The sequence below is a fragment of the Bacillus sp. FMQ74 genome (assembly GCF_001875785.1).
GTDB lineage: Bacteria > Bacillota > Bacilli > Bacillales > Bacillaceae > Bacillus > Bacillus stercoris.
In genome coordinates this window covers 1-57,671 of the sequence record NZ_MOEO01000001.1, presented here as the reverse complement: position 1 = coordinate 57,671, position 57,671 = coordinate 1, and the positions used below count along the sequence as shown (strand labels likewise).

Below are 57,671 nucleotides of genomic sequence, written 5' to 3'. Positions count from 1 at the left end.
AACAATCCGAATCTCCTGTCCCCGTCTTCTAAAGGCACAGTTGCATGATGCGTAATCCCTTCTGTATCAAAACAATGCAGTTCTTCGGCTGATTCGATGCGTTTGCAGTTCATGATATTAGCAGCCCTTCTAAGCCCCCCGTTATTGAATTTTGTCAGGCAGTAACACTCCCCTTCGCACATCAGCACTTTTTCCTTGCGGCTTAAAGCGGGAGGCAGAAAAGCGTCGGCCGCTAACGTATAGGATCCATCTTCTTCGATCAGAAAAATCCATCCGGATTGAAGATTTGTCAGACTCAGCAATTCTTTTAAAACCTCATCCAGTGTTGCATTGATATCGTGCCCTTGATTTAAGGTTTCCGCAATGGTTTTCAGCGTTTTTAATTTTTCCATCCTCGTTTTGCTCACGTTTCTCACTCCGCATTGATCTTGTATTAAAGATTATACCAGTTTTTTGTATTTCAGTACTTCGTATGTGGAATGATTTTCTTTCAGACTTTTGGATGAGAAAAAGAAAAACCGGATCATTTACAATGATCCGGCTGATAGTAGAATTATTTTTTCGTTGACTCAACAATTTCATCTACCGTCTTCATTACATCTTCAGAAAGGGCGGCAAGACGCTTTTCACTGTCTTCCAAAGATGCCCCTTTTACGGCGAAATAAAATTTCACCTTCGGCTCAGTTCCAGAAGGACGAAGACAGAACCAAGACCCGTCTTCCAGGAAGTATTTCAGTACATTTGATTTTGGCAAGTCGATGGCTTCTTCTTTGTTTTCAGTCAGAAGCGTCCGTTTGCTTACAGCGTAATCTTCTGCTGTAACAACCTGTTTGCCGGCCATTTTCTGCGGCGGATTTTTTCTGAAGGAAGCAAGTATCGCTTCAATTTGCTCTGCTCCTTGTTTTCCTTTCAGTGTCAGAGATTTCAGCCCTTCACGATAAAAACCATACTCGTTAAAGAGATTGATAAGGGCTTCATATAATGACATTCCCTGCTTTTTATAAAACGCGCAAACTTCAACTGCCAAAAGCGCGGCCTGAATGGCGTCCTTATCGCGGGCAAAATCCCCGATTAAATAACCGTAGCTCTCTTCATAACCGAATTGGAAGGTATACTGGCCTGATGCCTCGTATTCCTTGATCTTTTCACCGATAAACTTGAAGCCTGTCAGCGTATCAATCGTATCAAGGCCGAATGATGAAGCTACGGCACGGCCGATTTCGCTTGTAACGATCGTTTTGAGAACAACACCGTTATTTGGCAGGATGCCTTGTTTTTTCTTTTCAGAAAGCAGGTAATGAAGCAGCAGCGCTCCGGTTTGGTTTCCTGTCAGCACTGTATATTTGCCTTGATCGTTTTTCACCGCGATGCCTAGGCGGTCAGCATCAGGGTCTGTCGCGATGAGAATATCTGCATGCTGCTCCTCCCCAAGCTTAATGGCATATTCGAATGCCGCATGCTCTTCCGGGTTTGGCGATGTAACAGTGGAAAAATTTGAATCCGGCAGTTCCTGTTCTTTGACAACCGTTACATTTTTGTAGCCGAGCGCTTCAAGGCCGCGTCTGACCGGTTTATTCGCAGTTCCATGCAACGGTGTGAAAACAACCTTTACATCCACTTCTTTCGATAATTCAGGATGTACAGAAATGGACGTCAGTTTTTCTGTATAGACTTTATCAATGTCTTCACCGATGATCTTGATTAAGCCTTTTTCTTTTAACGCATTTTCTTCGTCCACTGTGATTGTCAGCTCATTTTCAATCGCGTTTACCTGCTCAATGACGATGTCCGCTTCCTTCGGAGGCAGCTGGCCGCCATCATCACCGTATACTTTGTAGCCGTTATATTCAGGCGGGTTATGGCTTGCTGTTACCACAATCCCTCCATAAGCGTTTAGCTGTCTGACAGCGAATGACAGCTCTGGCGTCGGGCGAAGCTCATCAAACACGTATGTTTGGATGCCTTGTGTCGCAAGTGTTTTTGCCGCTTCCATCGCAAATTCCGGCGATTTATGGCGAGAATCATAAGCAATGACAACGCCCCGTTTTTTTGCTTCCTCACCCTGCTTCGAAATGTATGCCGCAAACCCGGCTGATGCTTTGCGCACAGTGTAAATATTCATCCGATTCGTCCCAGCGCCGATTTCTCCGCGCATTCCGCCGGTACCGAATTCAAGGTCTTTATAGAAACAGTCCTCAAGAGCCTGTTCATCCCCCTCTAATTCAGTGAGGCGCTCTTTTAATTCCGGATCTAAATGTTCTGTTTGTTTCCAGCGTTCATAGCTCTTTCTCCAAGTCATGTTCGTCCTCCTATGTATCAGCTTATAGCCATTATTTTATATGAAGCGAGTGTCTCTGTCACTTGATAACCTGAGATCTGGCACTTTCGGCACGTAAAAAGAAATAACGGGCTGCAGACAGCCCGTTATGATTTATTGTTCAAGCGGTACAACCGCATCGTGTAAAAGCATGTTGAGGTTTTCTGTATGTTTGTTTTTCGTCTGCTCATCCCATTGGAATCGCTCGCTCATAAAATCAATAACGGCATCTTTATATGTTCTTACCCAATTGATATCAAAGAATAAACGTCCCGTTCTGCGGACAAAGAAGTCTGCAGGGGTTGCAGTCATCTCTTCTTCTATACTGTATTCTGCCTCAGCAAGAATATGAACCGGAATGTTGCGTTTCGCGGCCTCATCTTTCAGCGCTTCTATCCGGTCAAAGACGCGATCTACGTTAGAGCCGTATCTGATCGCCAGCTGTTTTGCGTCTTTTTCTGATAAACCCGCTGCAATTCCTTCTTTTGTTTTCGCGGTCACGAAGGACATGAGATTTTTCGAACCGCCGACGTGCCCGCCTGAGATTGGCATGTTTTTCGTTTTACATGGGCCAAAATCCTTTGCGCCTTCTTCTTTTAAGCGGTCACGCACAAGATCAACGATGTGCTCCGCCATTTTTCTGTATCCAGTCAGTTTTCCGCCGGCAATGGTGATCAAGCCTGAGTCAGATGTCCAAATCTCGTCTTTCCGTGAAATTTCAGAAGGATCTTTGCCTTCTTCATGAATCAGCGGACGCAGCCCCGCCCAGCTGGATTCGATGTCATTCGCAGTGATATTCAGTTCTGGGAACATATAATTAATTGAATTGATGACATAATCACGATCCTCTGTTGTCATCCGCGGATGCTCCAGCGCCTCTTTGTAAACAGTGTCTGTTGTTCCCACATATGTTTTGCCTTCACGAGGAATCGCAAATACCATCCGGCCATCAGGTGTATCAAAATATACAGCCTGTTTCAGCGGAAAGACAGACTGGTCAAATACAAGGTGAATGCCCTTTGTATGCTGCAAATGCTTTCCGTTTTTCGAATGGTCTTTTTCTCTGAGCTGATCGACCCAAGGACCTGTCGCATTGACAATTTTTTTCGCATACACTTTATATTCTTTCTTTGTCAGCACATCTTCAATTAATACGCCGACAGCTTTGCCTTTTTCGTAAAGAAGCTCCTTCACTTTGGAGTAATTCACAGGCTCTGCCCCGAATTTCACCGCTTCCTTCATGACTTCGATTGTCAATCTCGCGTCGTCAGTGCGGTATTCCACATAGTACCCGCCGCCCTTTAAGCCGTCTTTTTTCACCAATGGCTCTTTTTGCAGCGTTTCTTTTGCTGAAAGCATGCTTCTTCGTTCTGACTTTTTCACACCTGCAAGGAGGTCATACACTCGTAACCCGATAGATGTTGTAAATGAACCGAATGTGCCGCCTTTATGAAACGGAAGCAGCATCCATTCCGGTGTAGTAACATGCGGACCGTTTTCATATACAATCGCCCGCTCTTTCCCTACCTCAGCGACCATTTTCACTTCAAATTGTTTTAAATAGCGCAAGCCGCCATGTACCAGCTTCGTTGATCGGCTTGATGTCCCTGCCGCAAAGTCCTGCATTTCGCTTAGTGCGACCTTCATTCCCCTTGATGCCGCGTCAAGAGCTGTTCCCGCTCCTGTAATTCCTCCTCCGATAATAAATAGGTCATATGTTTTTTTCGTCATGTCTGTCAGCATGCGATCTCTTTCAAGACTTGAAAATTGATGTTTCATCATTACGTTTCCTCCTTGTTGTCACGGTAAATAGAAAAAGAGACCACAACAGCCAAAGTGCATGCTTACACTTTGGTGCTGTGGTCTCTCCTCGTCTCAGGACCGTTCTTATTAACTTGTAGCCATTATACCATAGTATTGCATTATTTAAAAGCCATAGCTGCTTTCACGGCTTTTTGCCAGCCTTTATACAGCTCATTTCGTTTTTCTTCTTCTAATTTAGGTTCAAACCGTTTATCCAGATTCCACTGGTTCGCGATTTCAGAACGGTCCTTCCAGAATCCCACAGCGATACCCGCCAAATAAGCAGCGCCAAGTGCAGTCGTTTCATTAATTTCCGGGCGCTCCACAGGAACATTCAACAGATCTCCTTGGAACTGCATCAGGAAATTGTTTTTCACAGCTCCTCCGTCTACACGAAGCGTCTTTAATGAAATGTTTGAATCTGCTTCCATTGCGTCAAGCACATCTTTTGTCTGATAAGCCAATGACTCCAGTGTCGCACGGATAAAGTGCTCTTTTGTTGTCCCTCTTGTAAGGCCGAAAACCGAACCGCGCACATCGCTGTCCCAGTAAGGCGTGCCCAGTCCGACAAATGCCGGAACAACATACACGCCGTCAGTTGAATCCACTTTTTCTGCATAAGATTCGCTAAGCGATGAATCCTGGAACATTCTTAATCCGTCTCTAAGCCACTGGATGGCAGAGCCTGCGACAAAAATGCTTCCTTCTAACGCATAGTTAACTTTTCCGTCAATGCCCCAAGCGATTGTCGTCAAAAGCCCGTGTTCGGACTTAATTGCTTTTTCCCCGGTATTCATCAGCATGAAACATCCAGTGCCGTATGTGTTTTTTCCCATGCCTTCTTCAAAGCACGCTTGGCCGAACAATGCGGACTGCTGGTCGCCTGCCGCTCCCGCAATCGGGATATTTTTTCCGAAGAAATGATAATCAACAGTCTCCGCATACACATGGGAAGACGGCTTCACTTCAGGGAGCATGGATTTCGGTATGCCTAAAATGTCGAGCAGTTCATCGTCCCATTTTAAATCGTAAATATTAAACATCAGCGTTCTGGAAGCATTGGAGTAATCGGTCACATGCGCTTTTCCGCCTGACATTTTCCAAATGAGCCATGTATCAATCGTTCCGAACAGCAGCTCGCCTTTTTCCGCTTTTTCTCTTGCGCCTTCCACATTATCTAAAATCCACTTCACCTTCGTGCCGGAGAAGTATGGATCGATCAAAAGCCCGGTTTTTTCTCTGAATTTATCATTATATCCTTTTTCACGAAGTTCCTCACAAATGCCGGACGTCTGTCTTGACTGCCAAACAATTGCATTATAGACAGGACTTCCTGTATCTTTATCCCACACAACCGTCGTCTCGCGCTGGTTCGTGATGCCGATGCCGGCAATTTGAGAAGCGCTGATTCCTGATTCAGAGATGACTGACGCGATAACCGCGAGGACAGAGCCCCAAATTTCATTGGCATTATGCTCAACCCAGCCAGGATTCGGGAAGTATTGTGTAAATTCCTTTTGAGCGGAGTGAACGATTTTGCCTTCTTTATTAAACAGAATCGCTCTTGAACTTGTTGTCCCCTGATCTAAGGATAAAATGTACGTTTCCATAAGATGTCTCCCCTTTGATTAAATATATTTTGAATTTGATAATGTTTTAGCAGAATGTGATTTCGTATAGACATAGAGTCCTAACAATACCACAACCAATATAACGCTTACAATCCAGAAGCTGCTTGTGATGTGCCCCTTAAATGCAGCGTTGTAAAATACGCCTCCGAACGATCCGCCTAAAATCGGGCCGACTACCGGAACCCATGCGTATTTCCAGTTTGATGAGCCCTTTCCCGGAATCGGAAGAAAAGCGTGGGCGATCCGCGGACCTAAGTCACGCGCAGGATTAATGGCATAGCCGGTGGTGCCCCCTAGAGAAATACCGATCGCTACAATGAGGAAACCGACGATTAAAGGATTAAGTCCTTCTGTAAATTGATTTGCCCCAATGGCCAAGATTCCAAGCACAAGGACAAATGTCCCAATCACTTCGCTTAAAACGTTTGCAAATGTATGCGGAATGCTTGGTCCTGTTGAGAAAACACCCAGCTTGGCAGCGGGATCATCCGTTGACTTCCAATGCGGCAGGTAATGCAGATAAATAATTACCGCTCCGATGATCGCTCCGATCATTTGCGCCGCAATATAAACCGGAACCTCTTTCCATGGAAAATCTCCAACAAATGCAAGCGCTATCGTTAGCGCCGGATTCAAATGGGCGCCGCTGATACCGCCAACCGCGTAAGCTGCCATGGCAACACCCAATCCCCATCCAAATACAACAACAATCCAGCCAGACTGGAATGAAAGCGATTTCTTTAAATTGACACCTGCACAAACACCTGCACCAAAAATGATAAGCAGCATCGTACCGATGACTTCTCCCCAAAATGCTGTCATAGCACATTCCTCCTAAAGTCACGATTAAAAAGTATGATAGAGAAGAAGAGAATAAAAAAACCACAACAAACCGCTTTACGGGTGCATAAACATTTGCCGTAAAGAGCTGCTGTGGTCTCCGAGTTCTCCATCACAATGTATTAACCTAGTGCAATTGTATCAGTGTATGAAAGCGGTGTCAATCACTTTCCGTCAAAAAGTTTTCATATTTCTTCCACAATTTGGTATTTGATGTTGTGACAGCTACAGCCCCCGCTTTCAATGCCTGTTCTACATCCTCTTCCGTACGGATGAAACCGCCGGCAAAGATGGGAATTCCCGTTTTCTCCTTTATTTCCTGAATGAGTGACGGAACGATGCCGGGAAGCACTTCGATGAAGTCAGGCTTATGCTTGCCGATAAACTCCATGCTTTTCTCCATCGCGCTTGTATCAAGCAAAAACAGGCGCTGAATGGCATAAATTTTCTTCTGCTTCGCTTTGGCAATCACGTTCGATCTTGTGGAAATAATCCCAGCGGGCTTGATATCCTGACATATAAATTCCGCACCGTATTCGTCATGCTTAATCCCTTGAATGAGATCGACGTGCACCATCATGTTCTTTCCATGCTTTTGCGCTTCTCTGATCACGCCCTTCAGCTGGCCGAGATGAATATCAAGAATAACACCGTAAGAGAATGAACTGTTCAAAAACTCATCAAATTGCTTCATATTGCGAATAGCCGGTAAAATCGGCTGATTGTGAAAACTCATCGTGTGCTCCTTTAATCAATCACTTTTATATTATATCGTTTGAAAGCTTTCTTTCACCGTTTTCACGATAAAGGAAAGGTCCTCTTCTGTCAGGCAAAATGGAGGCGCAAGCTGGATGACGTTGTTGTAGCCGGCAACTGTATCTCCGTTTTTGCCGATAATCAGCCCTTTTTCTTTGCATGCCGCAACCACTTGGTTTACTTTGTCAGCATCAGCCGGCTCTTTGGTTAATTTATCTTTGACGAGTTCGATTCCGATCAGCAGCCCTTTTCCTCTGACGTCTCCGACTTCCGGGTGTTCTCTCAGAGCTTGAAGCTCACTTAAAAGCTTTGCTCCAAAATCACGTGAGCGCTGAATCAGCTGTTCGTCCTCCATAATTTGCAGGTTTTTCAATGCCAAGGCACAGGCAGCCGGGCTTCCGCCGAACGTGTTCACGTGGCGGAAACGGTCATAAGGAGCTTCTCCCTGATACGCTTCGAAAATATCCCGTTTCACAGCAGTCGCTGACAATGGCAGGTATGCGCTTGTGATGCCCTTCGCCATCGTAATGATATCAGGCTTCACGCCGTAGTGCATAAACCCGAACGGCTCGCCTGTCCGTCCAAACCCGCAGATCACTTCATCACAAATCAAAAGGGCTCCGTGGCGCCGGCAAATGTCCTCCACCTTCTTCATATATCCGTCCGGCGGCATGAGGATGCCTCCGCCTGTAATAATGGGCTCCATAATGACCCCGGCAATCGTTTCGCTTAATTCCCATGTCATGATGCGGTCGATTTCATTTGCGCTCTCAAGCGTATCAGCATCATCAGGATTCCGGTATAGATCTGGCGGAGCTGCATGCAGGAACCCTTGGCTTAAAGGCTCGTATTTATATTTCCGCTGCGCCTGTCCGGTCGCTGAGAGCGCTCCCAATGTATTGCCGTGGTATGCCCGATATCTTGAGATGAATTTATAACGGCTGTGGTCGCCGTTTTGCAGATGGTACTGGCGGGCAATTTTAAAAGCAGTTTCGTTAGCTTCCGATCCGCTGTTGGAAAAAAAGATAACATAATCGCCGCCAAGCCATTCATTCAGCTTTTCCGCCAGTTGAATAGCGGGTGCATGACTTTGCGTTAACGGGTAATAAGGCAGCTCCTTTAATTGCTCATAGGCAGCCTCCGCAAGCTCCTTTCTGCCGTAACCAATATTGACGCACCACAAACCGGACATCGCATCCAAATAGCGTCGTCCGTCTATGTCGGTCACCCAGGCCCCTTCGGCCTTCTGGGCAATCAGGCTGTCCGCTTGATGCGCTCCCTTCATGGCATGCCACACAAATTGCTCATCTTTTTGCTTTAATCCCTGATTTTGCTGAATGTTTTCCATCCCCATCATCTCCATTTCATTAGCGTACCCTAAAATGCCAATTCATTGAAACAGACCTTCTCTTTATGTGATGTCTTGGTGATGATTTCCCTGCCTTCAATATAAAGCCAGACGGGGCCAGAGTCAATAAACCGTGTAAATAATAAAACGTCCTCTTTCCTCAAGAAGAAAGAAGATGCAGCATCGTACTGATAAAGGTCGCACACGAAACGACTTGGACAGCCATTGCAATAGCAATGTGAAACATATCTATTTTCTGTATGATATAGAAAATTATGGAAATACAGAAACTTCATAAGGCACCTTCCAATATACAATTTACTTTAAAGAAAACGTATCAATTCCGCTTTTGCTTTAAAAAAACCCGCCAATTCAGGCGGGTTTCCGGATTATTTCTTATAGTGAATATGATAAATATCACGCCGCCTGTCTTTTAGCTGGCGCACTGTGCCGTTTTGGCGCTGTCTTCTGAGAATTTCCAGGTCAACATCGCCGATGACGACCATTTCAATATTCGGGTTTGTTTCGCCGACAATACCGTCTCGGGCGAATTCAAAATCAGACGGGGCAAAGATGCCTGACTGGGCGTATTGGATATCCATGTTTTCCGTTTGCGGCAGGTTTCCAACCGTTCCCGAGATAACGGTATAAATTTGATTTTCAACCGCTCTAGCCTGCGAACAGTATCTGACACGCAAATAGCCTTGACGGTCTTCTGTACAAAATGGCGTAAAGATGATTTTTGCGCCTTTATCAGCTGCAATCCGGGCAAGCTCAGGAAATTCAATGTCATAACAGATCTGGATCGCAATTTTTCCGCAGTCTGTATCAAACACACGAACCTGGTCTCCTGCGCTGATTCCCCACCATTTGCGTTCATTCGGCGTAATATGGAGTTTATATTGCTTCTCGATCGTTCCGTCCCGTCTGAACAGGTAAGCGATATTATAAATTTTGCCTTCCTCTTCGACGAAATGAGACCCGCCGATAATGTTGACGTTATACTTCACAGCCAAATCAGTAAAAAGGCTGATGTAATCTTCTGTATACTCGGTAATTCTCTGTACCGCCAAGCTCGGTGACCGTTCCTCAAGGAAGGACATCAGCTGGGTTGTGAAAATTTCCGGGAACACCGCAAAATCAGATCGCGCGTCAGAAGCAACATCGACATAGTATTCTACTTGATTCGCAAATTCCTCAAAGGAGTAAATTTTCTTCATTTCATATTGGATCACACAAATTCTCACAGGGAACGCTGACTTATAATAGCGCTTTGTCTGTTGCGGTAGATAATCGACATTATTCCATTCCATCAGCGTCGCATACTTGATCGAAGCTGTATCATCCGGGAGATAATTCGGGTTAATTCGCATAAGGGTAAAGCCGTTCATCAGCTGAAAAGAAAGAACCGGATCGTAAATTTGGTGGCGTGTCACCTGTTCAACATACTCTCTCGCTGTCATTTCCTCTGCATACTTGTGATAGTTTGGAATCCGTCCGCCTATGATGATGCTTTTTAGGTTTAAGCGTCTCGCTAAATCCTTTCTCGCCTCGTACAAACGATGGCCGATCTTCATCCGTCTGTATTTCGGATGCACCATGACCTCAATTCCATACATATTCAAGCCGTCAGGATTATGGTTGGTGATATAACCGTCATCTGTAATGTCCTGCCACGTGTGGCGGTCATCATATTCATCAAAGTTAATCAGGAGACTTGAGCACGAACCGATAATTTCACCTTCGAATTCTGCACAAAACTGCCCGTCTGGAAAATGCTCCAAATGGCTGATTAAATGCTCTCGCTTCCAAGGCTCCATCCCCGGAAAGCAGTCCTTTTGAAGATCGATAATCTTATCGATGTCTTTCTCTTCGATATTGCGGATAACCATTTTCTTTTCAAACCGGGTCAAATCTAATTTCTCAGACAACCTGCTCGCTCCTTTCTAGTTTTGTGAGTTCAGATGATCAAGCAATAGGGCGAGTTCCATTTCCGCCATTGATTCAAGCCTGTGATCATAGTCTTCAAACATCAAGGTGCCCGTTACTTTATTCGGGACAATGACACACTTCATTCCTGCGCGTTTCGCAGCAATCGAACCATTGACAGAATCCTCAAACGCGAGACATTCCGCTGGCGATACCCCGAGGTTCTTTGCCGCCAATAAATAGAGCTCAGGATTCGGCTTCACCTCTTCCACATCATCCGCCGTTTGAATAACCTCAAAATCATCAAACAGGCCGATTTGCTTCAAATGGCCCGACACCCATTTATAATCAGAGCTGGAGGCCAGGCCTACTTTTAAGCCTAAATCCTTTGCCGCATTCAAATACGCTTCGACACCAGGTCTCGCTTTTTCTGTTTCCATGCGTTTGGCGAACCGCTCTCTTCTCAATTTTGTGAGCTCTTCATGGTTCAGCTTTTTCCCAATCTGCTCTTCTAAATATTCAAAAGGCCGGAATCCCGCTGCAGTTCCGATGACCTTTCCCCAGACAGATAGCGGCAGCACTGAGCCGTGCTCTTCAAATATTTCCTGAAGGACCTCATATTCGTGTGTTTCTGTATCTAGAATAAGTCCGTCAAAATCAAAAATTAACGCTTTAATCACTCGGTACAACTCCTTTAGTCCGAATTGAGACATATGTATACACTCACTATACCCCGAAACAAGTCTGCTTTCAAAAAGTAAGGTTTATGTGAAGAAAGAGCCTGCACACTGCAAGCTCTTTCTATTTAATGAATGTTTTGGTGAGAAATGTTTGTCAGCGCTGCTCCCGCAGACTCGTTCGACATCTGATTGACTGCCAGGTCTCCAAGCGCAACGATCCCGACTAGATTGTTTTGATCTACAATAGGAAGGCGGCGGATTTGGTGCTGGGCCATCAGCTGCGACGCGTCTTCCAGACTCATATTAGGGTTTCCTGATACGAGTTCTGTTGACATCACTTCTGAAACGGGTGTCTGGCCATCACGGCCCTGAGCTGTAGTTCTTAATGCAATGTCACGGTCAGTCAGCATTCCTTTTAAAACACCTTGCTCTACAACGGGAATCGCCCCGACGTTATGCTGTTTCATTAGAGAAGCCGCTTCCTGAATCGTTTGATTCGGAGAAACGGTTGCCACCTGCGTTGTCATTGTATCTTTAACTGAACTCATTGTCAGCACCCCTTTCAATCATTAGTATGTTCAGACACGAGCCGTTTAAAAAGGGAGTTAGAGGAAAGGTTTTATGATATGATTTCTCTGATACAAAAAAGAGCTTTTCTGAAAATAGAAAAGCTCTTACCGCCTAATTATATCAGCCTTCTTTGACCGAAAAAGGCTTTGTTTGCCTTCTTTTGAAAGTCAGAAAAAGCAAACGGAAAATAAATCCCAAAATCATTCAGCATCTTGCTGTTTTTTTCAAAAATCGCCTGATCACTCACATCAGAGTGCGGCGAAGGCTTGGTCAGGATAATATGTATCATTTGCAGACAAGCCATAATTTGAAATGCTTCTTTTAATGTTCCTTGGTAATAATGGTTATTTAAAGACAGAACGCCTTTCTTTTTAAAGCGCTGAATGTCCAGCTCGGAGAAATAAAGAGGAAAGACATCATGGATCAGCTCCATAGACAGCTCCTTGATAAAGCTCTCCTGTTCTGCAGTTGCTGCGTTCACAATTCTCACGTCAATCACCTTTCTTGCCATCGAATATCCTAAGTCTTAATCAAGAATAGCACAGAAAAAAACGCGAAAGCTAAGGTAAGTGTTTCCTATGAGAAACAGCAGCCTTCCGCTTCGAAAAGGAGCCATTTGACATGAAACAAAAAGGCAGAGGGCTTGAGATCCTCATCAATGAAAAACAGGACGGCCAATGGCTGTTTTCAATACTCAAAACAGCGCTCAAAGCTTCTAAACCCGTGATACAAGACTGGATGACCCATCATCAGATACAGGTCAATCACGAATCCGTCTTAAACAATATGATTGTAAAAAAGGGAGACCGCGTGTTCATTGATCTTCAGGAAAGTGAAGATTCGTCCGTCATTCCGGAGTATGGAGAGCTTGATATTTTATTTGAGGACAATCACATGCTCATCGTCAATAAACCCGCTGGCATAGCGACGCACCCGAATGAGGATGGGCAAACAGGCACATTGGCTAATTTGATCGCGTATCATTATCAGATAAATGGCGAAACATGTAAGGTGCGCCACGTCCACCGTCTGGATCAGGATACATCTGGCGCTATCGTTTTTGCCAAGCATCGTTTGGCACACGCCATCTTAGACCAGCAGTTAGAGAAGAAAACGCTGAAGCGCACATATACCGCCATCGCTGAAGGAAAGCTACGGACGAAAAAAGGGACAATTGATTCGCCGATCGGCAGAGACCGATCACACCCGACAAGACGCCGGATTTCACCAGGCGGGCAAACAGCCATCACTCATTTCAAGGTAATGGCCAGCAATGCGAAAGAACGGCTGTCGCTCGTTGAATTAGAGTTAGAAACAGGAAGAACACACCAAATTCGTGTTCATATGGCGAGCATCGGCCATCCATTGGTAGGAGACTCGCTTTACGGAGGCGGGAACAAGCTGTTAAACAGACAGGCGCTGCATGCCAAAAAGGTACAGGCCGTTCACCCGATAACCGGCGAGCTGATTGTTGCCGAAGCGCCTTTCCCGGCTGATATAGAAATCCTATGTTCTACATATTTTTCATGAAGAAAAGCCGCAGGCATTTCCTGCGGCTTTTTAAATGACTCGCTTTCCATATATAATATAGCGCTTCGGGGCATTTCCGATGTATGAAAACGGATAGCAAGTCGTCAGAATCAGCTCTTCCTTTTCATGCTGGAGCGTGATAATAGATGTGTCATCCTTATCAACAATTTTTGTTTTTACAATTTCATATGTGAATTCTCCATAAGACAGGAGAATGCGGAGCCGATCCCCCTTTTCCAGCTCTCCCGTCCGGCGAAACACGGTATCTCGATGCCCTGACAGCACAATTTGTCCGTTTTCATCAGGATAATAACTATCCTTGTAATGCCCGACACCTTTTTCTAAATCATCAGCATCAGTGCCCTCCACAATCGGAAGCTCTGCATTGATTTTCGGTATTTCCAAAATGCCGCTCGCTTGGCCGGTTTCAGGCTTAAATGATGCTTTGTTCTTTGCCTGATCTGCGCTATTTTTCGTCCCCGAAGCTTCCTGCGGCTTTTCAGCCGCAAGTTTTGCTTCTTTTAATGTCTGTTCCGTTTTCATATTCGTATCGATCAATTTAAAGCCTCCATAGCCTGCGATCACTAGGCCGGCTGCAATGATAAATAGTGGAATAACCTTTTTCACGTTCTGGAGGCGCTCCTTTTTCTTCTGACATATAGATAAGTTCCGGACAATGTCATCGCCGCACCGATTGCCATAAAGTTATAGTAGCCTGCTGATGTATCTGGAAGCGAATGCTCAGACCCGCTTTCCCCGCCCTCGTTTCGTAAAGGCAATGTGCTGATGCTATTAGCAGCGTTTTTTTCGTTGTTGATAGGTATTTCATTGAATCTCGAAATGGCTGAAGGCGGCAGCTGATGAACCGGTGCTGTATCCGGAGTCTCTTTTATATCAGGCAAATCCACATCAGGCTCTGGGACCTCTTTCATTGGATGCTCCGTCCCCGGGTCATCTCCAGGCTCTTCCGCAACCGGGTCTTCTGTAACAGGATCTTCAATATCACTGGCTGCAGCGAGCTTAATCCTTCCCTCTTTTGTATACGCAATTGGCTCATCAAAACTCTTCACGTACTCAACTGTCGCTTCCAAATCCTCTGGCCCTGTCACCGGATTTTTCCCGAGCAATCCGATTGGCTGATATTTGGTGCCTGTTGCCGTCGCCATAAAGTTGTTGACGGTTAATGTATATGTGGCATCAGGCTGGATCTCTGTGCCATCTGCCATTTTCATATCGACTGCTTTTCCAGTTTCTCTATCCCACGTATACGTAAACCCGCTGATACTGTAGTCAGGCCCAAAAACCGGCGAGATTTGCGCATTGATAATCTCTCTTAAATCTTTTCCTTTAATCTCAAGCTTCGTTAACACATTTCCAAACGGCTGAATATTGTAAAGATCTCCCCACGTAATAGGGCCCTTCTTCAGTGTTTCACGTATGCCGCCGCCATTCATAAGGGCAAAATCCGTTTTCATGGCAGCTCTCATTCCATCCGCAATCAGGTTTCCAAGAGGTGTATCGCCGTCATTTGAATACCCCCCTTCCATATCAACAGCAGCTTCGCCGACAACCTCGCTGATAATCGGTTCAGCAATGTTTTCGTATTTCTTTAAAATGGCTGACGCGCTGACATCCGGTTCGATTTTACTTTGATCCACATATACGATTTCCGCGGACTTTTTGACAATGTCTTTTGTCGTTTTATCGATCTCTACATCAACGACACCTATCGCTTTTCCATATTCAAATGCTTGAACAATCAGTTTTCCATTCACTTCACCGTTAACAATCTTATGATTATGCGCGGCAAAAATCACGTCAATTTCAGAATCTGTTTTGTTTGCAAGATCAGCAGACTCACCGGTAATGGCGTTGCCGTTTTGTTCAGCTGACATATGTGCGAGAACCGCGATGGCCTTCACGCCTTTTTTCTTCAGCTCTTTGGCCGCCTTATTCACCGCTGTTGCTTCATCTGTAAACTCTATATTTTTTATTCCTTCAGGCATAACCATGCCAGCTGCCGACTGTGTGACAACTCCGATAAATGCAACGGGTACGCCCTCCACATTTATGATGTCGTAAGCCGGCAAAAAGGGCTCTCCAGTTGATTTCACTTTACAATTGGCACATACAAGGGGAAAGTTCTGTCCATCATATCCGCTTGTGCCTTTCGGATGATCACCGCCATTTAAAATTCTCAGCAGTTCATCCGTGCCTTCATCGAATTCGTGGTTTCCCACGGTTCCGACATCAAATCCGATGTCCTCCATCAATTCTACAGTGGGTTCATCCTGAAGAAGAGATGAAACTGGAGAGCTGCCTCCGATCATATCTCCCGCATGCACAATTAACGTGTTTTTCTTTTCAGCCTTTTTTTCTTTTAAATATGCGGCGGCATAGTCCATGCGTCCAAATGTGCCGTCTGCAGTTCCGTTCCCATCGAGATCAAGCTCATATTGCTGATCGATCTTGCCATGCAAATCATTCATGCTGAGAATTCTAAGCGGCACATTTTTTCCAGGTGCCGTTTGCCTCATTTTATATCCTGCGTTCTCCGCTTCATTTGCTGATGCGAAGAAAATTCTGTTTTCCACCGCTATCCTCTTCCAGTCAGCCGGCTGCACATATGTTTGATTCGACGAATCCCCTACATATCTTGTCAAGCCTTTCCCTTGCTCTCTGGCTCTGAATTCAAACGGCATTTCAATGAGCGGATCGTTTTTATTCCAAATTCCTTTTTGTTCTTTTTTCGCAGCGGCTACTGCGGACTGAAACTGCTGATAATCCTCTTCATTGTCAACCGGCCAAATAAAATACGTCGGAGCATAGCCATTTTTCACAAGATCTAAGTTCACGTTTGAACCTGATTCAGTTATGACTTGTCCGAGCAGTCTGCCATAGCTGTCCTTGGCTTCACTCCCGACCTTAACAGTGATTTTATCACCTGGGGTCAGTACCGTTTTTAGATAGTCAGATGCTTTTTTGCCAAATCTTAATTGATTTTCATCTGCGTCATTTTTTGGTGTGTGATATGTTTCAGGTGTATCTACATTTACAAACCGGATTTTTGTTGTTCCAAGAACCGGAGATTTGAGATGAATGGTATCGCCGTCAACAACCCGGTCAACAATCCCTTTATATTCTCCCTCCGCAGACGGAGGTGCGGGCTGCTCTTCAAGCAGCTTCATGTCAGACGATTTTCGCGGAAGCAGCTGAAAGGTTTGGTATCTGCTTAACACACCAGTAAAGTCATACCATTTGCCCTCATCAAGCTCGTCTATCACCCCTGTTTCATTCATAACCCGGAGCGTCATTTCATGATGGTCGTTATCAATCATTGTTACATTGTAACCGCCGCCGGCAGGAGAACTTGGAATTGAGGAAACAAATGCAGTTAGTGTCACAAGGCGTCCTTCATACTGATCACCCAGGCTGCCGTTAATAAGTTCATTGATTGTTAAATGTTTGGGGGCGGGGAGGGATTGGTTTGACTGGTTGATTTTGATGCCTGATGAGCTTGGAACGATTTCTTTCAGCCCCTGGTAAGACGTGATTTTCCCTGTCACCGTGACATCCATACCCTCTTTTAATTCGGGAAATTGTTCAGGGGATGGCGAATAAATGTTAATGCCTCCGGTTTCATCTTGCAAAAAGGTCGACAGCTTCCCGCCTCCTATTGCGTTTTGATCAGCTGTGACGATCCCTTTTATCGTTACTTCTTCATTCAGCCTTCCCCGCGCTTCATTTATGGTCATTGGGTGTTCAGCCGGCGGAGTTTTCGTGTCATCGGTCAAGTTCATCGATTGAACGTTTTTAAGTCCCGTCGTGTTAAAGTAATTTTCAAGCTTGCCTTGAACCATTATCTTTTTTCCAAGAAGAAGCGGATTGGTTTGCAGCCCAAATTGGTTTCTAAAAGCTGAAGGGATTTGCACAGGAAGGATATGATCGGACGATATCTCATTTTTACGGTCTGCCAGCGCGACATTATAATCATTTGAAAATGGGCTTGTCAGCTTGTAATGCTGCGGGGAAACAGCATGGCCGACTGCATATCCTTCGACAAGCGCCTGTCCGTCTTTTTGCTGTTTTGCCTTCTCAACTGATATAGCCTGCTGCGGTTCTGCTGCGGTTACAGCTTCGCACGTGTACATGACATTTAAGAATATCAATGCCATGATTAATACCATACGCATCATTCGCCTCATCATATTTCCTCCCTTAATATACACATAATGACAATGACTTTGTCTGCTTATCATTTCGACAGACAACATATAATTCCTTTCAGGCTTCTGCATAATACGCGGCGGACTGACACAAAATACAGCTGATCTGAAAAAAAAGGAGGAATTCGGTTTGGATCAGTTAAATCAGCAGCAGCAATCCCAAATGAACAAAGGTATTCCTGGAAAACCGCATAAAAACCACGGCGGACATGAAATGTTTGATATGCACGAGGTGCTGTCCGGAACACTTACTGTGCTTGATCAGTTTATGATGCTGAGACAATTCTGTAAGGATCAAGAATTATTAAACATCATTGATCGTCAATATCAATTCATTTCTTCTCAATACAATATAACTGCAGAATGTTTCAAAACAGGAAGCGAACCTTCACAAAAAACAGCAACTTATATGATGAAGGAAGACAACCAGACTGTTTATGGCATGCAGCCGTCACAGCCTAAAAAACCTGTTCAATCCATGAATGATATTGATGACAGCATCATCAGCCGACAAATGCTTTGCGCGGTTAAAGCACAAGCTTCTATGCTGACGATGGCTTCTCTGGAAATGACAAATCCGGCCGTAAGACGCGTACTGTCTGCGCAAATTCAGGAGTATGTTGAAATGGCATTTGAAATTTTTCTATATCAAAACAAACACGGCTATTACCAAGTTCCTCAGCTTGATGCCCAGGATATGGAGCAGCTGAGAAATTCATTCGCCCCTGCACAAGGACAAATGCCTCCGACACAAGGCGGTATGGGCCAGCAAGGGCTTCATTAATACAAAGGCATTGGATAGATACTATCCAATGCCGCACTTTTTTCAAATTTTTTCTTAAAGTTTTTTTCAAATTGATCAAGACTTTCCTTTGTTGCTGATTTAAACCCTTTTTTAAAGTCCCCTTTTTTTGCCGTTTCCTTTATCAGTTCTGATATAATGTCTTTCCCGTATTTACCCGTCAGCTCATCGATCATATAAAAGCTTTGCAAATAGACATCAGTGTCATATTCGGCTCTGGCTTCCTGCCAGTCTCGGTCTGACTGCAAACGGTCAAAGGGGACAACAGAAAACGTGATCGGATCGATAAGCAATTCATAGTTCGCAATCCACTCGCTTAACCCTTCATGAAACCATAACGGAAACTCATCAGGGTCCGCCTCAAGCTCCTTCAGTTTCTGGTGAAACGCATGGTGTGTGTATTCATGAATCAACAATCTCTGGTACAAATAAACCGCAACCTCGTCCCCTTCTAAAAGTTTCTTTTTCTCTTCAGGCAACAATCCGATCAGCTGCTCCCGCTCAGAATAAAAACCAACGACATCCAATAAACCAGAGTAATCCTCCATCTGTTTTTCATTAGAAAAAAAAATAATATCAATAGGCTTTTGTTTCGAATATCCAATCATAAATTGATTAATACTGACCGCATATTCAAGCGTTTCTTTCGTCAATGGCAGTAAGGACTTTTCCTTAGAAGTGTAATAAATATCGGCCTGTTTAAATGACTCTTTCTTCATGTGCTTCGTCACTTGTTCTTTTGTGATTCCAGATGCCTGCCCTGGCAAAGACAGGATATACATCGTGCTTGATACGATGGCTGAGCTTACAGCCAGCATCACAAGGACTCCGCACAGGAATAGAGCGGATGCCGCACGCTTTCCTATGCCATCCCGCAAACGTCTCCCTCCCTGAGCCGGTCCGTCTTGTACCTTTTATTTTTACTCTATGCAGCCTGAGTTCACAGTGTGTCATCAACGCATAGAAAAAGCCGCACAAATTGTGCGGCTTTTTTCATTATTCAGCGTTAGGGAATACGCGCTGTACAGTTTGTGTAAATTCATCAAATAACCCGGCGATTGGATCACCATTTTGAATACGCTTTCCATATCCTTGCATGCGCTCTACAAAATCAGGGTTAGCTGAAACGTAAACATTATCAATGTTTTTGTCAGTAGATCTTACTTTTTTGGCTATTTTTTTCTTCAGATTGTTTTCTACTGCACCTTTATTTCCATTGGTTAAAACGACTGCAACGTAAGCTTGATTTCCAGCAACAATGATATCGGCATGCTTTACTTCTTTTAGGTCTGTTACTTTATCAGCTGCTTCATCAGCAACCTCGAGTTTCCGGTCGTTGTTATTATCGTCATTTACACGATTGTTATTGTTATTGACATTATCAGTAACATTGTTGTCAACGTTATCCCGGTTGTTCACATTACGCATATCGTCATTGGCTGGATTTCGATAATTTACATTTCTTACATCATTATTGTCACGTCTGCCCTCACCTTGGTCGGCCATACCGCAGCCAGTCATAAGCAAAGGGATAAGAAGCACAGACGCAAGGACTTGTTTTTTTCCAAGCATGTGAATTCCTCCTTTATCACTTTACTTATAGGTTTTTCTAACTGGCTTTAATTATGCATGCAAATCTGAAGGAAATGCTTTCCCGGGAAATATAACGGTTAATTTGTCTAATGTGGGGGAAAATATGAGTACATTGCAAAGGAGGGATCATGTTGTTCAACCAGCGAAGAGGAATCAGCCCCGCAGCATTGATCATCGGATCAACTATGCTTATTGCTGCATTATCACCTCAGATCCGCCAAAGAATCAGCGGGTTTATCACAGGACAAATGAACAGAGGACATTCAGAAAATAACACATTTGACGCTTCTAATGTAGGAAACATAGTCAAACAAGCATTTGGCGGCGGTAGCGGTGATAATCAGGACCGTTCACAACATCAAAGCCAGCGGCAGAACGGCCGTCAGCACCAGAATGCCGGACAACAGCAAACACAGCATCAGCATACACAAACACAATCGAGGCAAACTGAAACAGCCCCGAAAAAAAGACAGCCTCATTATGCTGAACCCATTCATTTTGAGCAAAGCGCAATGAATGTCATGGACGACAACACGATGATGGAAATGCTGGAGGACTTAGAACCTGGCCGTTAAAAAAACGTGTAATCCTGTCAGGATTGCATAAAGGCTTATATAGTTAATTATATTGGCTTTTAAGGTGGTTTCTTCTTTTAAACTTCTTGTTTTCTATATTTTTTCGCTATTTTGGAGTACAATTGGTGAGCTAAAAAATCCTTCTTTCGTTCAATGAGAACGTTTGAAGGATTTTTTTGTTTATGCTGCCACTCTATCCAAAGCAATCTTTATTGATTCGTTAATAGCTCCCTCATCAAAAGCTGAAAAAGACAGAACACTATTCATTTTGTTTCTTGCTTCAACACTCAACATTTTTAGAATTTACTCGAGCGTTGGAAAATGCTGTTGACTATTCAGTTGAACTGCATTACATTATTATTAAGTTGAACTATATAGTCAAACTGAATAGAGGGTGCGGATATGAAACACAAATTATTACCGTTGTCTGAAACCATGCATTATATTTTATTAGCTTTGCGTGAGCCGCTCCATGGCTATGCCGTAATGCAGAAGATAGAAAAGATAAGTAACGGTACTGTTATTTTAGCAGCGGGTACATTATACGGTGCGATTGAAAACTTGAATAAGCATGGTTGGATTGAACCTGTTGGGGAGTCAGGCCGGAGAAAAGTTTACATGATAACTGAAGAAGGAAGCGCCATTTTGAAAATGGAACAAAACAGGTTATTGCATATTTTATCCTTGTACGAAGGAAGTGAATCGAATGAAGAAATTTAAGATGTTTTTTGATATTGAAAAAGAAGAACAATGGCTGAACGAGCAATTACAAAAAGGCTATCGTTGTACAAATATTAGTGGATTAGGAATATACACTTTCGAAAAAACCGACAAGAAATATGTGATCCGACTGGATTACCAAGATATTTTACCAAAGAAAAAGTTCAAAGATTACAAAGGGATATATGAAGACTTCGGTTGGATTTATATAAATGGCCCCTGGCTTAGCGGAATTCGATATTGGCAAAAAGAAGATGACGGTCAAAATGAAATCTTCTCGGATCGCCAATCAAAGAGTAATTATTATAAAAGATTGATGAATTATTCTTCTGGTTTAGGTTTCATGTGTTTGTTTTTTTCTTATATGATCTATAAGGATTCAGGTTTATATTTAACTGAAGGTCTTTGGAGTATGAAAGGTGAATGGTTTTGGAAAGCATTTTTATTTGAAACTCCATTTGCTCTTTTGAGGTCGCTTCCCGCCCTTATGGTTGTTTTCTTTGCCGCCAGTTTCTTAAAAGTGTATCGAAAGTATTCAATGTTAATAGAAAAATAATGCGAAGAGGTTCATTATGAACTTTTTTAATTAATGAAGGAATTGAGGGGAATGCATCTACCACAGGCGGGCGCTTTTCTTTTATTCGTTTCCAAAATTTAGACATCACAACATATCGGGGTATATACTTGCGTTGCTATACATGTATTTCGATTATTGACAGATGTAAAATGATATTCAAAAATCACTTTACATCTATAACTTGTTATCCAACGTTCCCTCATTATTATAACAGCAGAATAACTCATCTATAAAATCTTCTATTGAAAAAACATCTAGGGGAAGGATGTCTTTAATCGCCTTTTTATGTTCAGGCACGATTGAATTAGATTATTCGCCAACTCATCTTCTATGTGTGCCTCAGATAAGTTAGCGTCTTCCAAGATACCATGAATACTCGTTAAGAAAGCAATTTTCATTTCAATTAGATCAATCCATTGATCAGCAATGCCGGCTTAATCTTCCCAAAAATGAGAAAAAGAAACCCATGAAACCTTTATATTACAAGGTTCATGGGTCTTATTAACGTGTAATCACTGACGGATTACACGTTTTCATATGTTACGCTTCTTCAGCTTCAATCACTCTGGATTGATCATTAAATGCCCCTCGATCAATTTCCTTCGTGACCTTACTTGTAATAAGGCCGGATGTCATGCTTCCGCTGACATTCAAAGCAGTACGCCCCATATCAATTAACGGTTCAATTGAGATTAATAAACCGGCGAGCGCTACAGGCATGTTTAATGATGATAATACAAGAAGCGCCGCGAATGTCGCTCCGCCGCCGACTCCGGCAACACCGAAGGAGCTGATGGCAACGACTGCGATAACGGTGATAATAAACACCGGGTCGAATGGATTTTGGCCAACAGTCGGGGCAATCATCATCGCCAGCATCGCAGGATAAATGCCCGCACATCCATTTTGGCCGATCGAAAGGCCGAACGAGCCGGCAAAGTTTGCGATCCCCTCAGGCACACCCATGCTTCTCTGTGTTTTAATATTCAGCGGCAAAGCACCTGCGCTTGACCTTGACGTAAATGCAAATACAAGTACAGGCAGCGCTTTTTTCAAATAAATCACCGGATTCAAGCCGCTGAACGTCAGCAGCAGCAAATGAATGATAAACATAGTGATTAACGCTGCATATGAAGCAATCACGAACATGCCCAGTTTTAGAATGCTGTCAAGATCACTCGTTGCAATGGTTTTTGTCATGATAGCCAGCACCCCATATGGCGTCAGTCTCAAAATGAGTGTGACAACACGCATGACAATGGCATAAACGGCATCAACCAGTTTTTTAAATGTTTCTGCCTGTTCCGGCTGTTTGTTTTTTACGCCGAGGAATGCCACTCCAAGGAAAGCGGCAAAAATAACGACAGCGATCGTTGAAGTCGGTCTAGCTCCCGTGAAATCTAAAAACGGGTTTCCAGGCAGCAGTTCAACAATCTGCTGCGGCAGCGTTTTCGCTGTCATATCCTCTGATTTCTGCTGAAGCTCCTGCCCCCGTGAAAGCTCTGTACTTCCTTGGTCAACCTGAATCGCCTGCAGATCAAATGAAAGTGCGGACGCGATACCGACAGCTGCAGCAACAGCTGTTGTTGCTACTAAAATCCCGATAATCAAACCGCTGATTTTCCCGAGATTTTTTGTCAGTTTTAGTTTTGTAAATGCACCGAGAATCGAAATAAAGACAAGAGGCATAACAACCATTTGAAGCAATTTGACATATCCGCCCCCGGCAATATTAAACCAGTCGGCTGTTTGAATGACTATATTTGAAGTCGGGCCGTAAATCAGCTGAAGCGCAAATCCGAATACAATCCCCAGTCCCAGCGCAGTAAAGACACGTTTAGAGAAGGAAACATGTTTTTTCTGCATAACAAAGAGCCCTAAAATAAGTAAAAATAAAATAAATACATGTAGTACAACTAGTAAAGTCTCCAAAGCAGGTAAACTCTCCCTTCAAATTTTCTCATTTACTATATTACACTAATTCCGATGGGTCAAGTGCGAATTATTTTAACTTATCAATTCAAGCAAAAAAACCTTATATAATGCCTTTTTTTGCTTTTCTTTCCCTTCCATCTTTAGTACCTTATATAAGGGTGATAATATTTGCTGAAAGAACTGTTTGTAAACTTGACCATTTTAATCACATTTAATTATCTCTTCACCCACCTGTTTAAAGAAAGGTTAGTACATAAAAAAGACAGCATATCCTTTCAAGCTGTTAAAGGACTTGCCTGCGGTTTGCTCGGGGTTATTCTGATGGTTTTTGGATTTACCTATCAGCATTCAATTATTGATCTTCGAAATATCCCTATTATGATTGCCGCTCTTTATGGAGGCTGGGTTTCAACGGCAACGGCCCTGGCTATGATCGCTGCTGGCCGCATGCTGATTACAATGAACACATCTGCACTATACTCGGTTATTATCATTTGTATTGCTGCCATCCCGTCACTCATTGTTTCTAGAAGAAAAAAAGTTCAACTAAAACATGCTTTCTATCTTTTAATAATCACAAATAGCTTGATCTCCTTTTCCTTTTATTTTCTTATAGATTTACATTCATATGAACTTCATTTATATTTTTGGATCATCTCAATAGCGGGCGGCATGCTCAGTTTATATATTATTGATCATGAAACAAATGCACATCTTCTTTTTAAACAATATAAGTTTCAAGCGCACTTTGACTTTTTAACAGGCGTGTACAACCGAAGAAAGTTTGAAGAAATCACAAAAGCTCTGTATCGCCAGGCGGCCGATACCCCGCATTTTCAATTTGCACTGATTTATATGGATATCGATCATTTTAAAACCATCAATGACCAATATGGCCATCATGAAGGAGATCAGGTGCTCAAAGAGCTGGGCTTACGTCTGAAGCAGAGCATCCGAAATACTGATCCAGCCGCTCGGATCGGTGGTGAAGAATTTGCCGTGCTTCTGCCGAACTGTTCTCTTGAGAAAGCAGCCCAAATCGCAGAACGGATCAGGAGCGCTGTCAGTCATGAACCGATTATATTAAAAAACGGCGAAAAGCTTTCAGTTACGATATCACTGGGGGCCGCTCATTACCCCAATAATACGGAACAGCCAAGATCCTTGCCCATTCTTGCCGATCAAATGCTTTACAAAGCGAAAGAGACGGGACGGAACAAAGTGTGTTTTTCAGAAAAAAAAGAATGAATTCAATGTTCGAATTCATTCTTCCAATCTGAAAGACGTTTCAAAGGCAGAAAAGCCGGGACAAGATCTCCCTGATATTCTTTTTCTATAAATGCCGCTGTATCATCAGCTTGATAAAGCTCAAGAATGGTTTGCAGCGCTTCCCGATCTTGATCCTCCGCTCTGACAACAATCAAATTCATCTCTTCCCCAGACATGAGACCGCCGCTCTTTATGGTATGCTTTTTCGGGTTCAGGCCCGCTTTTTTTGCTTCAGATGGTTTCATGACAAACACGTCCCCACCGCTCACTGCATCCTGTTGCCGGACAGCTTTCAATTTCAGGTGTCTCGGATTATCTTTAATCATATCAACTGAACCTGTTCCGTTAAATCCGTTTTTCAACGTTAGCAATCCCGCCTCCTGAAGCACAGTAAGCGCCCTGCCAAAATCGAACGCTTTATCCGGAACAGAAACGACAGCTCCCCGCGGTATATCTTGGATTCGGTCATATTGTTTTGAATAAATGACCATAGGCGTTATGTATGTGGTACCGAGCGGTGCAAGCTTAAGTTTGTGTTTTTGAGTGAACGACTGAAAATATGAAATGGTTTGAAAGGCGTTGGCATCAATTTCTTTGTTAGCAAGTGCGATATCAGACTCCGCATAATCAGAAAAAGGGATCAGCTGAATATCCAGCCCTGCCTCTTCAGCCTTTTGGGCAATATAGTTCCATATTGCCCCGTCAGACTCAGCAATCCCGATTTTTATCGATTCATGTTCTGCAGACGGTGAGCATGCAGTAAATGAAACGAAAAGGACAAGGACGAAACTGCATATAAGCCACTTTTTCATTGTGACCATACTCCTATCTATGTATTAGAGCATGCAAGCAATATCAGACAAAAAAATCATACGCTCTCTTAGTTGATAAACGTTGTCATTTGTAATATTGATTAACTTTTACCTTACTCATATCCAATCAGGTTGTCAATTCCTTTGACATTATCTTCCCAAAATGAGGGCCTACGAAGGCAAACGTATGATCACATATCGAGAAAGCAGATGAATTTCCGTAAATAAATATCAAATTGAAAAATAAATATGGTATTTTCCGAAAAAAGTTTCAATAAGCAGTTGTTTTTTCCGAAGATTACTGGTAGAGTAAAGGTAATTATTTTTGTTCGAACTATCTTTAAGAAGAAAGTTTTGTAAGAGTTTTCGTCTTGAAAGTTTGTTAAGAGCAAGAATAGTGAATTTAAGCGTTATGATCGCTTTAGGAGGAAATTTCATGTTAGAAGGTAAAGTAAAATGGTTCAACTCTGAAAAAGGTTTCGGATTCATCGAAGTAGAAGGTCAAGACGATGTATTCGTTCATTTCTCTGCTATTCAAGGCGAAGGCTTCAAAACTTTAGAAGAAGGCCAAGCTGTTTCTTTTGAAATCGTTGAAGGAAACCGCGGACCACAAGCTGCTAACGTTACTAAAGAAGCGTAAGCATAAATTGATATGAAAAACTGCAGGTGCGAACCTGCAGTTTTTATTTTGACAAAAAAGCTGTTTTGCATAAGCAAAACAGCTTTTTCATTAGTTTGCAATATCCCGTTTCATGAAGATTCCGAAAGCAAGCAGCAGGAAGATGATAAAGTAGATCGCCAGCATAACGATAGAAAACGTCATAGTCATCCCTTTTATTAACGGAGTGCCCTCCACATACTGATTTAAATCGACATTAGCAAACAATATATACTTTGCCCAGTCAAATTTCGCTGCAATAAAGGCAGTGACTGTCGTACCGGCAACCAACAAAAAGATGGAAAACCCTACTGCAAGAGAGCTGTTTCTGAATACTGCAGACAGCATAAACGCCATCGTCGCCACCATTAAGGCCGAGACGGATTCAGAAAGATACGTTGTGGCCAAATGACTCATCATGTTTTGCTCAATGACATGGCCATCCTTATAGATTAAATGAATATTTGCGGCGGTTTCACCACCCGTCCCGAAGAAAATCACCCCTAATAAAGTAGAACCGATAAATAAAATCAACAGCAATAGGAACCCAAATAGGAGTACTGTAATATATTTGGACATCAAAATTTGAAAACGGCTGAGCGGCCGAATCATTAATAGCTTAATCGTTCCCCAATTAAATTCGTTAGCGACAATTCCGGCTGCGATGATAATAGTAAACAGACCTGTAAGGATGGTAAAGTTTGCTGAATCCGTTACATAAGACCATACCGTATAGCCCGTGTCACTAGGGATATTATGCTCGATGCGATAGTCGTTGAGTGTGATTGTTTCTTTATATCCATCTTTGAGTGAAGGGTCTTCTTTGATTTCTTTCTTTAATTCGGCGTTTTCTGCTTGAAGTTCTTGTTTCCAATGGGAATTTGCTTCACCAGCAGAAAAATGATTCGCCAAAAATGCAAATCCAACCATTGTTAGCCCAAGAATTCCGATCATCACCCATGTTCCGGCACGGCTGAAAATTTTGATCCACTCATTATAAATCAAATTAAGCATGCTGAACCTCCTCTTTTGTTTCACCTGTCATTTCTAAGAAACGGTCCTCTAATGATTTTGTTATAATCTTGACCTCGTAAATGCGGATTTGCTGCATCACCAGCAATTCAATAACCGCAGGGACTTCGTCTTTAGCCAGTTTGACTTCTACACCATTTGTCTTACTCACTAAATCGTACTGTTTTAGCACGGAAGCTGCTTCATTCGGATGCTCAACCTGGAAGAAATATGTATCGTTCTCATCAATGCTTTCATCTTTTACATTTTGAATATCGATCAGCTTTCCTTTTTGCAGAATCGCAATGCGATCACACATCAGTTCCATCTCTGACAGCAGGTGGCTTGAAACGATGACAGCCATTCCTCTTTCTCGGGTCAGCTTCTTTAAATGATCTCTGATTTCCCTGATTCCCGCCGGATCAAGGCCATTTGTCGGTTCATCCAAGATCAGCACTTTCGGATCATGCAGAAGGCATTGTGCCAAGCCAAGACGCTGTCTCATTCCTAGAGAATATGTTTTCACCTTGTCGTGGATTCTGTCTGTTAAACCAACCAGCTCAACAACTTCATCAATTTTTTCCTTCGTGACACCCTTGACCATCCTTGCGTATTGCTGGAGATTTTTATATCCGCTCAAAAATTTATACAGCTCTGGATTCTCTACGATCGCTCCAATATGCTTAATCGCCTTGGCATATTCTTTCGTAATGGATTGACCGCAAATGAGGACATCACCTTTCGACAGCTTCATTAAGCCTACCATCATCCGGATGGTTGTCGTTTTCCCAGCTCCATTTGGTCCCAAAAAACCGAATACTTCACCTTCACGAATCGTAAAACTGAGATCATCAATGATCGTTCGGCCTCTGATGTTTTTTGTCACATTTCTCAATTCCAACACTGTTTTCATCATATTCCTCCTCTTTCTAGCAAACTTCCATTTTGGATTTAAACCACTGCAAAACAGACATGCCTTCCTGTTCACGAATATCTTCTACTTCACGCTGCGCCACTTTTTCTCCATTTGCGAGTATGATGACTTCGTCTAACAACGTCTCAATTTCATCAATTTCATGCGTCGCGATCACGACAATCTGCTGCTCAAAATCAATGTACGACACAAGGCTGTTTACGATGGAATCCCTGACCATCGGATCAAGCCCGGAAAAAGGTTCATCAAGCAAAATGACGTCTGCCCGTCTCGCTAAAGCAAGAACAATTTTCAGCCTGCCCCGATTTCCTTTTGATAGCTTTTTGATCTTTTTTTCCGGATCCAGCTGCATTTCATTCAATAGCCTATAAGCCTGTACTGTTTGAAAATCAGGAAATTGCGACTGATAAAAATTCACCATATCTTTTACAGTGAAATCCGGATAAAACATATCAAGCTCAGTAAGATAAGCCGTTTGACGCACCATATCTCTCGCAGCCTGTTTTCCATCTACTTTCACAAAGCCTGAAGTCGGAAACAAAAGGCCAGCCATCATTTTCAGGGTCGTTGACTTGCCGCTGCCGTTCGGTCCGATCAGACCATAAATCCGTCCGGATGATAGGGTAAATGACACATCATTGACGGCCGTATGGCGGCCGTATTTTTTTGATACGTTTTCTAGCTTGATTTCCATTTTAGCCTCCCTCTGTGAATGTTTTAATCCCTTCTAACATTTCCTCTTTCGTGAGCCCCAGCTCTTTCATTTGCTTGACAAAGCCTTCCAGGACTTCTCGTGTCAGCCTTTCTTTCAACTCGTCTACGATTTCAGCTTTTTCCGCAATAAACGTCCCTTGACCTCTTCTTGTCTCCACAATACCCAGCCTTTCCATTTCACTGTAAGTTCTTTGAATTGTATTGGGATTTACTTTAGTTTGAATCGCCATTTCTCTTACTGAAGGAAGCTTGTCTCCTGGGAGCAGCTCCTTCCTGACCAGCCTATAAAAGATCTGATCAGCAATCTGCAGATAAATCGGTTTCGAGGATTGGAATTGATTATCCATATTTACACCTCTACTTTACGATCAAGCAGTTTTGAAGCCATGATGAGCAGCAAGAACGTGATGACTAAGGTAATAGGAAGCCCTAGCACAGACAGATGGATAGGTTTTAATTCCAATTTCCAAACGTTATGGAAGTGGAAATCAAAATTGCAATAGACTGTTGCCGGCCAGAAATGCTTTTGAGATTCAACCAAGGGGCTTATGATGTATTCATCGAAGAAGAACCACACTGCAACCAACAGAACCATCGCAGCCCACCGCATTCCGCGCCAATTCCTGAGAGAGCGAAAAACAGTCCAAAACACGATGACTGTTACTGACATATCTAACGAAGAAATAAGCCCATACAAATTCAGCAAAGCAGCTGTACTCGTTATATCAACTTGATGCTCTAGCAGATTTTTTACAGAGAGCATATGATACATCCAAATCCCATAGGCTGTTAATGCCAATTGAATCACGAATTGATAGAGCAAAGATACTGCCAATTTAGAAGAAAACAGCCAGAAGCCGCCATTTGGATTGTACAGCCAAAGCTGTGATTTCCCTTCCCTTCGAAGATGATAAAACACAAAAACAGGAGATAAGAAAAGCAGAAAAAAAGCCACTGCAGCAAAAAACCCAAAAACAACTAGAGGTTCTTTCGTGCGAGAAGCTATAATATGGCCTGTTCCCAATAAAAAAGTGATTCCGCATATCCATACTAGCAGCCACATTCTTGAAAGCTTGATATCTTTCTTTAATAAACCTAAAAAAGAATCCATGTCTTTACCTCCCGGAAGAATCCTCGGTGTATGAGTAACATAGTACACTAGATCAAAATGAAATACAACATATTCCATGGATTTATTTGATAAAAAACATAATTGATGTAAACAGCAAAAAAGGCAAACCCGCCATGAGTAAACGGATTTGCCTTTTTCATTATTTTTTCTTGTTTTTCATAGAGAGCAGCGCATCACGATAGCTGCGGTCCTGCATTTTGTCACTTTCCTCAGTGACCTCTTCTTCTGCCTGAACTTCATCAGAATGCTTAAACTTTTGCAGCGCCTGCCTGTAAATATCATCACCCATTGTGTTACGTTTCTCTTTTGGAGAATCATTTTTGACAACGGATGGCGTATGCTCGGCAGCCCTTGCTTCAGCAGGGTATTGCGCTTCGTTTTTTTCCTCTTCTGGAGGTGCGATTCTATCGGTTGCTTCTTGCTTCTCAGGTCCAGGTGAGGCGCTGCGGACATTAAATGTAATAAGGGCCGCAATGACAATGACAGCAGCAATAATTGCTATAATAATGGCCATTTCAACCTCTCCTTACTGTCCTGCTGTTAGGTTTCCTGTGACTTGGCTGACACGTCTTCCCAACGCGCGTCCAAGCTGAATACCTTCCTCAGACATTAACTCATCACTGTCTACCGGACAAGTGACACCTGCTCCGTAATAAGAGCCATAAAGTGCGTTTTCAGGCACGTTGCCAGGCAGTCCGACAACGATCATGCCTTGGTGGAACATCGGCGTGATTAAATTGTGCATTGTCATTTCCAAGCCGCCGTGTGTTGTTGCCGTTGTGCAGAAAACAGCACCGACTTTGTTGATCAGCTCGCCTTCAGCCCACAAGTAGCCAAGTCTGTCGATCCAAGCTTTTAGACCAGAGCTGATTGTTCCGAAATGCCCTGGGCATCCCCAAATAATCGCATCCATATCTTTAAGCTTGCGGATATCCGCCTGATCTACATGGTCGATGAACACTTCAGCCGCGTCGTTTTCTCTCGCGCCTTCAGCAATTGCTTCTGCAAGCACTTTAGTATGTTCGCCTTCACTATCATACACTACATAAATTTTCATTCAGGAAACCTCCCTGTACAGATTAAGATTCCTTAGCTTCTTTTGGAGCAGGAAGTAATGAAAGCTCCTCTTTTTTCTTCTTACGCAATTTATCTTTTCTAACGTCACGCAGGAAGATACTTAAAATCAAACCTGCTACACAGAATAAGGTTGCCCACATAAAGGCATCATTTATCCCCATGACATTGGAATCGAGTGACGCGTGTTTATAAATATGTGAGTACACATACGTTTTCGCTGTATCATAAGACACATTCATATTCACCATTAAATTGGAAACTGCATTTTGGAACGCATGGAGGAAGTTCGGGTCCGCCGTGCTCGTTTTATCTGCAATTTGCGAATAATGGAATGTCGTCCGGTTTGTATAAATCGTCGTAATTAAACTTGTACCGATTGATCCGCTGATTTGGCGAAGCGTGTTGCTCATCGCCGTTCCGTGGCTGTTCAGTCGGGCAGGAAGCTGGTTCATCCCAGCTGTCATGACTGGCATCATTAAGAGAGACATACCAAATGCGCGAATTGAATAGATCAGCATGATGTGCGTATATGGTGTATCAATTGTCAATTGCGTGTATTGATAAGTTGTTACCACTGTCACGAGAAGCCCGATAATCGCAAGCGGTCTCGGTCCGAATTTATCGAACAAAATACCTGAGATCGGTGACATAATCAGCATGACGATCGCACCCGGAAGCAGAAGCAGACCGGATTGAAGTGCCGTAAAGCCGACCAGGTTTTGCAGATAGATCGGTAAAAGAAACATACCAGTGTAAAGTGCCACTGTAATAATGATATTAATGACACTTGAGAGTGAGAAAATGTCATATTTAAACACTCTGAAATCAAGCATCGGATCATCATGGCGCAATTGCTGAACAACAAAAGCAACAATTGCAATGGCTCCGATAATAACTGTAGACAATACAATCGGGTCGGTCCAGCCGTCAGATCCGGCTTCACTGACTCCGTATAATAAGGAGGCGAATCCGACAATCGAGAGGATTGCGCCAAGAGTATCGAGTTTGATTTTTTGCGGCTCCACCATATTTTTAAAGATGAAGAAAGCCACAATGATAACAATTGCTCCGATCGGCACAAGTCCGTAAAACATAATGCGCCATGTATAATGCTCAATAATCCACCCGGAAAGAGTCGGGCCGACCGCTGGAGCAAACATCATCGCTAGCCCGAAAATCCCCATTCCTTTCCCCCTGCTTTCAGGCGGGAAAATTAACAGAATGGTTGTCATAACGAGCGGCTGCAAGATACCTCCGCCCACGGCCTGAATCAAACGGCCGATCAGCATTGTAGAGAAGTTAGGTGCGATACCGCAGACTAACGTACCGAGCGTAAAACAAAACATCGCGACGAGAAAGAGACTCCGTTGGCCAAACCGTGTAATCAGGAAGGCAGATAACGGAATCAATACACCGTTAACAAGCATGTAACCTGTTGTCAGCCACTGAATCGTCGTTGCACTTACGCCAAATTCAGTCATTAAGTGCGGCATTGCAACATTAAGCAGTGTTTGGTTTAGGATTGCCAAAAATAAACCCGCCATTAGCACAATCAGCAATGACATAGGGTTTTTTGCATTTTTTTCTTTGCCTGTAGCCATCTAAGACAACCTCCTTTCATGGTTTGATGACTGATCTGTTTTACTCAGAAATTTTAACAGATGCATTCATTCCAGGAAGCACCTTATCAGATGGGTTTTTGATTGAAATTTTCACAGGAATTTTTTGTGTTACTTTTGTGTAGTTTCCGCTTGAATTTGTAGAAGGAAGCATATCAAAAGTTGAGTTAGTCGCATAGCCAATTTCTTCTACAGTACCGTCAAATGTTGTATCAGGGTCTCCATCAACTACTACGTCTACACTATTTCCTACTTCAATATCCGCAATATCTGTTTCTTTAATATTTGCTGTGATGTATAGGTTGTCCATATCAATCGTTTGTGCGATTGTTGTACCAGCTTGTACGGTTTGTCCGTTTTTCACTTCGTTTTTCACAATTGTTCCATCCATAATGGATTTTACGTCAACAGTTTGTTCACCTTTGATTTTTGCAACTGTGTCGCCTTTTTTCACTGTTTTTCCTTCGTCCAGATCCCAGTCAGATACTTTACCTGCTGCTGGAGCAGTAATAGCAGCCATATCGCCGGCTACTTTTGCTTCATCTGTTTTTACGTAGTTAGTGCTTTGATAATAGTAGTAAGCACCTCCAGCTATAATTGCAAGAACAACAATCAAACCGATAATGTTGGTCAGAATTAAACGTCCTCTGTTCATTTTGTTTTCTCCTTTCGTTTCATCCTCTATCATTTTGCGGAAAGTTGGTGAAAATATGTGAGAAGTTTTTAATTACCGCTTTTTTCTGAACAGCCTTCAGCAAGCTTCGTTAAGCTTCCGGCAAGTTTGCGCAAATACTGCAGCTGGGAGGTATCAAGCTTTTGGTACAAGCCCGCACCCATTTTTGCATATTGCACAGCGGCTTTTTCTATCAGTTCTTCCCCCTCTTCGGTTAACTGAATCATGACGATACGGCGGTCATCCGGACTGTCATATCGATTCATCAATTGGCGCTTATACAGAATATCTGTCATCCGCGTCACAGAAGCAGGCTTAAGATCAAGCGACATTGCCAGCTTGCTTAGCGGGGTGCTTCCGCTTTGATGAATTTTAAACATCAGCAAATATTGAAGGACTGTAATATCAAAAGGCTCAAGAACAATCTCCAATATCTTCTTCTGTTTTTTATAAATCGCCCGAGACGTATCAAAGAGCTGTTCAAAAGTGAGCAAAGCACGTTCTGATTCAGTCAACTCCTTTTCACCTCATTCCTCAATAATAGTTCACAAGATAAAATATTAATAAATGAAAGAAGATTTGTCAAAGGAAAAATTTCTTTTTCTCCCGTATTTTTTTCGCAAGCGTTTTCTTACTTTTATTAAATAAAAAAAAGCCCTGAAATGGGCTTTTCATTAAGAAAGTTGATGGCTTACACCAGACTCTTCATTTCTAAAAAAGCTCTTCAGCGCCTGAAAAACATCAGATTTCTGTTTTAAAATATAGTACTTAAATTTCTCATCTTTCACATTTTTATATGCAGACATTAACGTTGAATGCCTGTTGTACTGATTGACCTCACCGTAGCAGAATAGATTGGCCTTCTTCATAATATCATTAACCAGTTTCACACAGCGTGCGTTGTCAGATGTCAGGTTGTCACCGTCAGAAAAATGAAACGGGTAAATGTTATAGCGGTCAGGATTGTACTTTTCATCAATAAGCTCAAGCGACTTCCGATATACGGAAGAACAAATGGTTCCGCCGCTTTCTCCCTTTGAGAAAAAATCCTCCTCCGAGACGACTCTTGCTTCTGTATGATGGGCAATAAATTCAATTTCAACAGTCTCGTATTTCGTCCGCAAAAAACGGGTCATCCAGAAAAAGAAGCTTCTGGCCATGTATTTTTCCCAAACTCCCATACTGCCGCTTGTATCCATCATTGCTAAAACGACAGCTTTTGATTCAGGCTTTGTGATGTCATTCCACGTCTTATACTTCAGGTCCTCCGGATAAATTGGATAGAACGACGGCTTTCCTGACATTGCGTTTCGTTTAAAGGCTGACATCATTGTTCTTTTCTTATCAATATTACCGGTTAACCCTGTTTTACGAATATCATTAAACTCAATATCTGTATGAATGATATTATCCCGCTCTTTTTGCTGGAGATTCGGAAGCTCTAATTCTTTAAAAAGCGCTTCTTCTAAATCCATTAATGAAACTTCCGCTTCATAATAATCCTCGCCTGCCTGATCACCGGCACCCTGCCCTTTTCCTGGCCCTTGTTTTTTGTCTGATCCATCCCGGGCCACAACATCACCAACCTGGCTGTCGCCGTCTCCTTGCCCTACATGTTTATTTTTATCATAGTTGTAACGGATTTTATACTCATCAAGTGAGCGGATTGGGATCTTCACTACATCTTTTCCATTAGACATAATAATGCTTTCCTCAGTTACGAGGTCCGGAAGATTGTTTTTGATCGCTTCCTGCACCTTTTTCTGGTGACGCTGCTGATCATCGAAGCCTTTGCGATGGAGGGACCAGTTTTCCTCAGAAATCAAAAAATGGCCGCTGTCATTTTGGGACATGAATTCCCCTCCTTAACCATTTGTGGTCGTGATACATACGTATTCCGGCTTGTGCCAGATTATGAAACAAGTCTTTTGAAAAGATTTATATTCATCATATGCACAAAAGCACGTTTAATTGACAAACTATTTAGAAAATGGGACAAAATAACCCGCCCTATTCGGACGGGTCACGTTGCTTATCGGTTCAGCAGGCTGCCGACATATTTCAGCAGCTCATTGGCGCTCGTCGAGTTGTAGCCGTGCTCATCAATTAAACGGGCCACGACTTCATTTACCTTTTTCAGCTGCTGCTCATCCGGCGTTTTTGTTGAAGTCGTAATTTTAACGACATCCTTCAGATCAGCAAACAGCTTTTTCTGAATTGCTTCACGCAGCCTTTCATGGGAATTGTAATCAAACCGCTTGCCTTTTCTCGCATAGGCCGAGATGCGGATTAAAATTTCTTCGCGGAACGCTTTTTTGGCGTTTTCCGAAATGCCGATCTGCTCCTCGATGGATCTCATCAGCTTTTCGTCAGGGTTCATTTCTTCTCCTGTCAAAGGATCACGAAGCTTATTTTTATTGCAATAGGCCTCTACGTTATCGAGGTAATTGTCCATAAGTGTTTTTGCTGATTCTTCATACGAATACACAAACGCTTTTTGGACTTCCTTTTTCGCAATGTCGTCATATTCCTTTCGGGCGGCAGAAATAAAATTCAAATACCGCTCCCTGTCCTCGCTTGAAATTGATGGATGCTGATCAAGACCTTCTTTTAAGGAACGAAGGACATCGAGAGAATTAATCGACTCCATATTTTTTCTGATAATCGTTGAAGAAATCCGGTTGATCACGTACCGCGGATCAATGCCGCTCATTCCTTCATCATTATATTCTTTTTTCATATCCTCAACGTCGACGGAATTATATCCTTCCACACTTTCTCCATCATACAATCTCATTTTCTTGACCAAATCAATATCCGACCGCTTTGGCTCTTTTAACCGGGTAAGGATTGAGAACATCGCAGCGACCTTCAAAGTATGAGGGGCAATATGAACATCCGCCACATCGCTCTCTGCGATCATTTTTTCATAAATTCTCTCTTCCTCAGACACTTTTAAATTATAAGGAACCGGCATCACGATGATTCTCGAGTGCAGGGCTTCGTTCTTCTTATTAGAAATGAATGAGCGATACTCCGTCTCATTCGTGTGAGCCACGATCAGCTCATCAGCAGAAATTAACGCAAACCGCCCTGCTTTAAAATTCCCTTCCTGTGTCAATGAAAGCAAATGCCAGAGAAATTTCTCATCACATTTCAGCATCTCCTGAAACTCCATCATCCCGCGGTTCGCTTTGTTCAGCTCTCCGTCAAACCGGTAAGCGCGCGGATCTGATTCCGAACCATACTCGGCGATTGTCGAGAAATCAATACTCCCGGTCAAATCGGCAATATCCTGAGATTTTGGATCAGATGGACTGAAGGTTCCAATTCCCGTACGCTTATCTTCTGAAAAGAAGATGCGCTCCACCTTCACATCCTCAATTCTTCCTCCGTACTCTTCCTCCAGCCTCATGACATTTAAAGGAGAAAGACTTCCCTCTATTCTAATACCGTATTCTCTGTAAAAGTCATCGCGTAAATGGTGGGGGATTAAATGTAGAGGGTCCTCGTGCATCGGGCAGCCTTTAATCGCATATACAGCGCCATTATCTGTCAGCGTGTACGCTTCGAGACCTTTTTTAAGCATCGTGACCAACGTGGATTTACCGCCGCTCACAGGTCCCATCAGCAATAGAATCCGCTTTCTGACATCTAGACGTTTGGCAGCCGGATGAAAATACTCTTCCACAAGACGCTCCAGAGATTCTTCAAGCCCGAACAGCTCGCGGTCAAAAAAACTGTACTTCTTGCGTCCGTCAATCTCCTCTATCCCGCTGTCTTTTATCATATTAAAAACTCGAGAATGAGCAGATTGCGCGACCATCGGATTTTCTTTAATAATCTCCAAATAATCGGCGAAAGTTCCTTCCCATTTCAGCCGCTGCTCTTCCTCTCTGTACTGTTCAATTTTCTTTAATATATCCATAAGGACCTCCTCTATCATGTTTGATACACTATGCAAATAAGGTACTTTGTTACAATCTATGCCGCCATCTCGTGATACATGCTTTGGTTTCTTAAAAATAAAGATACTTATACATCGTTGACAAGGCAGACTGCGACCGTTCATAATAAGGAAAAATACAGAATCATCCAGACTCGGACAGCACGGAAAAATTGAAGAGGGGGAGAGACGGTGAAAACAATCATCATGATGGGTGTCATTGTCACTTTTTTAGTATCAATTTTTACTGCAGGATACGAAAGCAAGCCTGGAAAAGAATAAAAAAGGGTGCTCCTGAAAGAGCACCCTTTTTGTATAACAGAACAATGTTTCACAGTTTTATTTTTTCTTTAATCTGTGAATGCGGATCGCATTCATATGTGTTTTCGTACTCAATTGTTCCGATACTGCATCCCGGCCCGATGATCACTTCTTTTCCCCTGACAACTGCCGCATCGGTATTCTCCAAATAAACCTGATCTCCTTCTATGATGTCTGCGATCAGTTTCACTTTCTTCCGGTTAAAAAAGCTCGTGCGTTTTTTCACAGTAATTGTTGTTCCGCCGATTTCGCGCACATGGCTTATATCATGGCTCAATCCTATCTTGATGTCACCCGAATTTAATAACCCCGATACATCAACACAGCCTGTGACATGGAACATTTCTGTTTCACAATCACCTTTTACGCTAAGCTTCCCTTTCACATCGCACGATTCTCCAGTCATACTCTCGGAAATCTCTGTCAGGCCTTTCAAATTGAAGCGATCAAATTGAAGTGAGCCGCTGACTTTCATTGTGCCGTAAATATTGATTCTGCCGGCGGTCAGATTGCCTTTAAACTCACTTTCTCCGAACACACGCAGCCGCTCAGTCTCTGCCGTCCCGAGAAAGCAGCCTGTTCCGAATATGCGGCAGCCCGCAGCAGACAGCCCTTCACCGACCACACCTTCACCTTTGATGACGACATTGTGATACGCGCCTCCGGCGGCATGGCCAGCTCCATATAATTTTAAATTTCCCAGTTTTGTTGTCTCCATTACGATCCTCCTCACACCTTCGTGCATGTTTCTACCAATGCGCTTGGATCACAGGTATAGTCGCCGCTGTATTCAACAGTTTCAATTCGGCAATCCGGACCGATTTTCACTTTATTTCCGCGCACGGTTTTCGCCTTTGTATTTGTCAATTCAATCACGTCACCTTCGATCAGCTCTGCCGTTAAAACAGGCTGCGGCATCAACCTGAGTAATGTCAGCATTCCTTTTCTGCAGGTCACTTGAAGATGCCGGCAGCCGATCTCCCGCACATAGCTTTCCCCGGAACAAAGCTTAATGGTCACCTGGTCTGCATTTAAAAGACCGTTGATTTTGCATTTCCCTTCTGATTGAAAGGTTTCCGTTTCACAATCCGCTTCCATGACGGTTTTTCCGCTAATGTCAATCTCATCAGCCTTGACATTCCCGCCAAATGTTGATGATCCAGCGATTTTCAATTGTTTTGCTGATGCCTCTCCTTGAATAAAACCAGTGCCATTAATCCGAATAGATTCAGCTTCAACGTCTCCTTGTATCTTTCCTGAACCGCTGATGGTTACCGCTTTCGCTTTGACGCTGCCGTCAGCTTTTCCCGTTCCATTAAAAGAAAAAGTGTCACACTCCACGTCTCCAGCCACTGTTCCGCTTCCGTTAATCTCAACTGATTGAAACGTTCCTCCCTTTGAACTTCCTGAACCGTTTATCACCAGCTTTTCCACTACATCCATTGTTGGCCCTCCTGCATATATGTTGTTTTTAATTCCTCTGAAGCTTTTAATAAATCTACCCGTTCCACAACCTTGACGGACGATTCAAACAAAATGCTGTCCGCAGCAGCCGCTATAAAACAAGTTGTAACACCGAGCTTGCGCAGCACAATCAGTTCCGTCTGTTTTTCAATCTTTTCAGAATCATGCTTCTTTAATACCTCTGCAGCCATTTTTGCTTCTGCCAAGCTGACATTTCCAGACTGCAGCAGTCCTTCAAGCACATACAGCGACAGCAAGTCGCGGGATGAAAAAACCGGACTACTACCATCTTCTGAATAGATTTCAAGTGCAGGCTTTGAGATCAAACCTTTACGGAGCAATTCATCAGCGGTCATGCTGACATCCTTCATCTTTGGTGACAGCATTTCTCTCATTTCATCCAGAGACAAGTTTTCCTTCATTTTTTGAATCATTGAGATACGTTTTAAAATATCCTCCCTCGGAAAAAACGTCTCCTGCCCTGTGAAAGTGGATTTGCGAATAAACCATTCCTCGGGTATTAAATTTTTTCGCTTCCATCGATACAGCTGACCGTATGAAATCGATGTTCTTTCAAGTAATTCTTTTTTAGAGATTAATTGTTCTTCCATAAGTCCAGCTCCTTTGATGGGTACATTGTAACATAACACTGTTACGTTGTTAAGCCCAAAAATGAAACAGAGCATTTCAACAGATACAAAAAAACCCGCCCATCAGCGATGAGCGGGTTTTTTCACTATTTTAAATCACGGTAATTTTGCTGGCGCAACGCTTCATAAACGAGAATCGCGGCAGTGTTGGACAGGTTTAACGATCTGACGTGCTCTGTCATCGGAAGACGCAGGCAGCGGTCCATATTATTTTGAATTAAATCCTTTGGCAAACCGCTTGTTTCTCTTCCGAACACAAAGAAATAATCCTCGTCAAGATCAGTGTAATCAAATGATGTATGAGGCTGCTGGCCAAATTTCGTAATAAAGAAAAATTGGCCTTTTTCATATGCCTCAAACAATTCCTCTAACGAATCATGATACACAACATTAACAAACTCCCAATAATCGAGTCCAGCACGCTTCAGCATTTTATCATCCGTTGAAAAACCGAGCGGACGAATCAGGTGGAGCGTTGTATTGGTTGCTGCACAAGTACGCGCAATATTCCCTGTGTTAGCGGGAATTTCTGGTTGATATAAAACAACATGTAATGCCACAATGTTCACCTCTGTTTTTCTTATCCGCCCATCATTATAACATTAATTACTCTTTTGTCGTATCATCAACGATATGAAAAAAAGCATATCGTATCGACGGCGTGTATGCCGTTGAATCCTCATATGACCAATACCTCATCCGGCTGTCATAGGTCTGGGCGTTAACAAGCGGCATGTTGCCTTTGTCCTTTGCGACGACAATCGTTGTATGATTAAAACGGCCGTCCCCTTCGAAGTCATAGCAAATCACATCGCCCGGCACCAGCTCTTCCGCTGATTTCACCCGTACCGCACGCAGTCCGGCCTTTGAATGAGACAAAAACATTTTCATCGAATGAGCTACCGTCCAGCTGTAGCTCCATGAGCTTTGTTTCATCCACCAGCCTGATCCTCTGTTCGGATGGCCGCGCATTGGCGCGCCTCCCGCATGAAGACACTGAGAAATAAAATTGGTACAGTTATCGCTGAAATTTTTATAAGCAGGATTGCGCTTGTTCCAAAATTTCTCGGCGTATTGCACAGCGCCGAGACGATCGTATTGAAAAGCCCTGCCAAACGCTTCTCTTTCCTCTTCAGAATAGTCTATAATACTGGTCCCTTCATGAAATCCAGCCGGCTTTTTCACAATTTCCTGATCACTAATCAAAATGTGATCATAAAGGAAAGCCATTCGCTCCTCTATATGCTCCTCCATATACAAGCTGTCGTCCTGCTCCTTACACACGTATTCGTAATGGATGGTATACGTAAGGCAGGTCGTTCCGTCATCCTCAACCCGCACATGATTAATCACGGCCTTTGCTTTCGCTTTTATAATGTCAACTTTACGCTTTTCCAGAAGCTTCTTCTTACGCTCCATGACTGTCAGGTCTCCGACTTGAGACTCCTGTCTCATAGCATGCCCGTTAACCAGAAAGCCCAGCCGCTCCTCCGCCAATTGTTCTAAAATGTGCTTCAAGCTCACCCCACCCGCCATACTATTTTATAGAGAAAAAACACTTGGATGATCTCAAGTGTTTTTTCCTTCTGCTCTATACGTATGTCAGGACAGGCCTTGTTTAGTCATGCCTGAAGCTTTTAGCAACTCAATTCCTTTTTCAATTTCCAGCTTTGCCTCTTCATCCTTCTCTTTTTCAAGCGCTTTTTCAAGCTCTTTCACGTATGCAGTATCTCCGATTTTACCGATCGCCCATGCGGCTGTCCCTCTGATGACAGGACGCGGGTCCTTGTGCATCAGATCCGTCAACTCGGGCAGTGCGGAAGTGTCCTTAAAATGCGCAAGGGCAAGAATGGCGTTTCGCTGAATCGGTTTTTTCCCGCGCCAAGAACCTGAGACATGTCCGAATTTCTCCTTGAATTCCCGGTTGCTGATGGTCAAGAGCGGCTTCAATAACGGTTTGGCAATCTCAGGATCAGGTTCCATTTCCGGATGGAGATGAAAGTCCTTCCCTTTATTGAGAGGACATACCGTTTGGCACGTATCGCACCCATACAGGCGGTTTCCGATCTTTGTCCGGAATTCATCAGGCAAAAACCCTTTTGTCTGGGTCAGAAAAGAGATGCAGCGCTGCGCATTAAGCTGTCCCGGATTAACCAGTGCCCCCGTCGGACAGGCGTCCAAACATTTCGTGCAGGACCCGCACATATCTTCAATCGGCACATCAGGCTCAAAAGGGATATTTGTGATCATTTCCGCCAAATACACATAAGAGCCATACTCTGGCGTTGTGATCATACAGTTTTTCGCACTGAATCCGATGCCAGCACGTTCCGCAACGGCGCGATCAGACAATTCACCTGTATCAACCATTGACTTCGTTCTGATATCCTCATGCTTGCTTTTTAGAAATTCCTCCAGCAGATCGAGCTTTTCCCTCAGCACATCATGATAGTCTTTGCCCCAGGAGGCTCTGCAAAAAATGCCCCTGCGCTCAGTTCTCGTGCTTCTTGGCGCATCCTTCATTCTGGAAGGATATGCGAGAGCAATCGCCACAATTGATTTCGCTTTCGGCAACAGAAGCTTCGGCGTCACCCTTTTCTCAATATCCGGCTCTTCAAAGCCGGAGAGATAGCCGAGTGATTCTTGAAGAATCAAACGGTCTTTTAAACTGTCAAAAGTATCAGCGGTCGTAAAACCAATTTTGTCCACGCCAATGCTTTTTGCGTATTCAATTAATTCTTCTTTGAGCTGATAAACGTTCATGTTTTGCACAGCCTCCTTTCTTTGTGATAAAACGATACAGCGTTTATAATAGGTTGATATCACGTAACTGGAGTGAATGCTAGTGAATATCAAACTTGATTCTGTTATTACTGAACGTGCGGCTGGCTTACATGCAGCAGCTGTCTTTTATGAGAATATCGAAGTCGGCTCCTCACCGCAAATGCTAAAAGGCAGACTCCGTCTATTCCAGGAGTCCCTGTTTTTCGACTATGCAGACGGCGGTATACCCGATGAACCCTTCGTCAAGGAATGGCAGGAACTCTTTAAACAGCTTAACCCTTCTTTTGAGAAAGAAACAACCCCAATGGAGGACATGCTGATCCCGATATCCAAAGAACAATTCATGGAAAGTAAGGACTCAGCCCATGACACAATCGATTTTTTCGCATTAAAATATTCTCTGCCTATTATGATGTATGATGCCGGAAAGCTTCATGAGCCTGTCCGGATCTCATTGGGAGAAAAAGAAAACATACTGCTTTTCTCTGATGAAAACGGCATTTTTGGCGATTTTAAAAACAGCTTCAATCAACATCCCGTTTCAAACGAGACCAAGAATATGCTGCAAATCATTTTTTTCCCGCCATCCATTGAGAAAAGCAGCGCTGTTAAACTCTTATCATCATTAACGAAAATGTTTGAACAAATTCACGGCGGCACCCATACAGTACATTGGCTTACGTAAAAGAACACGAATAACGTGTTCTTTTTTACATAAAAAAACGCAATACTTCGTTTATCTGAGAAACGAAACACTGCGTTAATAACGTATGTATGGAGCGGGTGATGAGAATCGAACTCACGACATCAGCTTGGAAGGCTGAGGTTTTACCACTAAACTACACCCGCATTTGTGAATGTCAGTAACAGTACCGCTCTGACTTTTCTTATATTACATGTTTATTTATTTTTCGTCAAGGGAATATAAAAATTTTGTCGAAAAAAAGTTATCGTTTTGTAAAGTTGTTAAGTTTCATTTGCATAATGTTAAGTATACTATACAATATAATGAAACAAGAAAGTGAAGGGGACAGACGTCATGATGAAAAATAAAGTAAAAGAGCTGAGGGCACGCTTCGGCTATTCTCAGGAAAAACTCGGAGAAACGGTCGGCGTCACAAGACAAACTGTGGCAGCGATTGAAAAAGGCGATTATGTTCCCTCACTGCTGTTAGCATTGAAAATCTGCAAAGCCTTCTCCATGAAAATGGAGGATGTCTTTTGGTTAGAGGAGGAAAACTAAGATGAGCATGAAAACAAAAGCAGCTTTTCAACTGGTGTTATTTGGTCTTGCATGCTGGACGCTGATTTCATACTTTGAAGCCTCGGAAGGCATAGCATCTTTTTTCCGCACAAAGAGCGGTAGGACGGTGTTTGAATTAAACCTCACCCCCTTTGTTCTGTTTGTTGCGGCGACTGCGGTTTATTTGTACTTACAGAAAAAAAGCCGCCCTGCCAGAAAGCAGCTTCTTCTGCCGGATGAATTTGAAGAGCAGGATGAAAGAGAGCAGATGATGACGGCAAAAGCATGCCGCGCTTCATATATCGCTGTCTACTTCTCGCTGCCTGCCGCTGCAGTTCTTCTCATTTTTTATCCGCTTTTTCAATCGCGTATTCCGTTTTTTCCTATTATTATTGTGTTTGTCATCATGATCATCCAGCACCTTTCCTACGTCATCTCTTTCAAGAAGAACGAAAAAAACTCCGGCGCACTGTAATCGGCCGGAGTTTTTTCTTACCAGCTTGCTTTTTTCACACCGGGAATCTGGCCTTTATGGGCCAGCTCCCTAAAAGCGATTCTGGACATTTTAAACTTCCTCATATATCCTCTCGGGCGCCCCGTTACCATGCAGCGATTGTGGAGCCTTCCCGGCGCTGAATCTCTTGGCAGCTTGCTGATTGCCTCGTAATCTCCTTTTTCCTTCAACTCACGTCTGATATCAGCGTATTGTTGAACAAGCTGTTGACGTTTTAACTCTTTTGACACTTTTGATTTTTTAGCCAAGTCACATAGCCTCCCTCTTAAATCGAAATTATTACGTTTTAAAATGTATCATGCACCATTCAAAAAAGCAAGCATACCGCTTTGTAAAACAGACGGCCTGAAGCCGCCCGTTTCTAATAATGCAATTTCACATAATACAGTAACGCATCTTGATGCTTAATGAGCTCTTTTTTATGTTCAGAGGTATGCATTGTCTCGTCAGCCCCTCTAATACTGCTGCCGATCAAAACAGGCTTTTCGAAAGAAATCGGTTCCGGCGATGAAATATTCTGAGTCATTTCCTGTGTTGTGCTATCGTCACGTTTCACCGATGAATCAGCCGCTATATTTCCTTGTTTATCCACAATGCCAAAATGAATGGTGGTATGTTTATTCTTACCTTCTTCCTCTTCATTCTCAAAATAAACAAATTGTATAGTATCGGGTTTCTTCTCTGAATAATCTGCACGAACCGGTCCAAGCCTCTCAACAAACTTTCCCTTTTGATAATGTTCGATGTACATGTCAGCTGAGGAAATACCTTCACCGATATTAACGGCTTCAGCAGTGAATGCCTGTGAAGCTGCAACATCCATTCTGTTTTTTTCAAGATCTGATATGTCCGCCGCTTGGATTTCCATCTGTTTTGAATGTCCGCATGCTGTCAGCATAGCTATCAGGCAAATGACTGCTGCGCTTCTCAATGTTTTCAGAAAAAAAGCCCCCTTTTTCTGAATATCATACCATGTTCGGGGGCTGTATTTTAATTAAACTCATGCATTTTTCTCTTTGACAAAATAAGTGTTTCCTACCGCTTCTCCCCTTTTGTTCTGAAGCTTTCTCGTCCGATCGTTTTCAAACGGCAAAAGCGGAAATACAAGCTCTGCAAAATAATACGCTTCTTCTAAATGCGGATAGCCGGAGAATATAAATGATTCTATGCCGAGTGCCTGGTACTCCGCTATCCGGTCAGCAATAGTCTGCGGATCACCGACAAGGGCTGTTCCTGCCCCTCCTCTGACCAGACCGATCCCCGCCCACAGATTCGGGCTGATTTCAAGCTTCGTCCGATCGCCTTGATGAAGGACGGCCATCCGCTGCTGGCCTGAAGAGTCGTAACGGCTCAAAGCTGCCTGCGCTTTGGCAATGGTGTCATCATCCAAGTGGCTGATCAAGCGCTCTGCCGCTTCCCATGCCTCTTGTTCAGTTTCACGGGCAATGACATGCAGCCTAATGCCAAACCGGACGGATCTCCCTTCTTTTGCCGCTTGCTTTTTGACTCTCTCTATCTTTTCTTTTACTTGTTCAGGCGGCTCACCCCATGTCAAGTACACGTCTGTATGCTTTGCGGCAGCTTCAATCCCAGCCTGTGACGAACCACCGAAATAGATGGGCGGATGCGGCTCTTGCAACGGCGGGAAAAGCAGATTGCTGTTTTCCACTTTTATATGCTTTCCTTCATAGGAAACCGTTTCTCCCTGCAAAAGTCTTCGCCAAACGGTTAAAAATTCGTCTGTCGCTTCATAGCGTTCATCATGGCTGATAAACAGGCTATCGCCTGCCAGCTCATACGGATCGCCCCCTGCCACAACGTTGATCAGCAGCCGGCCGTCTGAAATGCGGTCTAGGGTTGATGTCATTCTGGCTGCTAAAGAAGGCTGCATTAAACCAGGTCTTACCGCGACTAAAAACTTTAAGTCCTTTGTTTCTCCTGCCAGTGCCGACGCTGTAAGCCACGGGTCCTCGCACGATCTTCCCGTCGGCAGAAGAACCCCTGTATATCCCAGCCTGTCTGCCGCCTGCGCGACTTGTTTAAAGTAAAGATGATCCGCAGTCCGTCCGTCACTTTCAGATCCTAAATATCTCGCGTCTCCATGAGTCGGTATAAACCAAAGAATTTCCATATTCATCTCCCCTTTATATCTTTTATCCTTCGTAGCTGTTTCTCCACTTTAACAGCTTTCGTTCAAGCAGCCTGACGAAGGAATCCGTCAGCTTTCCAACCACTGCAAAAATGATAATCCCCGCAAAGACTTTATTCGTTTGTGAAAACTGTCTCGCATCCATGATCATATAGCCGACTCCCGAGCTTGAGCCCATCAGCTCTGCCACAACGAGCCCGAGCCATGCAATGCCGAGCGATAAGCGAATGCCGAGCAATATATTGGGCAGGGCTGCCGGCAATATGACTTTGGATATCTGCTGATGCCATTTAAATTCAAGGACCCGAGCGACTTCAAACAGCTTCGCGTCAACTCCGCGGATACCGTTAAACGTATTGATATAGACGGGAAAGAAGGCACCGAGCGCAATCAGCAAAATTTTAGATACTTCGTCAAATCCGAACCATAAAATAAACAGCGGCGTGACGGCCAAATGAGGTACGGTTCTAAGCATTTGCAGCGACGGATCAAGATACAGCTCCGTCCGTTTGGAGAATCCGGCCAAAATCCCGATCATCAATCCAAGTCCCGCGCCAAGCAAAAAACCAAGCGCCGCCCGATAAATGCTGATTTGCAGATGGCCGAACAGCTCACCGGACAAAATAAGCTCCTTAAAGGTCAGGACAATCGTAACAGGTGTAGGCAGCACTATAGCGGACACAACCCCCAGCGCGCCGATAATCTGCCAAATGGCAATGATGACAGCGGGCAGTAAAAGCCCCTTCGTCCAGCCATACTTCTTCCTTCCGGGCTTTTTTCGCACTGCTTCCGCATTCGTTTTGGGCAGCGAGCCCGCAGCCTCTGCTTTCATCACTGATCACCTCCTGAGGAATGTTCCTTTAATGCTTTTTTGATAAAAGTGTTATCCACAACATCCTTCACATCAATCTTCTTATCTATCGCCTTCGTTCGAAATTGAAAATCTGCTGTTTCTTGCTGTGCTTCCACAATGTCGTCACTAATGACCTCATTCAGAGGCTCAGTATTTTTCAGCACATTTTCGACGACCTTTTTATCGAGACCTTTAATGTCTGCATACAGGTCTGCTGCTTCATCCAGATGTTTCTTTTGCCATACAACGGCTTTATTAAACACCTTCAGAAAACGGACCACTTCGTCTGGATGCTCTTCTGAAAACTTGGTTCTTACTAAAGTAAAGCCCGGTGAATATAAATCTGTGCTTTCTCCGTTCACAAGGATTTTTGCTCCGTGTTTCATAGTTTCTAAGGACAAGTACGGCTCCCAAATGGACCAGGCATCAACAGATCCGTTTTCAAACGCCGAAGCCGCTTCATCAGGCTGAAGCTGAATAATTGTCACATCATTAGCTGACAACCCGACTTGATCAAGCGCTTTATACAAAAAATCAAACCCGCTGCTGCCTTTGGCGACTGCAATTTTCTTCCCCTTTAAGTCCTTGACTTCCTGAATGCCGCTATTTTGATTCACAAGAATGCCGTTTGCTTTCAAACCGTCCTGAGACAAACCAATTTCTTTAAAGTCAATGCCTGCCGCCTGTCCAGCGATCACAGGGGAATTGCCGACCTGAGAAAAATCAAGTTTGTCTGCCGCTAGGCCTTCAAATTGGGGCGGACCGCTTTGAAACTCCACCCATTTCACTTTGATGCCTTCTTTTTCAAATGCATCTTCGAACCAGCCTTTCTCCTTCGCAATCAAAAGCGGGCTTAAGCTTTGCTGGATACCAATACGAATTTCCTTCAATTGTTTGTGATCGCCATTGGCTCCGTTTGCTCCGCAGCCTGTGAGCAGAAAAATAACAGCAGCCAATACAATGAGTCCTTTTTTCATTTCCGCTTCCGCCCTTTCTATATCCCTGATCCTTCAGCGTACTCCAAATCTTCTGTTTTCTCGAATTCCGACAGCACTTTCTGTCTGATCGCTTGGAAATCCGGAGTCGTCCGGTTCCGCGGATACGCCAAGTGAATGGGCATCAGCTTATGGATTTTCCCCGGTTTGGCCTTAAGGATCGCAAGCTCATTTCCTAAATAAACAGATTCATCTATATCGTGAGTCACGAGAATCATCGTTGTTTTTTTCCTCCTCCATATATCCAGCAGCACGTCCTGCAGGTGTTTTCTTGTAAAAGCGTCGAGTGCACCAAACGGTTCATCTAAAAGCAGCACCTCAGGCTCCCGCAGAAGGGCCCGGGCGATGGCAACTCTTTGTGACATGCCGCCTGACAGCTCGCGCGGATATGCTTTCTCCGATCCTTTCAATCTGACAATCTCGATCAGTTCATCCACCTTCTGTTTGACTTTTGGGTCCTTCAAATTCAAATCGGCGGCAATATTCTGCTCAACCGTCAGCCAAGGAAAGAGGCGGTGCTCCTGAAAAATAAATCCCTGCTGAATACCCGGAGCAGTTACGCTGCGGCCGTTAATTTCAACACTCCCGTCATATTCAGAATCAAGTCCTGCAATAATCTTTAACAGGGTGCTTTTTCCGCACCCGCTCGGTCCGATAAGCGTTAGAAATTCGCCTGGTGCGATTGATAATTCTATGTTCTCTAAGACCGTGTTTTTGCGGCCCTCTTGAACAAATGCCTTTTCTTTGATGCTGATGGTCACAGCCACTTTTATCCCCTCTTTCTGCCAACCCCGCCTTCAAAAAACAAAAAGGCCCCCATCTCTGTTCTTGTAGAGATGAGAGCCTTCGGCGGTCCGATCAGCTGCCCAATTGTTTTTTGTTTGAATAACATGTTAATTCAAATTATTCCGATATGTCAACTCTTTTTTAAATGTGATTTTTAACATCTTTGTTATCACTTACTCTGCTTGTTTCGCAAGTAGAGAAGAAACAATGATTTCTTTGAAAATTATTAAATACTATCAACAACTGATATAACAAGGTTTTTCAACACTTTCAATACTAGATATCGCTTAATAGAGATAACTATTTTATAATAATTATAAAATAATATTGACTTTTTACTTAGAGATGATATTATGTTCTTATAAATTCCAAGAGGTGATAACATGAGTTCAAATAAACTGACAACTAGCTGGGGCGCTCCGGTTGGAGATAATCAAAACTCAATGACTGCCGGTTCTCGCGGACCAACTTTAATTCAAGATGTACATTTACTCGAAAAATTGGCCCATTTCAACCGAGAACGTGTTCCTGAACGTGTCGTTCACGCCAAAGGAGCAGGCGCACACGGATATTTTGAAGTGACAAACGACGTAACAAAATATACGAAAGCCGCTTTCCTTTCTGAAGTCGGCAAACGCACACCGTTGTTCATCCGTTTCTCAACAGTTGCCGGTGAACTTGGCTCGGCTGACACAGTTCGCGATCCACGCGGATTTGCTGTTAAATTTTATACTGAAGAAGGAAACTACGACATCGTCGGCAACAATACGCCGGTATTCTTTATCCGCGATGCGATTAAGTTCCCTGATTTCATCCATACACAAAAAAGAGATCCAAAAACACATCTGAAAAACCCTACGGCTGTATGGGATTTCTGGTCACTTTCACCAGAGTCACTGCACCAAGTGACAATCCTGATGTCTGACCGCGGAATTCCTGCGACACTTCGCCACATGCACGGCTTCGGAAGCCATACATTCAAATGGACAAATGCCGAAGGCGAAGGCGTATGGATTAAATATCACTTTAAAACAGAACAAGGCGTGAAAAACCTTGATGTCAATACGGCAGCAAAAATTGCCGGCGAAAACCCTGATTACCATACAGAAGACCTTTTCAACGCAATCGAAAACGGTGATTATCCTGCATGGAAACTATATGTGCAAATCATGCCTTTAGAAGATGCAAATACGTACCGTTTCGATCCGTTCGATGTCACAAAAGTTTGGTCTCAAAAAGACTACCCGTTAATCGAGGTCGGACGCATGGTTCTTGACAGAAATCCGGAAAACTACTTTGCAGAAGTAGAACAAGCGACATTTTCACCTGGAACACTCGTGCCTGGTATTGATGTTTCACCGGATAAAATGCTTCAAGGCCGACTGTTTGCTTATCATGATGCACACCGCTACCGTGTCGGCGCAAACCACCAAGCGCTGCCAATCAACCGTGCACGCAACAAAGTAAACAATTATCAACGTGATGGACAAATGCGTTTTGACGATAACGGCGGCGGGTCTGTGTACTACGAGCCTAACAGCTTCGGCGGCCCGAAAGAGTCACCTGAGGATAAGCAAGCAGCATATCCGGTACAAGGTATCGCTGACAGCGTAAGCTACGATCACAACGATCACTACACACAAGCCGGTGACCTGTATCGTTTAATGAGCGAAGATGAGCGTACCCGCCTTGTTGAAAATATCGTTAACGCTATGAAGCCGGTAGAAAAAGAAGAAATCAAGCTTCGTCAAATCGAGCACTTCTATAAAGCGGACCCTGAGTACGGAAAACGCGTCGCAGAAGGCCTTGGATTGCCGATTAAAAAAGATGCTTAATCGAAATGCAAAAACCCGCTGTAATCAGCGGGTTTTTTTATATTTAGTTACACATTGCGTATGCTTCTCATCAATCTTCATATAAATTTCTTCCATGAGCTCCGCGCTGTTTATAATCTCTCGTTTGTTTTTTTCAATCAGTAGCTCAAGCGGCAAAATCTGATTCCCGTAGGTTTTTCGCTTCCTGAATCGTTTTCTCCCCTTTTCTTTTTTGACTCCCATCAATAATCCCTCCTTTTTCATACAAAAAAGGCCCTTATCTAAACGATAAGAGCCTTCGGTGTTCCGATCAGCGCGTTAAGTTTGAAAAATTTGTACTGACCATATTAATTCATACAATACCGACCTGTCAACTATATTTTGAAGGTATTGACACTTGATTAGATTATATCCACGCTTTTTCCTTATACACTCTTTTACCCTGACGCATAAGCTAGAGAAACTAGAATACGAGAGAAATGATGTGGGAGTGTGGAAAAGACCGGACGTATCGTGACACGGGATGATCCGGACTATAACGAAGCAAGAACCAATATTAACCTGAGCTTAGAAAGGTATCCTTACATCATTGTGTTTTGCCAAAATAAACAAGATGCACTCAATGCGCTGAAATGGGCGCGTGAAAACCGTGCGCCTTTCCGTATTCGAGGCGGCAGTCACAGCTATGAAAACTTTTCCCTCTTAAATAATGGTCTTGTCATTGATTTAAGCGAAATGAAAAAATAACTAATCAGGGTAGAAAGCTTGTCTATATTGAAGCGGGCGCTGATCTGGTTACAGTCAGCTCTTCAAAACATCCTGACTTATTTTGGGCGTCCCAGGGAGGCGGAGGCGGCAGTTTCGGCATTGTCACCTCCATGACATTTAAAGCAGTGCCCATCACTCAAGTATCGATTTTTTCAATTACATGGGGCTGGGATGATTTTAAAGAAGTATTTAACACGTGGCAGCACTGAGCCCCCTATACAGATGACCGGCTTACCTCATCAATAGAGTTTTAGCCTAAAGAAGTAAACCTGATAGAGGCCCTCGGCCATTTTGTCGGTCCAAAAACAGAGTTAAAAAAACTGTTAAAGCCTTTATTGAAAGCAGGAAGCCCGACAAGCGGAATGGTAAAAACAATGCCCTTCATTGAAGCGGTAACCTTTTTTAACAGCCCGGGAGGCAATCAGCTTTGAACAGAGCATCCAGCCGCTTCGACGCTCTCTGTTTTTCTAAAAAAAGATGAAGATGGAGCATTCTCCATCTTCATCTTTTTTATTGATATAAATTGCTTCCCGTCTCAACAAACTCTTTTGCTTTTTCTTTTAATCCTTTATTTATGGCTTCTGCTTCACTAAGATCGTTTGTCTTCGCATAATCCCGAATATCCTGAGAAATTCTCATGCTGCAAAACTTCGGACCGCACATGGAACAAAAGTGAGCGGTTTTTGCTCCTTCAGCCGGCAGGGTTTCATCATGGTATTCAAGCGCTCTCTCCGGATCAAGAGATAGATTAAACTGATCCCGCCAGCGGAATTCAAAACGGGCTTTCGATAACGCATCATCCCGGATTTGCGCTCCGGGATGCCCTTTTGCAAGGTCCGCAGCGTGCGCAGCGATCTTATATGTAATGACTCCTTCACGAACATCGTCACGGTTTGGCAGCCCTAAATGCTCCTTCGGCGTTACATAACATAGCATTGCTGTCCCATACCAACCGATCATCGCCGCTCCGATCGCTGAAGTAATATGGTCATATCCCGGGGCAATATCCGTTGTCAACGGCCCTAACGTGTAAAAAGGTGCTTCTTTACAAATGTCCATTTGTTTATCGACGTTCTCTTTGATTTTATGCATCGGAACATGTCCAGGACCCTCAATCATCACCTGAACATCATGCTTCCACGCGATTTGCGTCAGCTCTCCAAGCGTCTCTAATTCAGCAAACTGTGCTTCGTCATTGGCATCGGCGATTGATCCGGGACGCAGGCCATCCCCAAGAGAAAACGCAATATCATACGCTTTCATGATTTCACAGATCTCTTGAAAATGAGTGTATAAAAAGCTTTCTTGATGGTGAGCCAGACACCACTGTGCCATAATTGCTCCCCCGCGTGACACGATACCGGTTGTCCGTTTGGCAGTCAGCGGCACATACCTAAGCAAAACACCCGCGTGAATCGTAAAATAATCCACTCCCTGCTCTGCCTGCTCGATCAGCGTATCACGATAAATCTCCCACGTTAAATCCTCCGCTACGCCGTTTACTTTTTCAAGCGCCTGATAAATCGGAACAGTTCCCACAGGCACAGGACAATTGCGAATAATCCATTCACGCGTCGTATGAATATCTTTTCCTGTAGAGAGATCCATCATTGTATCTGCGCCCCAGCGGATGGCCCACGTCATTTTTTCCACTTCTTCTTCAATGGATGACGTAACAGCTGAATTCCCGATATTCGCATTAATCTTCACATGAAAATTCCGGCCGATAATCATTGGCTCGCTTTCAGGGTGATTAATGTTTGAAGGAATGATTGCCCGGCCGCTTGCTACCTCGTCTCTTACAAATTCGGGAGACACATGCTCCCGAATAGCGATAAACTCCATCTCAGGTGTAATGATTCCCTTTTTGGCATAGTGCATTTGAGTGACATTATGACCAGCCTTCGCCCTAAGCGGTTTCCGCTTTAGCCCTGGGTAGCTTACGTTTGGATTTGCTTTTTTATAACCGTTATCTTCCGGTTTTATAGCACGACCTTCATATTCTTCCACATCACCGCGCTCTGTAATCCACTTTTGGCGGAGCGGCTTTAATCCTTCTTGAATATTAATAGTAACTTCGGGGTCCGTATAAGGTCCGCTTGTATCATAGACACGCACAGGTGCGTTTTCCTCCTCGCCGAACGATCCCGTCGTCGGACTCAATGTAATCTCCCTCATCGGCACTTGGATGTCTGAAGAAGAACCCTCCACGTATACCTTTTTGCTACCCGAAAAACTTGACATAATAGAAATGTTGGCTTGCTGCACTGAATTGTTTTGCATTACTTATCCTTCCCCTCTCTACATTTGAAAGGACAAAATCAAGCCCATAACCAGCACAAAAAACCGGATTCATATATATGAACCCGGTTACAGTCAGAAAGAAACATATTATTGCCCAGCACGACAATAATAAAAACAATTCCTCTACTTCCCCACGCTGGTACGAACCAGATCAGGTCCAAAGGGTTAAGAAGCTTACCTTCTCTCTCAGCCCGAAAGCGGGCACCCCCAGTAACTATTGATTTCGGACTCATCTTAACATAAAACCAATCGAAAAAAAAGAGGAATATAGAAAATATTCAGCTAATTCATCCCAAATATTTGACAGGCAACGGGATTTCAGATATCCCATGTTCCCCCTTCATCACCCGATATGCCTTTGCATACGATCTTGAACTCACAGTCTGAAACAGCTGATCATTTATGAAATGGAGAGCCGCTCCATCGTCCGCCGCATAGCCATTGCACAAGAATTCGTTAGCTATCAGCTGGTGGTATGCCGGTCTCCGATCCTTTTCCCCGTCATAATGGGGACAAAAGCTCCCTTGCAAAAAACCTAAACTTTTCAAACTTGTCAGCGGTCCGGCTGAATCTGTCACCCCTTCTTCAAACCAGCAGATCGCACCGGCACTTAATCCAGCTAAAACCACACCGTTCTTCCATGCTTCCCTGAGAATATGATCCAGCCCCCACTCTTTCCATAACACAAGTAAATTCCGCGTATTTCCCCCGCCAACATAAATCACGTCCATTTCCAGCTAAATCTGTTGATGGCGGCTTAAACAAAGATAAATGAGACGGCACGCAATCCAGTGTTTGAAATGCATGATAAAACCGCTGAATATAGTTTTGGGAATCTCCGCTCGCCGTCGGCAAAAAACAAATACGAGGCTGCTCTCGTTCTGATTGATTGAGGATATATTGATCGAGGGACAAATTATCCGGCTCCATCGAAAAACCCCCGCCCCCCATCGCAATAATCTGCTTCATCATCACACCCCCCAACAAAATTTGTTGCTTATTATAGCATTTTGTATAGAAGCAAGAAACAAAGCCAAATACTTTCTTATCAGGAGCTGCTAAAAAAACAAAGGAGGTGGTTTCCCATTGAACAAAGTCTTTGTCCCAAAGATATTCTTGATTTGTTAACAACAATAAAAACCAACATTAATAAATACACTGTCGCAATAACAGAAGCCGAAAATCCCCACATCAGAAGAGCATTGCATGATCAATTAGATACAGCTGTCCATCTCCATGATGAACTGTCAGATCTTCTATTGGAAAAAGGGTGGCTTGGATAAGCAATTTCAAATCGATTCACTTTTATCTTGCAGCAAAGACTACAAAAAGAGACGGGATCTCAAAGATGAGATGCCGTCTCTTTTTTATTGCTCCACTCTTCTTAAAGCCTCGTTTACCGTTTCTTTTATAAACGCGTCTTCACCGCTTAATCGGTCTAAACTGAGATCGCCGTTTCTCAGCCTTTCGGAAATATTGTTTATATCCTCCTCTACTGTGATTTGCAGCTCACCAGCCAAAAACATTCTGTGTAATTCATCTGCAACCAAATTTTCTTTATTCACTTCCACCTACTCCTTTGTTTTCAATATTATTCTTAGTCTGCCCCTAGGCTTAGATGAATAATAGGAAAAAAGTATGAATCGAATGAATCTTTTTTTCTCCTTCTTGCGTATATCTGTTGAGAAAAAGAAAAAGGGGAAGATCAAACATGTCATTTTTTAAGAAACTTGCGGCAAGTGCCGGAATCGGAGCTGCAAAAGTCGATACAATTTTAGAGAAAGATGCATATTTTCCAGGAGAAAAAGTACGGGGAACTGTACACGTCAAAGGCGGAAAAATCGCTCAGGACATCCGCTATATTGACTTACAGCTTAACACCAGGTACGTCATCGTAAAAGACGACGAAGAGCACCGGAAATACGCTACAATTCATTCTTTCCGGGTCACTGGTTCATTTGCCATTCAGCCTGGAGAAGAGCATCAATTTCCGTTCACATTCACTCTGCCTCTAGATACGCCGATCACTGTAGGGAAAGTAGAGGTTGCCGTGGTGACAGACCTTGACATTCAAGGCGGTATCGATAAATCCGATCATGACCGCATTTGCGTTGAAGCGCACCCTTGGATTGAAAATGTCCTGGAAGCTATCGAAAACCTGGGCTTCCGTCTTAACGAAGCAGACTGCGAACAAGCGCCCTACTTCCAGCGCCGTCTTCCATTCGTTCAAGAATTCGAGTTCGTTCCGACTTCCGGATATTATCGTCAGATGCTTGATGAATTAGAGCTCATTTTCCTTTTAGACGAAGACGGTTTGGAAATCATTTTCGAAGTCGACCGCAGGGCAAGAGGACTGCGAGGATGGCTGGAAGAGATGTATAATGACGGAGAACAGCTTGTACGCGTCCGTTTCAGCCAATCAGAGCTTGAAGATGCAGAAGAGCTAGGAGAGGTACTAGAAGAGATCCTAGACCAATACGCTGAGTAAGTAAAAAAGGAGCTGAGGCTCCTTTTCTTCGATAAAATAAAAACCCGTTTCTAAATAAGAAACGGGTTCTTCAGTATACCGGTGGTCGGGGTCGAACCGACACTCCAGAAGGAACACGATTTTGAGTCGAGCACCCACCACCTTATAAGGACAAAGTGTTGATAAATCGCAGCTCTAACCTAATTTTCTTCGATTTTCTGCAAGTAATTCACGCTTGATTATGTTTATTACATCAAATTTTATTAAAAGGAGATGTAATAATTTGGGGAAAACACGCTTTAGACGTACTAATGAATGGAGGACTATTAAAGATTTATTCAATGAATTTCAGTTGGAGAATAAGACTAAAAACCTTTCGCCCAAAACAATAAAATCTTATGACAACAATCTTATCCATTTTTTCAAATTTATTGAGCTTGAGGGTCTTACCTCCCCCTCGGACATACACAAAACGGTTTTGGAAAATTTCAAACGTTGGTTATTTGAATTAAACATCAAAGACACTACAATAAATACTTATCTCCGCCATACTCGTGCTTTCCTTTATTGGTGCATGGATGAAGGTTATTTCAATGATTTTAAAATTCAGTTGATAAAAATTGATGAGCCACGAAAAGAACCATATACGGAAGATGAAATAAAAAGGCTTTTAGCACCACCTGATTTCAAAAAATGTGGTTTTGTAGAATGGAGAAACTGGTTGCTCGTATCTTATTTATTAGATACTGGAAATAGATTATCAACTGTAATAAACATCAAAATAAAAGACGTTGATTTAGAAAATGGAATTGTTACTTTATACACCAATAAAAATCGAAAGATCAATTATTCACCTATATCTAATACAATGATTAAAAACAT

General features: G+C 43.3%; 57 protein-coding genes, 1 tRNA gene, 5 pseudogenes and 1 riboswitch (1 of these 64 running past the window's edge). Of the genes and pseudogenes, 15 read left to right on the top strand and 48 right to left on the bottom strand.

The features are described from left to right. The 11 genes from yhcY to BLL41_RS00265 all read right to left on the bottom strand — a co-directional run. A protein-coding gene (gene yhcY / locus BLL41_RS00320) for a two-component system sensor histidine kinase YhcY (protein WP_071576368.1) crosses the window boundary here: on the bottom strand, window positions 1-407 show its beginning. The gene continues 733 nt to the left of window position 1, outside the view; the window shows 407 of its 1,140 coding nt (coding positions 1-407); the start codon lies at window positions 405-407; its stop codon lies beyond the left edge, outside the window. A gap of 146 nt (window positions 408-553) precedes the next feature. Then, window positions 554-2,299, bottom strand: coding sequence for a phospho-sugar mutase (locus BLL41_RS00315; RefSeq protein WP_071576367.1), 1,746 nt, complete (start codon window positions 2,297-2,299; stop codon window positions 554-556). 132 nt (window positions 2,300-2,431) lie between these two features. Next, window positions 2,432-4,099 (bottom strand): glycerol-3-phosphate dehydrogenase, encoded by a 1,668-nt coding sequence (glpD, locus tag BLL41_RS00310; protein ID WP_071576366.1) that lies wholly within the window; start codon window positions 4,097-4,099, stop codon window positions 2,432-2,434. A 140-nt stretch (window positions 4,100-4,239) separates the two neighbouring features. After that, window positions 4,240-5,730, bottom strand: a complete 1,491-nt coding sequence (gene glpK / locus BLL41_RS00305; RefSeq protein WP_071576365.1) for a glycerol kinase GlpK — start codon at window positions 5,728-5,730, stop codon at window positions 4,240-4,242. Between the two features lie 18 nt (window positions 5,731-5,748). After that, window positions 5,749-6,573 carry a glycerol uptake facilitator protein GlpF gene (gene glpF / locus BLL41_RS00300; protein ID WP_003233386.1) on the bottom strand — a complete coding sequence of 275 codons (825 nt, stop codon included), beginning with the start codon at window positions 6,571-6,573 and terminating at the stop codon, window positions 5,749-5,751. 178 nt (window positions 6,574-6,751) lie between these two features. Continuing rightward, window positions 6,752-7,327 carry a glycerol uptake operon antiterminator GlpP gene (glpP, locus tag BLL41_RS00295; RefSeq protein ID WP_041521282.1) on the bottom strand — a complete coding sequence of 192 codons (576 nt, stop codon included), beginning with the start codon at window positions 7,325-7,327 and terminating at the stop codon, window positions 6,752-6,754. Window positions 7,328-7,357: 30 nt separating this feature from the next. Continuing rightward, window positions 7,358-8,710, bottom strand: coding sequence for an aspartate aminotransferase family protein (locus BLL41_RS00290; protein WP_083427884.1), 1,353 nt, complete (start codon window positions 8,708-8,710; stop codon window positions 7,358-7,360). Between the two features lie 374 nt (window positions 8,711-9,084). Further along, entirely contained in the window at window positions 9,085-10,626 is a 1,542-nt protein-coding gene (locus BLL41_RS00280) for a bifunctional GNAT family N-acetyltransferase/carbon-nitrogen hydrolase family protein (protein WP_014663331.1), read from the bottom strand. A 15-nt stretch (window positions 10,627-10,641) separates the two neighbouring features. Next, window positions 10,642-11,304 (bottom strand): HAD family hydrolase, encoded by a 663-nt coding sequence (locus BLL41_RS00275; RefSeq protein ID WP_014663330.1) that lies wholly within the window; start codon window positions 11,302-11,304, stop codon window positions 10,642-10,644. A gap of 125 nt (window positions 11,305-11,429) precedes the next feature. Next, window positions 11,430-11,852, bottom strand: a complete 423-nt coding sequence (locus BLL41_RS00270; RefSeq protein ID WP_071576362.1) for a CBS domain-containing protein — start codon at window positions 11,850-11,852, stop codon at window positions 11,430-11,432. A gap of 137 nt (window positions 11,853-11,989) precedes the next feature. After that, window positions 11,990-12,385, bottom strand: coding sequence for a YhcU family protein (locus BLL41_RS00265; protein ID WP_071576361.1), 396 nt, complete (start codon window positions 12,383-12,385; stop codon window positions 11,990-11,992). Between the two features lie 110 nt (window positions 12,386-12,495). Between BLL41_RS00265 and BLL41_RS00260 the strand changes: the two genes are divergently transcribed. Continuing rightward, a complete protein-coding gene (locus BLL41_RS00260; protein WP_071576360.1) occupies window positions 12,496-13,404 on the top strand; it encodes an RluA family pseudouridine synthase in 909 nt (302 codons plus the stop codon). A 30-nt stretch (window positions 13,405-13,434) separates the two neighbouring features. On the opposite strand, the gene srtA is transcribed toward BLL41_RS00260, so the two are convergent. Further along, the gene (gene srtA / locus BLL41_RS00255; protein ID WP_071576359.1) at window positions 13,435-14,031 is read right to left on the bottom strand and encodes a sortase SrtA; all 597 of its coding nucleotides are present in this window, start codon (window positions 14,029-14,031) and stop codon (window positions 13,435-13,437) included. Next, the gene (yhcR, locus tag BLL41_RS00250; RefSeq protein ID WP_071576358.1) at window positions 14,028-17,609 is read right to left on the bottom strand and encodes a sortase-dependent nonspecific endonuclease YhcR; all 3,582 of its coding nucleotides are present in this window, start codon (window positions 17,607-17,609) and stop codon (window positions 14,028-14,030) included. Before yhcR ends, srtA begins: the two co-directional genes overlap by 4 nt. A gap of 151 nt (window positions 17,610-17,760) precedes the next feature. Between yhcR and BLL41_RS00245 the strand changes: the two genes are divergently transcribed. Beyond that, on the top strand, window positions 17,761-18,414 hold the full coding sequence (locus BLL41_RS00245) for a spore coat protein (RefSeq protein ID WP_071576357.1): 654 nt from the start codon (window positions 17,761-17,763) through the stop codon (window positions 18,412-18,414). Here the strand turns inward: BLL41_RS00245 and BLL41_RS22940 are convergent. Then, window positions 18,346-19,310: pseudogene (locus tag BLL41_RS22940) on the bottom strand (gluzincin family metallopeptidase). The gene BLL41_RS00245 and the pseudogene BLL41_RS22940 sit on opposite strands and share 69 nt — an antisense overlap. 118 nt (window positions 19,311-19,428) lie before the next feature. After that, window positions 19,429-20,004 (bottom strand): YhcN/YlaJ family sporulation lipoprotein, encoded by a 576-nt coding sequence (locus BLL41_RS00235; RefSeq protein WP_071576356.1) that lies wholly within the window; start codon window positions 20,002-20,004, stop codon window positions 19,429-19,431. A 149-nt stretch (window positions 20,005-20,153) separates the two neighbouring features. Here BLL41_RS00235 and BLL41_RS00230 point away from each other — a divergent pair, with 149 nt between their 5' ends. The 3 genes from BLL41_RS00230 to BLL41_RS00220 all read left to right on the top strand — a co-directional run bounded on the left by BLL41_RS00230 (window position 20,154) and on the right by BLL41_RS00220 (window position 21,876). Further along, entirely contained in the window at window positions 20,154-20,600 is a 447-nt protein-coding gene (locus tag BLL41_RS00230; protein WP_071576355.1) for a hypothetical protein, read from the top strand. Window positions 20,601-21,002: 402 nt separating this feature from the next. After that, a complete protein-coding gene (locus BLL41_RS00225; RefSeq protein WP_014663320.1) occupies window positions 21,003-21,320 on the top strand; it encodes a PadR family transcriptional regulator in 318 nt (105 codons plus the stop codon). Next, window positions 21,307-21,876, top strand: coding sequence for a DUF2812 domain-containing protein (locus BLL41_RS00220; protein ID WP_071576354.1), 570 nt, complete (start codon window positions 21,307-21,309; stop codon window positions 21,874-21,876). The genes BLL41_RS00225 and BLL41_RS00220 overlap by 14 nt, the downstream gene beginning before the upstream one ends. A gap of 240 nt (window positions 21,877-22,116) precedes the next feature. Here the strand turns inward: BLL41_RS00220 and BLL41_RS22300 are convergent. Next, a pseudogene (locus BLL41_RS22300) lies at window positions 22,117-22,331 on the bottom strand (LXG domain-containing protein); the annotation flags it as partial. A gap of 106 nt (window positions 22,332-22,437) precedes the next feature. Then, window positions 22,438-23,829, bottom strand: coding sequence for an L-cystine transporter TcyP (gene tcyP, locus BLL41_RS00215; protein ID WP_071576353.1), 1,392 nt, complete (start codon window positions 23,827-23,829; stop codon window positions 22,438-22,440). A gap of 171 nt (window positions 23,830-24,000) precedes the next feature. Here tcyP and dgcK point away from each other — a divergent pair, with 171 nt between their 5' ends. Further along, a complete protein-coding gene (gene dgcK, locus BLL41_RS00210; protein WP_071576352.1) occupies window positions 24,001-25,080 on the top strand; it encodes a diguanylate cyclase DgcK in 1,080 nt (359 codons plus the stop codon). A gap of 2 nt (window positions 25,081-25,082) precedes the next feature. On the opposite strand, the gene BLL41_RS00205 is transcribed toward dgcK, so the two are convergent. Further along, window positions 25,083-25,913: a MetQ/NlpA family ABC transporter substrate-binding protein gene (locus BLL41_RS00205; protein WP_071576351.1), complete on the bottom strand. Its 831-nt coding sequence runs from the start codon at window positions 25,911-25,913 to the stop codon at window positions 25,083-25,085. 436 nt (window positions 25,914-26,349) lie between these two features. On the opposite strand from BLL41_RS00205, the gene cspB reads away from it, so the two are divergent. After that, window positions 26,350-26,553 carry a cold shock-like protein CspB gene (gene cspB, locus BLL41_RS00195; protein ID WP_003224086.1) on the top strand — a complete coding sequence of 68 codons (204 nt, stop codon included), beginning with the start codon at window positions 26,350-26,352 and terminating at the stop codon, window positions 26,551-26,553. Window positions 26,554-26,643: 90 nt separating this feature from the next. Here the strand turns inward: cspB and BLL41_RS00190 are convergent, their stop codons facing one another. From BLL41_RS00190 to queG, 19 genes and pseudogenes are all read right to left on the bottom strand, one after another. Beyond that, window positions 26,644-27,585 carry an ABC transporter permease gene (locus tag BLL41_RS00190; protein WP_071576349.1) on the bottom strand — a complete coding sequence of 314 codons (942 nt, stop codon included), beginning with the start codon at window positions 27,583-27,585 and terminating at the stop codon, window positions 26,644-26,646. Next, complete coding sequence (locus BLL41_RS00185; RefSeq protein ID WP_071576348.1) at window positions 27,578-28,495, bottom strand: ABC transporter ATP-binding protein; 918 nt, start codon at window positions 28,493-28,495, stop codon at window positions 27,578-27,580. Before BLL41_RS00185 ends, BLL41_RS00190 begins: the two co-directional genes overlap by 8 nt. A gap of 16 nt (window positions 28,496-28,511) precedes the next feature. Continuing rightward, window positions 28,512-29,210, bottom strand: a complete 699-nt coding sequence (locus tag BLL41_RS00180; protein ID WP_071576347.1) for an ABC transporter ATP-binding protein — start codon at window positions 29,208-29,210, stop codon at window positions 28,512-28,514. A 1-nt stretch (window position 29,211) separates the two neighbouring features. Continuing rightward, a complete protein-coding gene (locus BLL41_RS00175) occupies window positions 29,212-29,577 on the bottom strand; it encodes a GntR family transcriptional regulator (protein WP_071576346.1) in 366 nt (121 codons plus the stop codon). Between the two features lie 2 nt (window positions 29,578-29,579). Next, entirely contained in the window at window positions 29,580-30,341 is a 762-nt protein-coding gene (locus tag BLL41_RS00170) for a hypothetical protein (RefSeq protein ID WP_071576345.1), read from the bottom strand. Between the two features lie 9 nt (window positions 30,342-30,350). Further along, window positions 30,351-30,502 (bottom strand): annotated as a pseudogene (locus BLL41_RS22295) (hypothetical protein); the annotation flags it as partial. Continuing rightward, complete coding sequence (locus BLL41_RS00165) at window positions 30,502-30,876, bottom strand: hypothetical protein (RefSeq protein ID WP_071576344.1); 375 nt, start codon at window positions 30,874-30,876, stop codon at window positions 30,502-30,504. The pseudogene BLL41_RS22295 and the gene BLL41_RS00165, both read right to left, overlap by 1 nt. A gap of 12 nt (window positions 30,877-30,888) precedes the next feature. Beyond that, window positions 30,889-31,419: an NAD(P)H-dependent oxidoreductase gene (locus BLL41_RS00160; RefSeq protein ID WP_069839140.1), complete on the bottom strand. Its 531-nt coding sequence runs from the start codon at window positions 31,417-31,419 to the stop codon at window positions 30,889-30,891. A gap of 22 nt (window positions 31,420-31,441) precedes the next feature. Continuing rightward, window positions 31,442-33,040 carry an MFS transporter gene (locus BLL41_RS00155; RefSeq protein ID WP_003233429.1) on the bottom strand — a complete coding sequence of 533 codons (1,599 nt, stop codon included), beginning with the start codon at window positions 33,038-33,040 and terminating at the stop codon, window positions 31,442-31,444. 40 nt (window positions 33,041-33,080) lie between these two features. Further along, window positions 33,081-33,746 carry a biotin/lipoyl-containing protein gene (locus BLL41_RS00150; protein ID WP_014476241.1) on the bottom strand — a complete coding sequence of 222 codons (666 nt, stop codon included), beginning with the start codon at window positions 33,744-33,746 and terminating at the stop codon, window positions 33,081-33,083. Window positions 33,747-33,781: 35 nt separating this feature from the next. After that, on the bottom strand, window positions 33,782-34,246 hold the full coding sequence (locus BLL41_RS00145) for a MarR family transcriptional regulator (RefSeq protein WP_003233431.1): 465 nt from the start codon (window positions 34,244-34,246) through the stop codon (window positions 33,782-33,784). A 159-nt stretch (window positions 34,247-34,405) separates the two neighbouring features. After that, window positions 34,406-35,584 carry a sporulation protein YhbH gene (gene yhbH, locus BLL41_RS00135; RefSeq protein WP_071576343.1) on the bottom strand — a complete coding sequence of 393 codons (1,179 nt, stop codon included), beginning with the start codon at window positions 35,582-35,584 and terminating at the stop codon, window positions 34,406-34,408. 179 nt (window positions 35,585-35,763) lie between these two features. Next, window positions 35,764-37,659, bottom strand: a complete 1,896-nt coding sequence (prkA, locus tag BLL41_RS00130; protein WP_003239626.1) for a serine/threonine protein kinase PrkA — start codon at window positions 37,657-37,659, stop codon at window positions 35,764-35,766. A gap of 349 nt (window positions 37,660-38,008) precedes the next feature. Then, window positions 38,009-38,716: a hypothetical protein gene (locus BLL41_RS00125; RefSeq protein WP_071576342.1), complete on the bottom strand. Its 708-nt coding sequence runs from the start codon at window positions 38,714-38,716 to the stop codon at window positions 38,009-38,011. An 11-nt stretch (window positions 38,717-38,727) separates the two neighbouring features. Next, entirely contained in the window at window positions 38,728-39,441 is a 714-nt protein-coding gene (locus BLL41_RS00120; protein WP_071576341.1) for a bactofilin family protein, read from the bottom strand. Next, window positions 39,432-40,073, bottom strand: coding sequence for a YhbD family protein (locus BLL41_RS00115; protein WP_071576340.1), 642 nt, complete (start codon window positions 40,071-40,073; stop codon window positions 39,432-39,434). The genes BLL41_RS00120 and BLL41_RS00115 overlap by 10 nt, the downstream gene beginning before the upstream one ends. 125 nt (window positions 40,074-40,198) lie before the next feature. Further along, a complete protein-coding gene (gene trmL / locus BLL41_RS00110) occupies window positions 40,199-40,681 on the bottom strand; it encodes a tRNA (uridine(34)/cytosine(34)/5-carboxymethylaminomethyluridine(34)-2'-O)-methyltransferase TrmL (RefSeq protein WP_003233442.1) in 483 nt (160 codons plus the stop codon). A 37-nt stretch (window positions 40,682-40,718) separates the two neighbouring features. After that, window positions 40,719-41,648 carry an amidase domain-containing protein gene (locus tag BLL41_RS00105; protein WP_083427881.1) on the bottom strand — a complete coding sequence of 310 codons (930 nt, stop codon included), beginning with the start codon at window positions 41,646-41,648 and terminating at the stop codon, window positions 40,719-40,721. A 66-nt stretch (window positions 41,649-41,714) separates the two neighbouring features. Beyond that, on the bottom strand, window positions 41,715-42,875 hold the full coding sequence (gene queG, locus BLL41_RS00100; RefSeq protein WP_071576338.1) for a tRNA epoxyqueuosine(34) reductase QueG: 1,161 nt from the start codon (window positions 42,873-42,875) through the stop codon (window positions 41,715-41,717). 82 nt (window positions 42,876-42,957) lie between these two features. On the opposite strand from queG, the gene BLL41_RS00095 reads away from it, so the two are divergent. Next, complete coding sequence (locus BLL41_RS00095; protein ID WP_071576337.1) at window positions 42,958-43,581, top strand: B3/B4 domain-containing protein; 624 nt, start codon at window positions 42,958-42,960, stop codon at window positions 43,579-43,581. Between the two features lie 90 nt (window positions 43,582-43,671). Here the strand turns inward: BLL41_RS00095 and BLL41_RS00090 are convergent. Continuing rightward, window positions 43,672-43,745: transfer RNA gene (locus BLL41_RS00090), tRNA-Gly, on the bottom strand. A gap of 193 nt (window positions 43,746-43,938) precedes the next feature. Between BLL41_RS00090 and BLL41_RS00085 the strand changes: the two genes are divergently transcribed. Then, on the top strand, window positions 43,939-44,139 hold the full coding sequence (locus BLL41_RS00085) for a helix-turn-helix transcriptional regulator (protein WP_009966860.1): 201 nt from the start codon (window positions 43,939-43,941) through the stop codon (window positions 44,137-44,139). 1 nt (window position 44,140) lies between these two features. After that, window positions 44,141-44,614 carry a hypothetical protein gene (locus BLL41_RS00080; RefSeq protein ID WP_071576336.1) on the top strand — a complete coding sequence of 158 codons (474 nt, stop codon included), beginning with the start codon at window positions 44,141-44,143 and terminating at the stop codon, window positions 44,612-44,614. 17 nt (window positions 44,615-44,631) lie between these two features. On the opposite strand, the gene rpsN is transcribed toward BLL41_RS00080, so the two are convergent. The 6 genes from rpsN to BLL41_RS00050 all read right to left on the bottom strand — a co-directional run bounded on the left by rpsN (window position 44,632) and on the right by BLL41_RS00050 (window position 49,417). Further along, the gene (gene rpsN / locus BLL41_RS00075) at window positions 44,632-44,901 is read right to left on the bottom strand and encodes a 30S ribosomal protein S14 (RefSeq protein ID WP_071576335.1); all 270 of its coding nucleotides are present in this window, start codon (window positions 44,899-44,901) and stop codon (window positions 44,632-44,634) included. A 113-nt stretch (window positions 44,902-45,014) separates the two neighbouring features. After that, a complete protein-coding gene (locus BLL41_RS00070; RefSeq protein ID WP_071576910.1) occupies window positions 45,015-45,551 on the bottom strand; it encodes a hypothetical protein in 537 nt (178 codons plus the stop codon). Between the two features lie 102 nt (window positions 45,552-45,653). Then, window positions 45,654-46,784: an FMNH2-dependent alkanesulfonate monooxygenase gene (ssuD, locus tag BLL41_RS00065; protein ID WP_071576334.1), complete on the bottom strand. Its 1,131-nt coding sequence runs from the start codon at window positions 46,782-46,784 to the stop codon at window positions 45,654-45,656. Between the two features lie 22 nt (window positions 46,785-46,806). Continuing rightward, on the bottom strand, window positions 46,807-47,637 hold the full coding sequence (locus BLL41_RS00060; protein ID WP_083427880.1) for an ABC transporter permease: 831 nt from the start codon (window positions 47,635-47,637) through the stop codon (window positions 46,807-46,809). Continuing rightward, window positions 47,634-48,632, bottom strand: a complete 999-nt coding sequence (locus BLL41_RS00055) for an aliphatic sulfonate ABC transporter substrate-binding protein (RefSeq protein ID WP_071576332.1) — start codon at window positions 48,630-48,632, stop codon at window positions 47,634-47,636. Before BLL41_RS00055 ends, BLL41_RS00060 begins: the two co-directional genes overlap by 4 nt. 17 nt (window positions 48,633-48,649) lie before the next feature. Next, window positions 48,650-49,417, bottom strand: coding sequence for an ABC transporter ATP-binding protein (locus tag BLL41_RS00050; protein WP_041351616.1), 768 nt, complete (start codon window positions 49,415-49,417; stop codon window positions 48,650-48,652). A gap of 402 nt (window positions 49,418-49,819) precedes the next feature. On the opposite strand from BLL41_RS00050, the gene katA reads away from it, so the two are divergent. After that, window positions 49,820-51,271, top strand: coding sequence for a catalase KatA (katA, locus tag BLL41_RS00045; protein WP_014476225.1), 1,452 nt, complete (start codon window positions 49,820-49,822; stop codon window positions 51,269-51,271). A 24-nt stretch (window positions 51,272-51,295) separates the two neighbouring features. Here the strand turns inward: katA and senS are convergent, their stop codons facing one another. Then, on the bottom strand, window positions 51,296-51,493 hold the full coding sequence (senS, locus tag BLL41_RS00040) for a transcriptional regulator SenS (RefSeq protein ID WP_003245192.1): 198 nt from the start codon (window positions 51,491-51,493) through the stop codon (window positions 51,296-51,298). 249 nt (window positions 51,494-51,742) lie between these two features. On the opposite strand from senS, the pseudogene BLL41_RS00035 reads away from it, so the two are divergent. Then, window positions 51,743-52,443: pseudogene (locus BLL41_RS00035) on the top strand (FAD-binding protein); the annotation flags it as partial. A gap of 85 nt (window positions 52,444-52,528) precedes the next feature. Here the strand turns inward: BLL41_RS00035 and thiC are convergent. Together thiC and BLL41_RS00025 are read right to left on the bottom strand one after the other, a co-directional pair. Beyond that, the gene (gene thiC / locus BLL41_RS00030) at window positions 52,529-54,301 is read right to left on the bottom strand and encodes a phosphomethylpyrimidine synthase ThiC (protein WP_071576331.1); all 1,773 of its coding nucleotides are present in this window, start codon (window positions 54,299-54,301) and stop codon (window positions 52,529-52,531) included. A gap of 132 nt (window positions 54,302-54,433) precedes the next feature. After that, window positions 54,434-54,541: riboswitch (TPP riboswitch) on the bottom strand. 68 nt (window positions 54,542-54,609) lie between these two features. Then, window positions 54,610-55,291, bottom strand: a pseudogene (locus tag BLL41_RS00025) (Type 1 glutamine amidotransferase-like domain-containing protein). A gap of 41 nt (window positions 55,292-55,332) precedes the next feature. Here BLL41_RS00025 and BLL41_RS22290 point away from each other — a divergent pair. Next, on the top strand, window positions 55,333-55,605 hold the full coding sequence (locus tag BLL41_RS22290) for a spore coat protein (protein ID WP_083427879.1): 273 nt from the start codon (window positions 55,333-55,335) through the stop codon (window positions 55,603-55,605). Window positions 55,606-55,689: 84 nt separating this feature from the next. Here the strand turns inward: BLL41_RS22290 and BLL41_RS00015 are convergent, their stop codons facing one another. Next, complete coding sequence (locus tag BLL41_RS00015) at window positions 55,690-55,893, bottom strand: hypothetical protein (RefSeq protein ID WP_071576329.1); 204 nt, start codon at window positions 55,891-55,893, stop codon at window positions 55,690-55,692. 140 nt (window positions 55,894-56,033) lie between these two features. Between BLL41_RS00015 and spo0M the strand changes: the two genes are divergently transcribed. Both spo0M and BLL41_RS00005 read left to right on the top strand, forming a co-directional pair. Beyond that, window positions 56,034-56,810: a sporulation control protein Spo0M gene (gene spo0M / locus BLL41_RS00010; RefSeq protein WP_071576328.1), complete on the top strand. Its 777-nt coding sequence runs from the start codon at window positions 56,034-56,036 to the stop codon at window positions 56,808-56,810. Between the two features lie 262 nt (window positions 56,811-57,072). Further along, window positions 57,073-57,671, top strand: a 599-nt coding sequence (locus BLL41_RS00005) for a tyrosine-type recombinase/integrase (RefSeq protein WP_177230631.1), incomplete at its 3' end; no start/stop codon positions are given.

Excerpts from the sequence above, each read along its gene's own strand:
- BLL41_RS00220 (WP_071576354.1), top strand. The coding sequence starts at position 21,307 with ATGAAGAAATTTAAGATGTTTTTTGATATTGAAAAAGAAGAACAATGG.
- BLL41_RS00160 (WP_069839140.1), bottom strand. The coding sequence starts at position 31,419 with ATGAAAATTTATGTAGTGTATGATAGTGAAGGCGAACATACTAAAGTG.
- BLL41_RS00125 (WP_071576342.1), bottom strand. The coding sequence starts at position 38,716 with ATGGAGACAACAAAACTGGGAAATTTAAAATTATATGGAGCTGGCCAT.
- ssuD (WP_071576334.1), bottom strand. The coding sequence starts at position 46,784 with ATGGAAATTCTTTGGTTTATACCGACTCATGGAGACGCGAGATATTTA.
- glpK (WP_071576365.1), bottom strand. The coding sequence starts at position 5,730 with ATGGAAACGTACATTTTATCCTTAGATCAGGGGACAACAAGTTCAAGA.
- BLL41_RS00150 (WP_014476241.1), bottom strand. The coding sequence starts at position 33,746 with ATGATAGAGGATGAAACGAAAGGAGAAAACAAAATGAACAGAGGACGT.
- queG (WP_071576338.1), bottom strand. The coding sequence starts at position 42,875 with ATGAACGTTTATCAGCTCAAAGAAGAATTAATTGAATACGCAAAAAGC.
- BLL41_RS00170 (WP_071576345.1), bottom strand. The coding sequence starts at position 30,341 with ATGGATTCTTTTTTAGGTTTATTAAAGAAAGATATCAAGCTTTCAAGA.
- BLL41_RS00180 (WP_071576347.1), bottom strand. The coding sequence starts at position 29,210 with ATGGAAATCAAGCTAGAAAACGTATCAAAAAAATACGGCCGCCATACG.
- BLL41_RS00205 (WP_071576351.1), bottom strand. The coding sequence starts at position 25,913 with ATGAAAAAGTGGCTTATATGCAGTTTCGTCCTTGTCCTTTTCGTTTCA.
- BLL41_RS00270 (WP_071576362.1), bottom strand. The coding sequence starts at position 11,852 with ATGAGTTCAGTTAAAGATACAATGACAACGCAGGTGGCAACCGTTTCT.
- cspB (WP_003224086.1), top strand. The coding sequence starts at position 26,350 with ATGTTAGAAGGTAAAGTAAAATGGTTCAACTCTGAAAAAGGTTTCGGA.
- yhcR (WP_071576358.1), bottom strand. The coding sequence starts at position 17,609 with ATGAGGCGAATGATGCGTATGGTATTAATCATGGCATTGATATTCTTA.
- BLL41_RS00105 (WP_083427881.1), bottom strand. The coding sequence starts at position 41,648 with ATGGCGGGTGGGGTGAGCTTGAAGCACATTTTAGAACAATTGGCGGAG.
- glpF (WP_003233386.1), bottom strand. The coding sequence starts at position 6,573 with ATGACAGCATTTTGGGGAGAAGTCATCGGTACGATGCTGCTTATCATT.
- BLL41_RS00230 (WP_071576355.1), top strand. The coding sequence starts at position 20,154 with ATGTTGTTCAACCAGCGAAGAGGAATCAGCCCCGCAGCATTGATCATC.
- BLL41_RS00070 (WP_071576910.1), bottom strand. The coding sequence starts at position 45,551 with ATGCTGACAGCATGCGGACATTCAAAACAGATGGAAATCCAAGCGGCG.
- BLL41_RS00165 (WP_071576344.1), bottom strand. The coding sequence starts at position 30,876 with ATGGCCATTATTATAGCAATTATTGCTGCTGTCATTGTCATTGCGGCC.
- senS (WP_003245192.1), bottom strand. The coding sequence starts at position 51,493 with ATGGGAGTCAAAAAAGAAAAGGGGAGAAAACGATTCAGGAAGCGAAAA.
- BLL41_RS00115 (WP_071576340.1), bottom strand. The coding sequence starts at position 40,073 with ATGGAAGAACAATTAATCTCTAAAAAAGAATTACTTGAAAGAACATCG.
- BLL41_RS00155 (WP_003233429.1), bottom strand. The coding sequence starts at position 33,040 with ATGGCTACAGGCAAAGAAAAAAATGCAAAAAACCCTATGTCATTGCTG.
- BLL41_RS00055 (WP_071576332.1), bottom strand. The coding sequence starts at position 48,632 with ATGAAAAAAGGACTCATTGTATTGGCTGCTGTTATTTTTCTGCTCACA.
- katA (WP_014476225.1), top strand. The coding sequence starts at position 49,820 with ATGAGTTCAAATAAACTGACAACTAGCTGGGGCGCTCCGGTTGGAGAT.
- glpD (WP_071576366.1), bottom strand. The coding sequence starts at position 4,099 with ATGATGAAACATCAATTTTCAAGTCTTGAAAGAGATCGCATGCTGACA.
- yhbH (WP_071576343.1), bottom strand. The coding sequence starts at position 35,584 with ATGTCCCAAAATGACAGCGGCCATTTTTTGATTTCTGAGGAAAACTGG.
- BLL41_RS00260 (WP_071576360.1), top strand. The coding sequence starts at position 12,496 with ATGAAACAAAAAGGCAGAGGGCTTGAGATCCTCATCAATGAAAAACAG.
- BLL41_RS00290 (WP_083427884.1), bottom strand. The coding sequence starts at position 8,710 with ATGGAGATGATGGGGATGGAAAACATTCAGCAAAATCAGGGATTAAAG.
- BLL41_RS00080 (WP_071576336.1), top strand. The coding sequence starts at position 44,141 with ATGAGCATGAAAACAAAAGCAGCTTTTCAACTGGTGTTATTTGGTCTT.
- BLL41_RS00225 (WP_014663320.1), top strand. The coding sequence starts at position 21,003 with ATGAAACACAAATTATTACCGTTGTCTGAAACCATGCATTATATTTTA.
- BLL41_RS00265 (WP_071576361.1), bottom strand. The coding sequence starts at position 12,385 with ATGGCAAGAAAGGTGATTGACGTGAGAATTGTGAACGCAGCAACTGCA.
- BLL41_RS00315 (WP_071576367.1), bottom strand. The coding sequence starts at position 2,299 with ATGACTTGGAGAAAGAGCTATGAACGCTGGAAACAAACAGAACATTTA.
- BLL41_RS00085 (WP_009966860.1), top strand. The coding sequence starts at position 43,939 with ATGAAAAATAAAGTAAAAGAGCTGAGGGCACGCTTCGGCTATTCTCAG.
- BLL41_RS00190 (WP_071576349.1), bottom strand. The coding sequence starts at position 27,585 with ATGCTTAATTTGATTTATAATGAGTGGATCAAAATTTTCAGCCGTGCC.
- BLL41_RS00120 (WP_071576341.1), bottom strand. The coding sequence starts at position 39,441 with ATGGATGTAGTGGAAAAGCTGGTGATAAACGGTTCAGGAAGTTCAAAG.
- BLL41_RS00185 (WP_071576348.1), bottom strand. The coding sequence starts at position 28,495 with ATGAAAACAGTGTTGGAATTGAGAAATGTGACAAAAAACATCAGAGGC.
- BLL41_RS00235 (WP_071576356.1), bottom strand. The coding sequence starts at position 20,004 with ATGCTTGGAAAAAAACAAGTCCTTGCGTCTGTGCTTCTTATCCCTTTG.
- BLL41_RS00175 (WP_071576346.1), bottom strand. The coding sequence starts at position 29,577 with ATGGATAATCAATTCCAATCCTCGAAACCGATTTATCTGCAGATTGCT.
- prkA (WP_003239626.1), bottom strand. The coding sequence starts at position 37,659 with ATGGATATATTAAAGAAAATTGAACAGTACAGAGAGGAAGAGCAGCGG.
- spo0M (WP_071576328.1), top strand. The coding sequence starts at position 56,034 with ATGTCATTTTTTAAGAAACTTGCGGCAAGTGCCGGAATCGGAGCTGCA.
- thiC (WP_071576331.1), bottom strand. The coding sequence starts at position 54,301 with ATGCAAAACAATTCAGTGCAGCAAGCCAACATTTCTATTATGTCAAGT.
- glpP (WP_041521282.1), bottom strand. The coding sequence starts at position 7,327 with ATGAGTTTTCACAATCAGCCGATTTTACCGGCTATTCGCAATATGAAG.